The organism is Treponema pectinovorum (genome assembly GCF_900497595.1).
GTDB lineage: Bacteria > Spirochaetota > Spirochaetia > Treponematales > Treponemataceae > Treponema_D > Treponema_D pectinovorum.
On record NZ_UFQO01000005.1, the window covers coordinates 57,672 to 114,578 of the forward strand.

Consider the following 56,907-nt stretch of genomic DNA (forward strand, 5'->3'; position numbering starts at 1 on the left):
GGTCGGTTGCACTCAAGAAAAATTTTATAATTCTTTGCGCCAAAAATTGAATTGGTCTGGAGGTCCTAATGCTTGAAGATTTGCGTATAAAAAATTTTGCGCTGATAGACAGCGCCGCTATAGATTTTAAAAAAGGCTTTACGGTTTTATCTGGCGAAACTGGTGCTGGAAAATCCCTTTTAATCGGTGCGCTGACTTTTCTTTTAGGCGGAAAAGGTGGAGTGGAGCAGATTAGAGTTGGCTGTTCTCTTGCAGAAGTCAGCGGAACTTTTTATTTGAAAGGGCTTTCTTCCCCTGTAGATTCATCGGCAATCGATGAAGAAGATATAAAAACACCTGCACAGTGGCTTTATGTTCACGGAATTGAATGCGAAGATGATAGAGTTTTGATACGCAGAACGCTAAGAGATAACGGAAAATCTGCGGCATGGATAGGAGAAACCCCTGTTACAAGAAGCGATTTAGCGTCTTTTTGTAATTTTTTGGTCGATATACACGGCCAGCATGAACATCAATCTCTTATGAGGGTGGGCGAGCATAGAAAATTTCTGGATAGTTTTGCGGGGCTTGAAGAAAAGGTTGAAAAATTCAAGTCGCTTTATTCACTTTTGGTGGAAAAACGAAATACTCTTTTGCAGTTGTTGACGGATGATAAAAATCGCGAGCAAAAAATTGAACTACTTTCGTTTGCTGTAAAAGAAATCAGCGAAGCAAAATTAAAAAAAGATGAAGATAAGGATTTAGACGAAGAAGAGAAAAAACTTTCTTCGTTTGAAAAACTCTATTCAAACGTGGAAGAAATTTCAAGTGTTTTTGAAGGAAGCGATAGTGGAAATGGTGTTGTTGCAATGCTAAAAAAAATTCGTTCATACTGCCAAGCCTGTTCTTCGTTTGATAGGGAACTTTCACAGCTCGATTCACGGCTTGAAAGCGTTTTTTATGAATTGAGCGATATTGCAGATGAATATTCAAAATACAAAAGTTCACTAACCTTTGATCCAGAAAGGCTCGCTTTTGTTCAAGAACGACAAACCTTAATTTACAATTTAAAGAAAAAATATGCTTCTTCTCAGGATTCATCAATCTCGGAAGTTTTAAAATTTGCAGAAGATGCACAAAAAAAACTCGACGAATTGAGCGTTGGAGAAAAAAATAAAGATTCCCTCAAAAACGAAATAGCAGAACTTGAAAAACAGGTTTATTCGATGTCAAAAGAAATTTCTCAAGAGAGAAAAATCTATGCTAAGTCGATGTCCCAAAAAGTTATGGAAAATCTAAAAACTTTGGGAATGAACGGAACTTTATTTTCTGTTGAAGTAAAAGAAAAAAATGGAAGCGATTTAGAACAGCGTTGCGGTCCTTATGGGATTGACGAAATCGAATTTTTAATTGCTGCAAATCCTGGAAATCCGCTTCAAAGCCTTGCAAAAATCGCTTCTGGTGGCGAATTAAGTCGTGTGATGCTTTCTATAAAGACAGTTTTGGCTCAAAACGACACGGTTGACACTTTGGTTTTTGACGAAATAGATACCGGCATTGGCGGCGAAGTTGCAGTTTCCGTGGGACACCACCTTAAAAAACTTGCAGAAAAAAGACAAATTTTATGTATCACGCATCTTGCAAGTATTGCCGTTTATGCCGATAATCAATTCAAGATTTCTAAGAAGGTTTCTTCTAGTGTTACTCAAACTGATGTAAAAGAAATTGAAGGTGAACAAAGGGTAGAAGAAATTGCGCGTATGCTCTCTGGTGATACGGTAAGTCAAGAATCGCTCGAACATGCGAGGTCGATGCTGTTGAAATTTTCTAAATCAGGAGGAAGTTGATGGCAAAAATTTCTACGGAAAATAGAGAACTTTTTAATTCAAAAATTACCCCATACAAAGCCAAAATAGACGAAATTTTAGAAAAAGAAAACAATATGCTCAATCTTATCAAAAAAGATGGTGCAGGAATTGGATACAAAAAGCTTTTTCTTTGTGAAAATCAAATCTTTGTCGCAACGACCTTAATAACCATCAACAATCTTTCTGAAGAACTTTTATCTATAAAAAATAACGATGCCTTAAACGATGCCAGAAAGGCTTTATACAAAGCGATAATTTATTTGGAAGATATAGTTTCTGGAACGATAGATTGTCAATTTTCAGAAATAGAAGAAAAGCTTGAAGATATTGCAAATACTCCGCTGGAAAAACGCTTTTACCTTGTAAAAAAACTCGGGCTTGCGATAAGGCTTTTAATAGATGCTTTTGGCGAAAATACAAAATGGAAGTGGTCTTTTGTAGAATTGCAGGGAAGATTTTGCACGGTTGCAAAAAATTTGCTCGATTTAAAAAAGGCCTGCAAAGATTTTTTTGATCCTTACTCGCCAGATTATGACAACACAGTTTTTTACATAAGATTGATTTTGCGACTTCTCGACCAGTCGGCAACTCAATATCGAGATCGATATGAACTTTCGACACACAGAATTGACGATATGCGTAGTGCAATCAATTATCTTTTGGCTTTGCGAAGACTTCAACTTTTGATAAATATGAAAGATGAAGCGGAAGATGTTAAGAAAAAGGCGATAGTTTGGAAAGAAAAGATGGATTCCGATCATAAAGCAGGGATTGCTAGTTAGAATGCTCAACAAAAAGCTCATCTTGAAATTGTTCGAAGGTTTTTCGATACAGCGTTGGAATGATTTGATTCGTCCTTTTGAATTGGTAGAGATGGATAAGGCAGCAGAACGCATGGTTGTTGCCTATATAATCGGTAAGTATGAGGAATCTGCTGGAAAAAAAGTGAATTGGACTTGGATTATTTACGCATCTTTGTTTGAACTTTTAAAAAAAATTGCGCTTTGCGATATAAAAAGTCCAGTTCAGCAGATGATAAGAAAACAATTTCCAAAAGAATATCTAAAGTTAAACGAATGGGTTTTAAAGCAGTACAAGGGGTTGATAAAAGACGAAGATTTATATTCAGAGTTTACACTTTATATCGCTCGCACTGCGGGGAATTTTCCTATGCCAGAAGAATTAAAACTTTCGTCTAGGATTTTGCGTTCCGCCCATAAGTTTTCGACCCTCCGCGAATTGCAGATGATTGAGTGTGTAAATGAAGAATCTAGGCTTTCTAAAATAAGAAAAGATTTGAACGAGAATATTCAAAAATATCTTGATTTACGCGGAATGCAACTCTTAGTCACAAAACAACGACCCTTTGATTTTATAATGATGATAGAACAGCTCAGGTTTCAAACCAGATGGAATCAAACTCCAAGAGTTCCAAAGACAAGCGTTTTGGGGCATTGCTATTTTGTATAAATTATAATAAATATTAGAACGATAATTATAATAAATATTGATATTTCTACAAGATTTTTAATTTTATAAAACGAAAACAATAAATAATATTTCCAAAGAATTATTACTAGTCAATCAGATTTATAATCTAAAACGAACGGCTTGATTGTGCAGTGGGGAAATACTAGCGCAAATTTGTCTGAATCGATGCGAAGATTTTTAGGTATTCATAGGAATTGCAAATCCGTATATCCCTTCGTTCTTACCGTTATATTTAAAAGTAATAGTACCTCGATTATTTGTTTCATAACTGAATGAATTTGATTTTATTATTGGCAACACGGACATAACATTCCCGTGCTTATGAACCATAACAACACATCCATCACTTATGGATATCCTTTGTGCAACAACAAGCCATACAACATCTTCTTTTGAGCAAAGACTGTCGAAAATACCATTTGTTTTGCTTATATTTTTTTTTAAAGAAAACTTTGTAACAATTTCTTTTATAGCGTTAGCAACTCCACCACTTGTTATGAGGTTTTCGCTTCCTTTTGTTGGCTCTGTATCAATCGGTTTTTTATCTAGTTTGTTATCTAGCGCTTTTGCCACTCCACCACTTGTTATGAGGTTTGAACTTCCTTCCTTAGGCTCTGCATCTATATTTGAAGAATCTATTCCGCCTGTGTCGCCCTTTGAGCCATTTCTTACAGTAAAGGTCGTTTTTACACCATTTGTCAGCTCACAGGTGATTTCATTTTCGCCACCGTCTTCTAGGCTTGTAACTGTTTGCGTTATGCTTTTTACATTTATTTTTGGAAAACTCGTAAATTGTGGAGGATTCCCTTCTCCTTTGCTTTCTAGTAAATCGCCTGAATTTCCTAAACCAATTGATTTGTAACGATTTTCGCTCGCATCCCAAATTGCAAGACTTTTATCGATAGGACTATCTTCTCTTGTTGCTAGAGCCTGCTCGTGTCCCTCATCACCAACCCTTGCGACTCCATCCTTTCCAAAGACGAGTCTTCCGTCATTTTTCCCATCATAATTTTTCGCTCGAATTCCTGTGTACTCTCCAACTCCAAGAGAACTTTGAGATTCTGCTCTTGTAATTATCTCATTATTGGCAATCTCTAAAGTTGATGACTCAATTTTCTTAGTTTTTCCTTTCACTCGTAAATCGCCAGATATATCGAGGCTACCTTGTATTGTTGCAGAACCTTGAACAGAAAGGTCATTTTTTATTGAAGCAAATTGGGCTTCTAATCCCGAAACAAACTTTTTAAGTCCAGCAATTTCCTGCCCCAGCTTCGTTAAAAGACCTCCAGAATCAGCAGAGGCATTTTCTGGACGACTAAAGTCTTTAAGAGTTTTTACCTTTGCTTTAAAATCAGCTCCGTCTTCTCCTGCGCCTTTAAGATAAATAAAATCGCTGTCGTTTATTTGAGTACCTTCATCAAGTTGGTTAAGAGTTGTGTAATTTATCTGTGCCATTTTGAACCTCAATCAATTCTAGCAAGATTAAACTATGCTGGAGCGATAGTAGATGCTGATCATAAAATTATATTTCCTCCAATAAAGAGATGGAATTTAGCTATTATGGGGTCTGTAAAATCATCTGAATTAAAATCAGTAAAATATAAAATTATGCCGTATGAGTTTTTTTCATTAGGATGTATTGAAGAACCCATTATCCAACCAAAACTAGATATATTAAGTTGGTTTACAGGATTTGTGTTATAAGGTTTTCCAGTATAATAGACATAATCATAGCCATCTTCATTGGTTTTTCTAGAATCACTTATATACTCGCGAATTACAAATGGAGCATTAGCCCAGTCAGACATATTTTGTTCGCCTCGAACTGCATAAAGGAAATTTGGAGGTAACCATAAAATATATCTACCTTTATCAATTCTTATTAATTTATATCCTTTTAATTTGGAGCGTGAATCTAAAACCAAAGTATTATTTACATAGGAAAAGTTAAAAACACCGCAATAATAAAAATTTCCTCCTTGCGACAAAGCTCCTTTGAAAATTGCTTTTTGACCAAACAAGGCTTTTCCATCTACATTCAATTCTCCCCCTATATGCACCTTGCTCATAAATTCAGCATTTCCTTGAGTGTCTACACCAAACCCCTGCGCAGCATTGAACAATAAATCTCTCTTTCCATCGTTACTAAGTCTAAAAGCTTCTTTTCCGTTCGCATCTAAAAAATTGCTTGATTTTATGATTCCTCCGTTCATTATCGTAAGCACTTTACTAAATAGATTTTTGATCATTGCATTCTGAACAATAGACAGACCTGGAATTGTGTATCCAAGCGAGCCTAAATTAAATAAATCGCTTTGACATGAATCTAGGTATTTTGAGGTTCCGCTTGCTCCTAAGTTCAAAGAAATCCATTCATTGTTTTTCGCAATTACTATAGAGCCTGCTAGGTTTTCAATATTTATTGAAATAAACCAATCGCCATTTTTTATATCAGAAAATTTTTCGCTAACAGAAGACATTTTCCCTTCGTCATTAAAAAAGTATCGTTCAATTTCTGAATTGCTAAGTATTTTTCCGAAGCCCAAATATTTTGGTGCATATAAGGAAACAGAGTTGTTTGCCTGCTCAAGAGTTTCATCTGTTTTTAAATTTGTATAAGAATTTGCTTGTTCTATCGCTTCATCTTTTTTTGAGTTAAGATGATTTTCAAGACCTCCTGAGACTTCTCCCCCAATTTTTAGTAAGTCTTCTAATGCAATTACATAGCGGAAGTTCGTCCTATCTTCGACAATTGTCCATCCATTTTTTGTTAGAACATAAATAAATCCTTTTTTATAATTTATTTCTTTAACAGAAAGTACAGCTTTAGCATTATCGATTAACACTCCCTTATTGGTTTTTAGACCTGCCGGATGAGTAAAATTATCAAAAGCAAGAAAGAATCCCCCTATTGAAGGATTAGAAGGAAAGCTTTGATAATACATTCCGTAATATTCTGCTCCATCATCTCCTTTTGCACCTGCGCTACCTGTTGTGTTTACAGGCTTAGAATAACTTTCCCTTCCATCTGAATAAACGGTTTTTATCCTCATCCAGATAAATCGTCCTTCTTCTCTTTGCGGGGCAGATGTGCTCCAGCCATTAAATGGGGCAACTGTGTCAGATGATGTTGTTGCCCATTCTGTTACAGTAAAGTTTGTTGTAGGAATTTCACTATAGACGCCAGAATCGACTACACCTGCTAAAACTGGAGTTATCTTACTTTCAAACTCTGGCAGAACAAAGTCCGCCTTATCTACATCAAAAATCTCTGGAGCATACTCAACACAGGTCAATTCAGCTGAAAGATTATCGCCACAAGTAATATCTGTGATAATCAAATCGATAGAATCATTCCCCACTGTTCCGAAATAAAAAAGGTCTCCCTCTGCAATAAAAAGTGTATTTTCTTGCGGAGTTAAAAAAATTACCTGTGTGTTAGCTCCCTCAACTGTCTTTAATTGCAATAGTTCAGAATTTCCATCTGATTTTCTTATACGAAGTGCGTAATTCTTGTTTTGCTCCATTTCCAGCAGTTCATCAGTAATTACTCCGGTTATTTTTGAATTTTCATCATAGATAATTTGAACAAGCCGTCCCTGTGCAATTCCTGCCAAAGCGATGTCGCCGGCGTATTTAATCCAGTCACCCTTACGACAAAGCATATATTCAATATCTGTCGAAAACTTATGAACTATAGGTCTATTTTTTAAGACAGCATAGTTATACATTCCAAGTCGTCTAACTTGACTGCTTTTTGTAACACCCCACATTTGAACATCTTGACAAGTTATCGCGGGTTCTCTTCCTTCATTTCCATCTGGACTGTTATAAACATACGTTTCATCTTCTGCAAATCCTGCTTCCTCGTTTACAAAAGGAAGAGCAATCTTATCAGGAACATCTGCAAATCCTATCTGCTCTTGATAATCCCGGCTATTACGCGGCGAAAACATCTGAACAAAACTATCTCTTTTAATATCTTGAATAACGCTGATTTTTCCATTTAACCGAGTGATTTCTGCTCGGCAAGTAGAGCCTATGAGAGACAATAGTTGTTTTATCGTAAGAGAATCTGTTACATAAGCATTGCATTTATACTCGTGTTCATTACACCAGTTGTAGAGGCGCGAAAAACTTTCCCAGTCGATGTCAGTATCTTTTAGTTTTTGTTGTGCCATATTTCCGCGCATCGCATACATTGCAGCCGACGCAGGATTAGACGAAGTTGCATCTGTATTCCACGAAGCCGCCCCGTTCACCTTGCCATCGTATATTGGAAGACAGGATTGAGAGATAAAGTTTAGCCTTTCGACCACAGAATTTAGTTTTTCAGAGGCTTTTATCTTTAAACCGATAAGGGTAAGTTCTTTGGTTATTTCTTTTTTTACAGGTCTTTCATTTTTTATAGCTCGTATGCTTCCAACATAGACGGAATCGACAACTTTGGTATCTTTATTATCAGAAGTTACTCTCGTAACACGAACCGTATAAGAAGCACTTTCGAGAGAAGTTTTTGTGATTGCGTATCTTTTAGTTTTAAGTTCTGCCGCCGTTATGTTGTTCGACGGAAAAGATTCAAAATCTTGTGAATATGAAATACTGAATTTCCAATAGTCGCCAGCGTCTTCTATATCAGAAAATGAGTATTTGTCTTTTTTCAAAGGATTTACAACAAAACTGTCTCCAGAAATTCTTTGCCAGGAGCTGAAATTTTCCCAGGCATAATTTTCATTCCAGTTTTGAATTCCTTCTTCATCATATTCAAATCTCTGTGTGTAGATCTTTTGACTGGGAGTCTGCTTTGAAAAATATCCTAAAAGTCTATAGTTATTATCGCTTTCGCCTGCCTTTTTATATTCAGCACGCACTTCAACAGAAGCAGATTTTATTTTTCCCTCATCATCATACTGAGCCAGTCCATTGTAAAAAAATATATCTACGTTAATTTCACAAGTTTTATCTGGAGTTGTCCTGATTATAGAACCGTCTTGTCCTTCTTCTGTCTTATTTACAAGGGCAGAATTGAGTTGTTCTTCGTGTACGCATTTTGTTATAAGCGGTGGGTCATCTTCTCCGTAAGCGATTTTCATCTCTATCAGATTGTCTTTACCATTTAGAATAGAGTTTATATTCCCAGAAGCAGAATAGTCTTTTAGAAGAGTTTCGCCGATTTTAATTGAATCTGTTTCGATTTTTTGATTTTTTTGACCTGCACAAAAAAGTTGATAAAGATAAACAGAGCCACTTTCAGGCTCTACCCAGGTAAACGAGGTCATAGCAAGGTCTGGATAAATTCTCCTTCTTCCAAAAAGCATTGGAATGTAACCACGTGGACGCAGCTGGTTTTGACTTCCTCTAATTGAAGGGTCTTGTTTTGGACTTTCGCGGGCTTTAGTGCTTGGAATATCAAGATTGTATAAAACAACTCCACCGGCGAGAAGTCCAAGCCCAGAGCCTACAAGGGCAATTCCTGCATATAATCCTGTACCTGCTGTTGCAACTGCGATTATAACTCCAAGGACAACGAGTGCCGCACCTCCGACTTTCATTCCAACGCCCTGGTCTTTATTGTCTCCTTCGGGTACGACTTTTATATAGATGATTGAATTGTCATCAGGGGTAAAATCAAAATCCATTACAGCAGTATCATTTACAAGAACTCTCCAACCTGTATTTACCGCTTTTCTAGCATCAATTTTATTTAATATTTCTCGTATAGAAAGTTTTTTTAATTCTTCAAATGTAGTTATTTCTGATGAGAACGGATTAAGTTGAGCGTGAATTTTTATTGACATGATACCACCCTTCAATAGTGCCGCTAAGTCCGGAATTTGAAATCCTCTCGCAGACAGAGCCTAATCTATTAACAGCATGGATTATAAAACCGTCTCCAGCATACAAAGCGACATGGGTGGCAAGCCCTCTGGATTTAATAAGAGCAACGGACTGTTCTTCTGGTGTAGAAATCTTTTCTGCACAAAAAACTGGAACATTTAAGTCAAATAATTTTTGAGTCTGTTTTTTATCAAGTGCATCCGAATAGTTCCCTGTCAGTAAGGGTAAGTCATATCCATATTCATTGTTTAAAATAAGGCGCACGAGTCCATAGCAATCAACACCTGTAAAATCTCTTCCACTAGAACAAAAAGGAATTCCCACATATTTATGTACCCATTCAAACATAATTAAAAATACATTCCTGGAAAATCTTGTGGCGAGTAGGTAAATACAGTTGCTTTTCTATCTTGGATATATAGGTCATAAAGGTCTGCTGTAATTGCATTCTTATCTGCGCTTATATTGCGTAAGACAAAGTTAAAAGGACCACACTCATAAATTTCAGGAGAAGAAGAAAGTACCACTGCAATATCACAGGTTACCTTATGTCCTATAGAACTTTTAATTATCTTATAAATAGAAACATCAGTATTATCGATTTGAAGACGGCAGTTTTTATTTCCATCACCTGTTTGGTCTGGGAGAACCGCTGTAAATGCACAGGCTAAATATTCTTCTCCTTTTATAGTGAGATTTTGATTATCGTTTACGATTCTAATAAAAACTGAATCATCCACATATATTTTTAAGATGGTAAGGAAAACTTCTTGAGTTTCTTCTGCTGTAACTGCTTCTATGGCTTTCTTGCTTATATCAGGCATTCATTTTCTCCAGTTTCATAGTTATTTGCCACAATCCGTCCGTATTAGATTCTGTGTAATCTTCTGAAAAGCGAAATTCTCGATAAGAAAGCGTTTGCGGGTCTTTCATCTTAAATCTTAAAACCCCATCGCAAAGTGTATGTTTATACCACGCTTCAAAAGTTTCTCGTTCGTAAGATTTTAGAAGAATTGTTCCTGTAAAATATTTAGAGCTTACTGTATATCTTCGTCTGGCCTTTGCAGGTCCTGCATCCATCTCTGTTCTAACTACATTGCTTTTTCGCTGTGTCTGCATGCCTTCAAGTCTCATAAGAGGAAGAGAAGCAGGATATTCTATAGTGCTCATTTATACTCCTTGTGCCTTAACACCATATCGTCCTTGCATTGCTTTGTCGGCTTTCCCAGAGGCAATATGTGCGTTTATTACTGCTCCAATTTTTACTTCGATTTGTTTTTGTCCGTCCTCGCTAAAACTTTCTTTTGCACTTACTTCTTCACTAGAATAATTATAGATGTAGACAGGAATAGCCACATTTGCCACAGAAGATTCAACTCCAAGAGTCCCATCAGAACCTCTTTTTAATGGCATTATGGCTTCAGGACCTGCTTCGCCCATTAGCCCTGTTCCAAAATCAGAACCGCGTGCAAATCTAAAAACAGTCGGGCTTGTTACTATAGAGTTTGTAAAAGTGCCTCCTTTAGCAAACCTTGCATAAGAGTCATCTCCGTAAACTCCGCCTAAGGCGTTTGTTTCTTTAGAAGAATTTTTTTTCCCTTTTACGAATCCTGCCGTTATGGCTGTAGAGCCTGCCGCTGCAATAAACCCTAGTCCCATTGCCCATTGTCCTTGCGCTATAAGCTGAAGTCCTGCCTGCATAAAAAGTAAAGGTAATTGGTTTAGGATACTTTGTGCCATATCAACAAAAGCTGATTTTAGGGCATCGCTTGCACTTGCTCCTTCCCCAAGAGCTTTGCCAAAAGTCTCAAATCCAGAAAGCGTTGCATCAAACGATGCGTTTGCAAGCTGACTAACAGTTTCTCCCAAGACTTTTGCATACTCTTTCCAGCCGTCAATCTGTAATAATCCATTTTTTGTGATAATCCCTAGTTTTTCAGCCAATGATGAAAAGCTTCCGTTACTTAAAGCGATTGCGTCATAGAGAGACATATACGCTTCTTTTTGTTCTGCGGTTGCTTGAATATCATCGAGGCGCTTTAATACTAGTTCTCGCTCAGTTTTTCCAAGGTTATCAACTTTTTTTTGTAAGTCAAAAATTTCATCATCAATCAGAGCACGGTTTCTAGCAGATTTTAAGTCTTTATATTTTTTTATGAGTTCGCTGATAGATTTATCAATCAGTTCAAAGGGTTTGTCGATTTTATCTTGAGGGACTGTCAAAAGAGCTTGTAGATTTTTCTGGATCTCTCCCATTTGATTTTCAATAAATCCTGTTAAATTAGATTTTTCTCCCAAAACTTTTGAAATATCTTCAGACAAAACTTTTGAGATATCTTCAGAAGCAGAAAGGGCAGATTCAAGGCCTTTTACATAAAGTTTCCCAGCTTCTTGTCCTGTTTTAAAAGAGAACTGAGATATACCTGTTATCTTCTCCCACCATTCTTTCCAAGTCTTTATGTTAAGATTTAGAGATTCTTCTGAGGTATCAAGTTCAAGTTTTGCAGGAAGTTTTATTACAGGCAAATCCTTCAAACTCCCGTTTGATAAAAGTTCTTTTCCAGTAACTTTTATCCTCTCATTTATTTGAGTTCTTAAAGACTCTGCGATTTTTAGCTGTTCTTCCTTTTGCTCCCGCAATATTTTTACATGTTCTAAATCTATATCATTAGAAGATTTTGAATACTTATTAATCTTTTCTTCAAGGCTTGAGATATCATCAAGCCGCTTCATATAATTTTTTATCCCAGAGCTTGAAGAATCAAGAAGTTTTTGGTCATTTAATTTTTTTGTCGCGGCGGAAGCTTCTTCGACAGTCGTTGTATAAGCGTTTATAGTCCCGTTTAGTTGAGGATAGAGTTTAATCAATTCGTCTGTTGTTTTTTGATCAAGTACTTTTTGCTCATTACCTTGAGAAAATGCTTGAAGTAATTGTTTTTCTGCCGACACGGTGTTATTGATTTCTTTGCTTAAATTATCAAATTCATTCCTGCTTTTTTTTGCAGCGCCTCCAATCAAAGCAACTCCTGCAACTGTTGCCCCAATAGCAAGCATTACGGGATTTGCAGCCAGAGCAGTTAAAGCAATACTTATTCCTTTAATTGCAAGTATGCAAGGAGCGGAAACAGCAACAACTTCAAGCATTCCTGCAATAAAGTCTTTTGTTCCAGCATCCATATTTCCTAAGGATGCTAAAAAATCCCCTGTAAGATTTGCCAAATCTTCGGCAAGTGGTGAAAGCATTTGACCGGCTGTTTTCTGCAAATCTCCAAGCGCGTTCTTTAATTTGTTACTTGCAGTAACTCCAGCTTGAGCAGCGCCACCAAAAGTTCCTGCCAGTTCATCTAAAATTATTTTTTGTGCTTGCGCTTTTTTCCCCGTATCCATGAGGGATTTCATCAAGCCTTTCTGCGATTCACTAAAATTAAATCCTTGTTTTTTAAGCGAATCCAAACCTTTTTCAGGGTCGTCTAAGGCTTTTCCCACTGATTGAGCAGCACTTTTTAAGTCCATTCCCATGACATTTGCCATATCTAAAATTGCTTTGGTTGCTTCTTCAAATGTGTCGCCTTTTATATTTTTAAATCCGAGCAAAACAGACTGCATCGAAAGAATTGCATCGTCTTCATATCCTGTAAGTTCCTGGAGAGAACGAGCCATACTCTGAAGTTTTTCTGAACTAGTCCACGCTTCAGAACCTGTGGCTTTTAAAACTGCACTTAAAGTGCGTGCGGTTTTCTGAGATTGTTCAAAAGAGCTTATAGCGTTCTTGGAAAAATTGACTATTTCTTTTACAGCAAAAGCAGAGCCAATAGCAACTCCCAGTTTTTTAAAATTGCTACCAGTTTCATTTGTTTTTTTATCAAGTGCTTGTAAGTTTTTTACAGCCCTGTCAACTTCTGCTGTAACAAGGACTCTCATCTCTTCTGTAAGTTCAGCCATTTTTGCGCTCCTCTTGTTTTATCCTAGCTAAAGCACCGTCAAATAATTCCACAGTTTCAAGTATAACAATAGGAGTTTGCCCCCAGCCTTCTGCGTGTGGGAAGCCGTACTCCTTAACTCTCTGCCAAAGTAGTACAGCCGACCAAAAATCTTTTGAGAGAAATGTTTTTATGTCTTTTCGTTTGATTTTTGTCTTACAGACTAAAAGAGGAGCCTCGTCATATTCAGCCGTCCATTCTTCACGGTCCCAACCATCATAGACGAGGCTAAATGCTATTTCAAAATTTTTTTTTCTGATTCAGTGAGTCGGTCAGATGCGACTTCAACGCAAATCATATCGCAAAGTGTTTTAGACCCGTAAAAAGAAGATTCTGCAAGTTCTTTTCCATTTTGTATTTGAACACTTGAAACCTCCCCATACTCGTCATATTCATCAACCGTCAAGTTTTTGATTTCTCCAACATGGTCTCGAAGAATCTTTGAGACATTGAACTTAGAATCGGCAGAGATAGAACCATCTTCCGATTTTTTTACCGAAACTTTCGATAACTCTCCCTGATTTTCAACTGTTGCACGGATTATTTCAATTTGAATTTGCTCTTTTTCATCAAGAGTTAGATTGCCAAAAATATCCGGTATAAACCAGTATCTTTTCTGCGATGTAAATTTCATTATGCGCTCTCCTTGACCTTGTAGTAGATAAGACCAGGATGATTTCCTCCATCAATTTTGTAATTAAAATTGAAATTCTGCTCACCGTCTAAAGGCTTATCCATTGTTATACTTTCAACAGTAACAGGAAAATGCTCCCAAACAGCAGTTTCTCCAACAATCTCTGTTTCACGGCGACTCATCATATAATCAATCTTGCTTGATTTTGCAGGAAGGCGAGTAATATGTGTTCCGTCATCAATAGAAAGTTCAGCGAATTGATTTAGAAGAATTCTCTGGCCTTCTGATTCTGTTTCAAACGTTCCGTTGATTGTTCCGCTTCCTTCCGTAAATGCACCTGTAATGAATTCTCGAACTCCGCTCTCAAGATTTTCCTGAGTTGAAACATCGTAGGTTGTTCCATTTCTTGAATTAGAAATATCTTTCACAAAACTTACCAGCGTAAGTTCCAAAGGAATTAGCGAATCTCCTGCTGCAAGCCGCTGACCTTTCCACAAGTGAACTACTTGACCTGCTTTCAATCCTTTTGCACCAGATATTGAGCTGTCCGGCTGCGGAAGTTTAGAGCCCGTTTGTGCAATTCCTTTGATTTTATAAAACCCACTTGCAGTAAGTGAAGTACTTCCGTCGCCTTCAATCGCAGCCTTCTCTGTAATTGCATAAAGCTTTCCGTCTTTTCCACCTGGTTTCATTTTTAATCCTCCGTAAATAATCTTTCTGGAATATCAATTTCGATTTTGTACGGCAAAATATATTCCGCACCCATCGAACTTTCATCATCAGGATAGAACCATTGAGGGCTTCCTCGGCTAATCCAGTAGGCTCTAAAAATGCCGGCGCTTGTGGGAACAGAAAGATATGAGTCGCTGGCACCGTTAAGTCTTTTGCGCAAGGCTATGGTTTTTGTCAGCCATTTGGTGTGAGTTCCTCCAGTTTTAAAATCTGCAAAAAAAATCAGTTTCATGCAGTTTTCGCCACTCTGAACAATATCCTGATAGAGTAAATCAATATGAGCAGTTGTGCTCTTTGCAGTCTGCGGAAGAAGAAAAGCAGAAAAACCTAATTCTTCTTTGATGGCTTTTCTTAAACTTTCAATAAAACTTTCTATCGTCATTTTCAGCCGTCCTTAAGTGCATTGTGAATTTCAGTTTTTACTTTTTTTTCTATGTATTTTTGGTCTTTTTCATCAAGGTACATAAAAGGGCGAGAAGGTATGTCAACACTTTTTTTTATGATAAAAAGAGTTATCTCTTGACCTTTTTCTTTTCTTGCCCAGCAGACCCCACCTTGTCGCCAGATTTTCCAGCCTGCGTTTTTCATTGCAGAAATCAATTCGCCAGCTTTCTGTGCATTGTACTTTCTCATAAGTTCTCGAACATGAAAGCCAGCAGGAATCCAAAGCCCACTTTTTTTCCCGCTTACAGTTCCACCTTCCTGAACAATCTTTGCATAATGTAAATTTGTTCCCACGCTTGCCCAGTTTTTTCCGTTGTGAGCAGAAATTGAAGAAAGAAGTTGTCCGTTGTCTCTCAAAGTTTTATTGCCTTTTTTTATCGTCTGGGTCAGAGGTGCGTTCTCTGGTGGAATTCCGGAGTTAATTTTTCTTTGTGTTGAACTTACAAGCGCTTTGGAAACTTCTCTCATACAAGACTCAAGTACGGAAGTCGAAAGTCTTTTTGCGATGTCGCTAATACTTTTTATTACTGCTACACCCATTTGCTCCCCCTTTTTAGCGGGTTAGATTTTCCACCACAAACAAAGCCTACGGCAGAACCGCCTGCTTCTGGGTTCACAAAGTCATTTTTTTTTAGAATTGGACCATAGTAACTTTCAATCAAAGTTTCAGCATCCTCATACTTGGCTTTCGCCCGACTTTCCTGCCCACAGAACGAGAAAAGCTCATAAAGGGCGAACTTTAAAACTGCTTCCCTGCAAACTTCGTTTAATTCATCATATTTCTTTCCTGTCGAAAGAATTCTCCCTTTAATTGAGACCTTTGCCTTTAATAAAGCGCGGACTGCGACGCTATCGTTACCAAGTGTCAAAGTCTCATAATCCTGTTCAGGAATTTCAGCCTTCAAGTCTTCAACTGTAAGCTCTTCTGTATACTCCATAAATCCTCCTTTGCATAAAAAAAGACCAGATTTCTCTGGTCTTGATAATATTTTTACATATATGCCTTATGGCTTTTGCTGGAGACTCTTTCTATTCGGCAAGGAATTCAAACCAGGCAATGCCCCTGATGTTCACAAGAGGCAATGGCTTTGATTTTGAATATATGTCTGTTCCCCGGTGGTCCTGCCTTTCCACAGTGAAAGTGTAGAACGGAGTCGCATTCTGCTGGATTGTGTCGTCCAGTTTGCAGAAGGGCATTGACTGACCTGCATTCAAGGCACGGCAAAGAATCTCACCATCGTCGCAAAGCGATTTTGTGGTTTTCTGCCCGCTTGAATCGACATTGATATAGGAATCGTTGTCGCAGAAAACCTTAAACTGCCCGACCATCAACGACTCTCCGTCAATGCGAGCCGCAAGGTTTGGCTTTGCAGCTACAGCGTCGAGCATCTTCGCGTAAACATTGCTTGCTGCAATAAATTCCACAGGTCCTCCGACACCGTTTTTCTTGAGCTTCAAAGAAAGTCCCGTAAGAATTTTTACAAAGTCAGCATAAGTCGCGGCGGAAAGTTTTAACGTCGAGGATTTTTCCTTCATCGCAGAAATTTCGGCGCTTGTTCCAAACTCGACAACATACCTCTGAAGTCCGCCTTCGCTTTTCATCATGTAGTCGATTTTTCCTCGATGAGCCTGACAGCACAAAGCATTCATAGTCTCTCGAACCATGTCATAGTGTTCGCCTGTAAACTCGTCGATAATCTGGTTCTTGCCCAGCTCGGTTGACCTTTCATAGTTGTCCATATCGACTGCCGAAATCGTGTCGTCAATCTCGATAGGCATGGGTTCAATCAAAATTGTCTCGGCTCCATGTTTTGGACGAACGCCAGGTCCTCCTCGTCCCACGACAGGGATGTTCCCTATCTCCTTTTTAATCTTGCTAGCGGCGATGTGGGTGCTGTTGTGCATGGGGCGCTGCTTGAAGTAGGCAGCCGCAAGCGATGTATTTTCGGGTTTTGTCGCTGTCATTCTTACAATGTCAGCCTGCAAAATTCTTCTTATAGGCATTTTCTATCTCCTAATTAAAATTTGACTCAGACCATACGGACTGCGTAAGATATATTCCGGCTCCAGGAAGTTTTCCCTTTAAAGTGTCATTTGGTGCTGCTTGAGAAGCATTCAAAAGCCTGCTTTCAACGGCAATACCGTGCAGAAGAACTCGTACGTTCACTTCTCCAGAAGGATGCGGTTCGACATCTTCTACAAGCACTGCGAAAGGAGTGTCGCTATCTTCCGCAGCAGAGTATGACCCGCTTGAATACTTGAGGACGGTTCCAGCCTTCAGTGCTCCGGCGGAAGATGCAAGTTTTACAACGCCTATAATGGGCGGATGGGAAGGGCTTACAATTCCTTCGATGTCTGTTTCAATTTTTTCCATTTTTCTCATCTCCTACATTCTTGCCGCAATGTCGGCAGGATTGTTTTTTTCGTCAGTTTTTTCTCCTTTGTCCGAAAAATCTAAGGCATCGAAGCGGGATTCCGTCACACTTTTGTTGAGGGAACATTCAAGGACGGCTGAAAGCACATCGCTAAAAAGTTCAAGCGCGCTCTTCTTTTCAGTTTTTTCGCCGTCCGCAAATTCACAATCGCCACCCAGTGCAAGTGCGTTTGCGACCGCCTTGACCTTAGACATTGCAGAAGCAGGAATCCTGTCGCTGAATCTTTCGGTCAATGCCTTCACTTCGGAATCCCTCTTTGCAGATTTAAGGAAATCAATTTCCTTCTGCATGTCCTGGTATTCCTTTGAATCGCTGAAGTTTGCCTCTTTTGCAGGCTCAGCCTTTTTTGCGGCATCTTCCTTGAGCTTTTTGTTTTCTTCCTCAAGGGCTGCCATCTTCTTTTTTTCTTCTTCCGTCATCGGAATTTCCTCCTCAAATTCTATTGAATCACTAAAGTCGATTGACTCAACTTTATCCTCTCCAAAACAACTGTGTGTCATAAGCTGCTCAAGCCCCGGAATCTTTGGAGGAGTTGCTCCACAAATTGCAAGGGAATGAAGATACCTCTTTCCATCGCTTGCACGACGAGGAATCGTCACGCTCCACCCCTTGTAGACTCCGTTGCCGTCGCTTTTGTCGTCAAACTGCTTTTCCAGTTCAGGATGTAAAACCACCTGTCCGACCAGGACCTTTTCCCCTGAATGTTTTGCATCGGGATATATTCCGTCTATAGCTAGCACATCGCCGAACTTCGGAAAGTTGTCGCTCCTTGCCACGTCATGCCCAATCGAAATTGGACGAGGCGGGGTAAAGGTAGTTTCAATGTCCTTCAAGTCCTGCTCGGTAATTCTTGCTCCATCCTGCCCAAACGTTCCTGTCCTGCATAGTTGCCATGTACGAATCTTTTTCATAAGCTCATTTTAGCCAGCCGTTTTTTCATTCGGCGTGCACTGAGGAACTTCGTGAATGTTGAAGAAAATCTTTTGTTCACTTTCTACCGCAAAAACGAATTCCTTTTGCGCTCCTTTGCTTGTTTGCCAGCCTTCAATAAAAAAAACTGCATCGCAGACTTCCTGCATCCCCCGGCTTGCAGTCATATAATCTTTCCAGGAAAACTCCCTGCCGGCTTTAAGCCATGCTGGATTCATGACGGAATGTCCAAGAGCCGTAAGTTCTTTTTCCGCAAGATTAAAATCATCCTTGTAGCAGGGGTTTCCACTAATTTTTCCCGCTATGTATATCTTCATTCGTTTCCCTCCAGCAAAAGAAAAAAGCGTTTATAAAATTCACTTCCCAAAACTCAAAGCCGTCCTTTCTAGCGTCTTTAGAAAGTTTTAAAGCCTCGCAAAAAACATTTTTTGTTTTAATCAAAAATCTTTTTAGTTTTTCAATCACAAATAACCTCCTAAAATCGAGATTATTCCACGAAAAATTTCTAAAAAGCGAGTTCAGAGGGAAATATTAAAAAATTGAAAATTTGGGGAGATTTTTAGCAAGTTGGCAAATTATTCAGATTTTATATTTGACAGTTAAATTCACCGATTTTCACCGCAAAACCGGGCAAGATAAAACCTGACTCAAAACTTAAAAAAGTGTGTTAATTTGCTTGTATAAAAAAAATGATTTTGGCAATAAAAAAGCCCCGGAGTTTTTTCGGGGCAAAAAGTTATACAATTTTCTTGTCGATATCACCAACAGTACCTAAATCTAAATCATCATCGTCATCTGTCAGAATTTCAAAAACACAGGAGCGACCATCTTCGAAAAAGTCAGTGATGACAGCAGTTCTACCATCTTTTAGTAACACAGTGTCATATAATTTTACATTTATCATTTATCCCATTATTTTGGCAATATATCTGGCTTGGAAGGGTCTTTTTCATAACCTATGCCATTATTACATTCTTTCATTTCCGTAACTCTTCCATAATTAAAGTTTTTTGGTTTCCCATCAGGAAATGCATCACACGTTGGAATCCATCCATCCTTCAAGTCGTGCCTCTGGTGTATACATACGGCACATTCTTCTATACAAATCATTTTAGTGTTTCCTCATGTATTTATTATAAAACGCCAACGCATCTTCTGGGATTTGACTTTTTCGATAAAGCAAAACTTCTATTTCCGCAAGCGCTTCTGCTCCATCTTTTTCGGCAATTCGACTTATACCTGAAATATTTGCATTTTCAATTTTTTTATAAAATTTTTCTATCTCTTCGATGGTCATTCTATAAATTGATTTTGCATGCCCACATTCATGGATTGTAGCTTCTTTTAAATTTTTTGCAACAATATTTTCTGCATTATTAATTGTGTTATTGATTTCTTCCAAAGTCCTTCCAGCAAAAAAATCTTTATTTACATTGAGCCTTATCTGATAATCTCCATAAGGTTCAATTTGCAAAATTGGAATCCCTTCATTTTCATTTTGAAGGTTTCCAAAATAAAAGTCATTAATATAAATATCTCCACGCTTTTCATACTCTTTAATTACTGAGATTATTTCATCTGCAATTTCTTTCTCTATTTCATTGTATCCAGCCATCATTTCAAAATCGTCAACATCAAGATTTTTTGCCAGCCCAAGAATTATTTTTGCTTTTTCAATCTCCCCCTGCACACCGTAATACTTAGCCGCCCTCGTTTGGCTTTTCAGTTCATTCCACCAGGAATCATTGGAAAGTGGCCAGCTTCCAAAGCCTTTCGCGCCATTTTCAACGTCTGCGATATTGCTCCACGCTTCAGGAATTTCTTCTTCATCGTAGATGCCACGCAATGTAGAGCGGCAGTTAAAGTGGAGTGGAGGCGTGTGGGTTTCCCAGAACGGATCACCAAAGGGGCGTATAATGCCGGATAAGGAAGAACAGGTTTCCGTCTGCCTTGAATCGTTTATTCCCACAAACTCAAGAGCTAGCGGCGGGTCTTCCTCAAACCCCATAACGCGGCCTGCGTTATACGCAGTCTGTACGTTCGTCCTGTAGACAGTTTCCCAGTACCAGCCCTGGTTTGCTCCCATGCCAACCCTGTCAAGAATCTCGCTTTTACTCATAGAAAGAAAATCTTTCAACCCTTTTCCATCTCGGATGTTTGAAATCATTTCGGCGTTTATTTTTTCCAGAAGACGACCGTCGTTTATCCGGGAGACCGTAAAGGAGCGGAACTTCATCCTGTCGCTAAGGCTGTAATAGTCATTTTTTGCAAGAACGCTTCTTTTTTTTAGGAATTCCACAGCCTCATAAAAAGGCAGGTTCTCTATGTCTTTTATGCTATTTTCTTCCGCAAAAGCGTTCTTTCTAAGAGAGGAGTCAAGCCCGAGAAGGAGCGATTTTGTAAAAAGTTCCGCGCAAATCCCCATTGCCCTGTAGTCAGGAGGCAGAAGTTTCCGGGTGTTCAATATGTCAGGATTTTTTTCCGCTTCTTTTATGTACTGTTTTATGCGCTCTGCATAACTGTCAGAAATCAAAAGCCATGCAGAAGTGGAGATTCTGTTTAGCCGCCGCAACTGATTTTTTTCTTCGCGGTATTTTTTAAGGCTTTCAGAATTTATTTCCTGAAAAAAAAATCGTCGTGCCCCTCGTCTCCAAAGCCAAAACCGCCACCCTGCGGCTTTACAAAAGAATCTTTTTCATTTTCAGGCTCTGGAAGGTGGATTTTCTTGTACAATGCGGAAAGCGAAACAGGGATGTTTCTGTCGATTGCGTCTCGTATTATTTCCCACGAGGCGAAATCGCTTGAGTCGATGTCGTATTTCGGGGCGCTCTCTCCAGGAAAGTTCAAATCCACAAAAGATTGGACAAGCTGCTGGTCGGTCAGCTCCAGAAGATAAGCGTCTCCCTTTATGATGTCGTCATAGGTCTTCGCGTGAATGTCTCCCTGGGCTCTCGTTCCGTAAGTTCCCTCGTTATTGGAAAGGCTCTGGGCTGTGATGGCGTATGAAATTTCCTTGTCGCAGGTTTCGACAATCGTGTTGAAGTCGTTTATCTGGCTTTGCACCTGGACAATCTGCTTGACATTCCCGAACGCTCCCGAGCTTCCGCTTTCCCAGCCGCGCATAGCCTCGGTAAGCTGCATAGCCCTTTTTTTTGCGTCTTCTTCTGTCTTAGCCTCAAAGAGAGCGAGGATTGAAGGCACTCCGACCGTTTCCGCCGCGCTTGCCCAGAATCGGATTCCCAACTGCTTGAATTTCCAGAACATATACGCTGAACGCAGTGCGGCTCGCCCCCACTGGCTCAGTTCTCCGTCGTCGTTCCTATGGATTATGAATTTCTTTCTGTCGTCAAGGACAATGTTCTGCGAAGTGATTACAGGCATTCCAAAATCTGCGCCATAAGTTCCAGGAAAACTTATCGCAGTTCTTGGAATCGGAACAAAGTCATACGGAATGTAAAAGCCGTCCTCGAATCGCCACAAAACTTCGCAAAGGGCGATTCCGTAAGGTACGGCGTTCAAAAGAATGTTGTTCAGCCTGTAAAAAGTGTTGAACGGAAGAAAATTCTCGCATGCCTCGTCAACACTCTTGTTTCCAGAAGAGGTGAAAGTTCCGTACAACTGCAAAACCTTGTTTTTTCTGTCCTGAACAAGAGACTCCACGCGCGGATCGTCGCGCATTTTCTCAAACACTTCCTCCCGCTCGCCCACCGTTGAAAGCCAAGTCTGGGTGTCGCCCATGTAGCCCGCAATCGTCCTGAATGCGTTCAAGTCTATGACATTAGCCGTAATTGATTTTGTCCGTGCCATTGTAATAACTCCTGAAAAAGAAGCTACCACCAGAGCGGTTTTCCACGGCTTTGTATGGAGTAGGAGAAAAAACAGAACCAGAAGTGAATCACCAGATCCATTTTTTCTTTTTCTCGCAAAAAGTGAAAATCGGCTCAGGAGAAGAAGCACATTCACGCCACGCGCACACGCAAAGCATAGCGGCCGAAGCCGCATCCGCGTGCCGCTTTCCCTTTCCGTCACGGTCTTCAGTCCTTAACGCAGGAATAAGAGGAATGCCGTTTTTAAGCGTTACTATCGAAAAGTCCGCCTTTATAACTTCATCGTCAGGAACCGTAAAATCCCGGCTTTCCATAAGTCCATGAAGTTCACTTCCGTATTTTGCATACCAGGCGTTTGTTTCCATCACGTTCACAATCGCCCCAGGATGGCGAAGCGATGCGTGTTCACCAATCTGCTGGCCGTTTCCGCGCGAATCTATCGCGCCTCCGCCAAGCCTGCCACGTTCTTCCAGAAAGTCGCTCATCAAATCAGAAAAAAGCTGTTGCTGCTCAAAAGGAACATTCTTAAGTTCCACAATCATTCGAACCGCAAGGGAAGCCTTCTCAACCTCTTCGCAAACCCAGTATGTGCTGAGGTCGCTGTTTCTCCCAAAGTCGTTTCCAAAGAAAATCTGGCTTTCAAAGCTTGCAAGAAGCCCCCTGATTTCCTGGTTGAAAAATGAAACAATCTCAGAATCTTTTCGCCTGTCTTCCTTGTGCAAAAACGAGTCCGAACATTCAAGCCTGCATATGGGAACATCGTCTTCCGTACAAAAATCCAAAAGTCCCCGGCTAAAATACCTTCCGCCTGTAGTGCGTGGAATAACATCAAGTTCCTCGTCAGGATTGTCGCCGAATATCCTGTACATTTTTTCCGTGAATTCTTTGTCAGCCTCTTTAGACCACTCGCGCCCAAGTTTCAGGCATATTCGCCTGTAAAGACCTTGCGCCATCGCTTCCCGAAAAGTAATCCTGTGAAGGCTCCATTCGCTTTCCTTTCCGCTTCTGACATCTTTTACAAGCAGGTTGAACGGATTGTCCTCTCCGTTGTGTGTAGAAATGACCCTGATTCTTCCGCCCCACATAACAAGGGCTTTCGCAGCCTGCAAAACAGAATTAAAATCGTCAAAGAACGCCGCCTCATCGACCACGACATTTCCCTGTTTTGAGCGAAGCGCTCGAGAAACTCCAGGAAGTCCCAGAATCTCGGCCCCCGAAGCGAAGGTTATCCTGTAGGCTGTGATATCCTTGTCCTCGTCTTCCAGCAGAACTTCCTGCATTTCAGAGCAGATATATCCGAACTTCTTAGCCCATTCGCCTGCGTCTTCTATGTACTGGCGGCAGTTGTCCTTGTTGAAACTCATGTAATACGTGTTGCTCCAGCCGTTTGCAGGAGCCGCGTCCAGAACAGAATCGGCGGCATCCGTCCAGGAGATTCCGCACCGTCTGTTTTTCTCGATGATTTTAAGAGGAGACCTGTCTTCAAGCCATTTTTTCTGGTATGGCAGGAATATCTCAAGACTGCTGTTCTTTTTGCTTGTCATCGTCATAGTTCACCTCAAGGCCAAGAATCTTTTCTTTCACGAACTTGACGCTCTCATCGCTCCATCCAGCTTTCTTTCCCTCGGTCTCAACGCTCTTTGCCGCTTCAAAAAGCCCTTTCTTGTAACCACGCTCGTACTCAAGTTTGATTTTTGCAATTCTGGTCTGTGCGTCAGAGTTGCGGGCGACTGCCTTCAAAAGCTCCTCAGGTGATATTGTCGAGAAGTCCTCGAACTTGTTGACCTCTTCAAGAAGTTTTGCCTGAACAAGCTGAACGCTCGCCTCCGCGATATTAAGGCCAGGCGTCTTTCCAAGCTCGTTCACTATCGCGACCGCCTTTTTCGCGGAATCCTTGTATGCCTTCATCTGCGCCGCCTGGTCAATGAGGGTTCGTCCGACGCCGCTTTTGGATATGTCATAGCCTTCGGCCTTCAGCGTGTCTGCGATGTCCTTTTGGCTCATTTTGTCCTGGTAGTACATAGAAACAATCCGCTCGACCAGCCCCTGAATTTCTATCTTGTTACGCTTTGGCATTTCCCTTCTCCTTCATGTCCTTCTTGATGTCCCTCAGGTCTTCCTGTATGAACTTCATCGTAGTCCTCATCTCGCCAGAAAACTCCGCAAACTCCTTCTGAAAGCTCTGCATATTCTGAGAGCTGGAGGCAAGGTTTTTCTTTATCTCTCCAATCTCCGTCTTCATGTCTTTCTCAAGGCAGGCAATTTCCTTTTCAACCTTTCCATCAAGCCCCTCAATCTCTTCCTTTATTTCCTTTATGTCGTCCTCGTTGTCGCTCAGCCTCTGGTTGGTGGAGCCCTTGAACTGCCCGATTGCCACAAAAACACCCACCAGCGTCAGGACTGAAAGAGAAAGCCCGACCACCCCCGAAATCGTTGAAAGCATAAAAATACCCCTATTTGAATTTCATAAACAAAAACTCAAGACCCGCCACAGTTGCCGTGGCTATCGCAAAACTTATCGCTACCCTTGTTTTTAATTTTTCCCTGTTCAAGGATTTGCATAGTTCTGAGTATTGACTTTTCAAGTCTGCCAGTTGCCTCTGCAATTTCCTCGTTAGTTGAGCCAATTCTACCGCCGATTTCTGCGAGTCCAGCAAGTCCTGTAATGCTTTGTTCAAGTCCACTTCCAGCGTCTCGGATTTTTCCTTCCATGTCTTTAAGTCCCTGTTCTGTTCGCTCTGCAAGGCTTTGAGCAATTTCACTTGAGTTAGCATATTCTGCAATTCGCTTTCCATCGCTTTTTCCTGTTCCAAAGAAAAAAATATGTCCGAAAATGCAAAGCACGGCCGAAAGAACAAAGCCACAAAGAAAATAAAAAATACAGCTACTTTTTTCACACATCTAGCCCTTCCTTGCGGCACTTACCAGAGAGGCTACATCTCCCCATGTCGTAAAAAGAAGCAGAAGAAGACATATCGCGCCCGGAGCACAGAAACTTGCCGCTATCGTCTTCCATTCCGCTCCAAGAAAAACCGAGACAAAACCAGAAGCTATGGCAGCGAAAGCGAAAAGAAACGCAAGGACGCGCCTCATAGACCATTCGCCAGTAGATTCCTTGAACACAGTGCAGATTTTCATATTTTTCCCCCATATTTTTTAACGAGGTGACCCATCTTGAACTTGCTTCCGCATGGGCGAAGCATCCTCATGAAGTCAGAAAGCGGCATCGGAATGTCGTTTCCATTGTGCTCCTTGTAGCCAGTCCTGTAGTCGCCCCAGGAATCGTCGATTACAAAACATTCGACACCTTCTCCATAATCTTTCAAACCAACCACAGCCACGACATGCCCTATGACATGCTCTATGGTCTTTTCATTCTTCACAGCGAACACTCCGCTAAGAACCGCGCTTCCACCTGCATAGATGGCTTCAACTATGTCTTCCACATTCCATAATTCTCCAAATTTGAGCGCAACCTCGCCTTCAAAAAGAAGACCATTCTTTCTCAAAAAAAGATTAGTTCCATAGGCAAGAACAGGATGCCATTCATTTGCAGGATAGCGCCCCAAAGGGTCTGTCTTTTTCCAGAACTTTTGCACCCTCTCGTCAGTAAGGATAAAATCCATCAGAGAATCTTCTGGCTGTCTATGTTTTTGAGTTGCGAGTTTTTGAACAGGCCAGCCTGAAGCACTTAAGGCATTGATAATCGAAGTAACATTGCACGCCCCGTTTGGCTTTAAGGCATTGTTTCGCTGGGTGTAGTAAGGTTTGTTTTTAGAATTGTTGACTTCCATCTAGTCCTCCTCATAAAAGAGGCTAGCATTAAGAAGAATCTACAAGGCTTAGCGTGGAGAAAAAAAAGCCCGACTGGGTGAGTCGGGTATATAAAGGCGATTAAATTGTAAATATACTTCCGTAACTAAAAGTTCCCCATATTAAAATTAATATCAAAATAATAAAAAGTATTGTATTTATTAACCAAGTATATTTTGTAAGGTGCATATCTTTTGAAATTAAAACACAAATTAGTTTTGCAAAAAGAATGAAAAGATTAACCATGCAAAGTAGCCATAAATCAGCGATAAATAAAATTTTTAAAACTGGCAAATTTCTTACGTTTGTTAGCAAATTGTCAAGAATACTAATTCCACCAAAAATCAAAAACGACAATGCTGTAAAAATCGAAACAAGCCCTATAAGCTGTCCTGTTATGTCTTTTTCATACGAGTGAAATCTCTCATCAAAGGATTTAGATGTGATTTGAGAAATATCTTCTTTTGTTTGTTTATATGCATAACGTTGCACATTTGCTAAGTTGCAATGGTCATATAACTTGATTATTAAACGATACTGTTCTTTGGGTAGTGATATGATATCTTGATTAATTCCTCTCTTGTTTAATTGATAGTTTTCCTCTAGCTCAACACTTTCTACAACTTTATTTGTTATGGCGTTTAAATTCTGTATAATTAAAGATATAGTTTCATCATTTTGTTCTTGAAGAATATCGGAAGATAAAAAGGTATACATGAACCTTCTATGTATACAGGCGAAGTTGTTAAAATCTTTAATCCAATCCTTAAAATCAAAAGAAGCAGACTTCAATTTATCATATAATTTTTTCTGACTTTCTTTCGCTTCTTTTATATCTTCGTTTTCTGAAAAAGGCTGTGGTTCTTCACCAAAGAAAATTCTATTTTTCATGCAGGTTTCTTTTTAAAATAATCTTTTATCGATTCAATCGTAATTATGGACTTATCACCCTTTGCACGAGCATTTTTCCAAGGAGACTGCGCATGTGTAATATTAACAAGTTGAAATGTTGGATAATTTGCACAATCATCTAGCATTTCAATGATACAAGAAGAAATTTCTCTTGTAATATGAGGAATCAAAAATTCATCAGTAATATCCATTCCACCAAATATCTTGTATTCATGATAGACTACAGGAACCACAGGTCCAAATTCCCATGCCTGCATTTCATCATCAAAACATGGGTTTCCAGTTTTTATTAACACCTTTGCCTGTATAAAATATAGTAGTTTTTGTAAACGGAGATTACTAATCTCTCTGTCCTGTAAGTGCTCATGGTTGATTACATATTTTGCAATATCCAATGCACTGTAAGTCATCTTTTTATTCTCCCAAAGCAAATATTGTAACATTAAGATTTCCAATGCTACCCATTAAGACATCTCTGGTTATAATGTAATTAACTTTTTATCAATTATCATCAATTCTAACTAATTTTCAATAGGTTCAACAATTTATTTTACTATAAAAACAAACCTTTGATATTTTGATATGTCCCCTTTTTCTGGACAATCAGTTAAGGGGAACATATCATTTCCATTTACAAGTTTTTTATATCCCTCTCAGCACCGTGTTCTCGTGCAGCCACGCAAGCACCCGTCCAAATATATGAAACTCATCGCTATCTGCTTCTATCGTCCTTATAAGTTCCGCTTCTCTTAAATCTGGCTTGTGAACGGAATAGACCATAACCTTGTTTTCTAAAGGCTCAAATCGAAGAAGCTTACAAAACACGTCTCCCGCAAAATCGAATATATAAATACCATCCCTTGTCCTTTGGTCATGGCTTCCGTCAAAAAAGACAACATCGCCGTCTTGAATCCCGATTCCAATCATGCTCATGCCACTTGCCCTAAACGCATAGATGTTTTTGCCAGAAAGGGATGGAAGTGGCGTAAGAGAATCAATATACCCCTCAATATTCTGCTCGTTTTCCCAACTCCTTCCAGGTCCGCAGGAAACCTTCTGGCTTAAAACAGGAATTTTCGCCCTTGTCTCGCTCTTTGCAGGAAGACCTCTTTCGCCCTTAAACATCTCCCCTTCGCCTGTCAGTAGCCAGTCGGGATTAACTTTGTAATTTGAAATGATTCTTTCTAATAAATCTGAGCGAGGTTCTGAGTCTCGCACAAACATATTTGCAATGGTTGTTTGAGCAGTTTCCATTTCTCTTGCAAATTGACTATCACTCATTCCTTTTGTATTTATGATTTCTCTTATTCTAACTAAAATTGGTTTCATTTTTTACACCTTTTTATTAAAAATTGGTTGATTTAATACTCATTATGGTTTATTATCCAATTATGGTTAGTTGAAAAAGCAACTGATTAGCGTTTCACTGGAAACATAGGGAGATTGCTTTTGCAACTAATCAAATTATCGACAAAAAGGAGGAAAGTATGAATTTGTCAGAAAAAAAACAGACAAGAGAAGCCCTTGAATGTTTTATGGCTTCCGCCTTCAAAGCAAAAGGGTTGGAAAAAAGGCGTAATTATTCAAAAAAGATAACAGTCTCACAAGGGCTGTATATCAAATATCGCCTTAAGTGCATGGGCGTGACAGGTTCTGACATCGCCTTTGAGGTGGGCTGTGCACATCAAGCTGTATACAACGTCCTTTCTGGAAAGAGCCACAGCAGGCGCATCGAAAGCGTGGTTGCTTCCAAACTGGGTTACCCAAGCTGGAACGCAATGGTACAGGAACTAAGACAGCAGGCCGCATAAAAAGCGGAAGGAGGAAAACTATGACTCGATATGAAGAGTTGATGAACAAAAAAGACGCTGCGGAAAAAAAAGGCTGGAAGGAAAAAGACCCTAGTCTTAGAAAGTTCTATGCGAACGCCGCGGAAGGATTTGAGTTAAAGGCAAAACGCCTTACCTACGAACAAGCCTGCATGGAAATAAAAAGCCGGGAAACGACACCAACTCATTTCTCGGCAGGAGGCGGCGACGACAAGCCAGCCGCTTAAGTTTTAATAAAAACTGATACGAGTGTATCAAATTTTCATAAGACGTGCAAAGCACGAAGGAGAAAAACTATGGCACGGTATAAGCCAACAATGGACAAGCTGGAATCGTTGGAAGATGTAAATCTCGCGCTTCGAGACATCGGACTTGCAGAAAAAGAACTTTCTGTAATCGACACAGACGCAAACAAACAGATTGCAGAAATCAAAACAAAAGCCGCCAAGGATGGAGAAAAACTCAGAGGACGCATCGCGGAACTATCGGCAAAAATTTCAGCATTCGCCGAATACAACAAGCTCGAACTTTTTAAAGACAAAAAGACCGTCGACCTTTCGTTTGGAAGTTTCGGTTTCAGAAAATCTACAAAAATCAGCGTGAAAAAAACAACCGTAGAATTGCTAAAAAGGCTGGGGCTTCACAACTGCATACGCATAAAAGAAGAGGCGGATAAAGAAGTGATGGCGACCCTTGACGATGAGACCTTGTTGCAAGTCGATTCTGTGCGAAAAACCACAGACGACTTCTTCTGTGATGTAAACACAGAGGAAGTCAACAAGGATCTTCTAAAAGGTTCTCTGTAAAAAAGCAGGTTGAGCGTTCTGGATGTCAGCTCAACCTGACACAAGGAGATAAAAAAATGAACGAACTTGTAACATCACGTGCCACACTTACCCCACAACAGGCGTTCCCATTTCAGCAGGAGATAGACACCTGGACGTTGGAAGAAGCCGTAGTGCAGATAAAGCCAAAAGTCGAACAGCTAAAGACGGTAAGCCTGGAAGTTGCCCGCGCCCTTTTCATCGCTCACCAGGCACTAGCCCAGCGTGGCGGCGACAGGCGTAGCGAGGACGCGCAGACATCCGGCTTCTGCGATTTTCTTTCCCTGGTCGGGCTTTCAAAGAAAACCGCATACCTCTGGTTAAAACTCTATTCTCCGCAGGAAGACCGAGTGCGAGACCCAGAAGAACTAAGGCTGGAAAAGTCCGCAAATCCGCAGATAGCAGACGATGAGCGGGAATCAAGGCTCGCCCACGCAATGGCTACAGGAGAAAGGCTTGCAGGCTGGACGCAGATAGACGAGGCAGAATACAAGAGAAGAAAACAGAACGAACATTTTTCCGAAATGGCTCGAAAATGGGGAAGCAAAAAAATCAAGACAAACTGGAAGAACAACGACTATTTTTCAGACGCAATGCGCAACGCAAAACAGTACGCAAGAATATCGTTCACGTCAAAAGAGCAGACACTGGCACAGTTCGAGATTTTCGAGCAGATTTCAGACTATCTTAAGACCTTTGAAGATCCTTCCGAACGACTTACAGCCGCCTACAACCTTGGACTTCGAGTCAGGGAGGTCGTAAACGAGATGGCGGCTATGCAGTCTGAGCTAAACAGTTTTGACACAGTCGAATACACAGGAGACTAGTTCATGAAGACATTCGTTCCGGTTGTAGACAAAAAATTCCCCCTAAGGAACGCCGTCTATGACGCATTCAGAAAGCGTTCTCCTCTAATTTCAAAAGCGCAGGCTTATGATGATATTGCGAGGAAGTTCAACATCTCTGTTTCAACAGTCCAGCGGTATATCAAAAAAATAGAGACAGGGGCGGTTTTTGACCAGGTCGCAAAAAAACAGGGGCGCCACATATACGCCTGGGACGACGAGGCCTTAAGTTTTTTCAACAACTTCTACCTAGTTGCAATCCAGCAAGTGGGAGGCTGCACAGTCCGAAACGCATACAACTGCACAAAAAACGAGGCTAAAAGGCAGGGATGGTCAATAGGCTCGGAGCAGAGCGCCTATGTGCACGCAAAAAAAATCAGTCCAGCTATGCTAATGCTCGCAAAAGGCGGCCAGCGCGCGCTTGACAATATGTTCTACATAAGCCGAGACCTTTCAAAGCTAAAGCCGTTCCAGATGATAGTAGGAGACCAGCACATCTTCGACTTCTGGTGCATAGGACCAAACGGAAAGCAAATCCGCGCCGAATGCTACCTCTGGCTCGACATGGCAACCCGCCTTGTATACGGAGCGAGTTTCGACATCGCATACAACACCTACACAGTAACAAGAGCCTTGCGCATGGGAATAAAGCGATTCGGAAAATTTGAAAGCACTTACAACGACAACGGCTCAAGCGAAAAATCAAAACTCGCAGACCAGATAGTAGAGCGTCTCCAAAGCTACGGAGTAAAGTTCCTTGACGAAGCAGATTTGTACCACGCAGAAAATGGACGCTACATCGTGGAAGACACAGAGGGCTTGGTAGTAGATGTGGTGCCGACAAAAGCAGAATGGGAAAAAAAGCACCGAAGAATCTTTGCTCGCGTAAAAAACGCAAAGACAAAGCCAATAGAACGCTTCTTTTCAACCCTTGAACAGATACTGCTAGACATGTGCACACCAGGCAGGGTAAAAGGACTTGCAGTTTCCGCGCCAGAAGAAGAACAGGCAACCAGGCGCCTGGACTGGCAGAAAAAGAACGGCTACATCCTCACTTACGACGATTTTATCCGCCAGGTTCTAAAGGCAATCGACATCTACGAAACGCGCGTTCACCAGACATTAGGCTGCACACCACGCGAAAGGCTTTCCGAATACAAAAAAGACGGATGGATTCCAACATTCATCGACCCCAGGGATGAATCATACCTGTTCATGGAAAGCACAACAAGAATCGTAAAAGGTGACAGAATAGAACTCAACGGAATCGAATATGTGGGACCAGACCTCACACAGGAAATGGTTTTGCAAAACCGAGGAACACTCGTCGCATACAACCGCCACAAGATAGAAATCCGCTACGACCCCGAAAACCTGGATCTTGGAGTTTTTGCGATAGAGCCCGGAACGAACAACGCAATCGCACTGCGCCCAGTCGAAAAAATCGACATGCTCGACAGCGATTCAATGGTAAAGCAACTTGAATGGAAAAAACGCAATATGAAAGCCGTTCAGGAAGCGTTTCAGAAGGCGACCGAAAACAAAAACATCCGGCTTCTTTCAGAGCCAAATCGTTTTGAAGAACTTCACAAAGCCGAAGAACTTTCCCAAAACGCTCTTGAAAAAACAAGGCAGACAGAACACAAAAAGCCAGCCCTTGAGCTTCAAAAACCAGTCGTTCCAAGAAAAATTGAAACAAAAACGGAAGAAAGGGAAGTTCCTCTTTCACTAAATCGCAGGAAAGAAATATCGCAGGAAGACTTCTTGAAAGACCTTGCCAGCAGAATTGGAAACGAAAACGTCCTCAGGGCACACGGAAAGCCAGTCTTTTTGACCGACCGCGACCGCTATCAGTATCTTCTGAACCAGTTCTATTCTGGAGAAAGACTTTCGCGCGAGGACATGGACTTCAAGTTTGCATACGAAGCCAAAATGACCAAGGCAGAGGAAAACTATTTTGACTCGTATGTAAAGGGAAAATTCAACTAATAAAAAAAATCCACAAGGAGAAAACTATGGAAAATCAGAATTTAAGGAATTGCATAGAAAACAATCGATTGTCAATGCAGGAAGCAGCCCGCCTAATCGGAGTAGACAAGTCTCAAGTTGTCAAAGTATGCACCAAAACTTACCCTAACTGGCAGGAAAAGGAAGTTGAGTTCATCGAAAAACTCAGACAGGCAGGCTACACAAACACTATACCACAAGGAATAAATATTGACACCGATGTGCTGGTGTTGACCCCAAGCGTTTCAAACTTCCAGGCACTTGCCGACGACCTTTCAAATCCCGATGGAACAATGTCATCATCAATAGGAATGGCAATAGGAACCGCCGAGCGAGGAAAAAGCCATTCATCCCACTGGTATGTACAGCAGAATCAAAATGCAGCATACGTCCTTTATGTGGACGGCTCAACAAAAGTCCAGCTCCTTAGAGACATCTGCGACTCAATAGCCCACACCCGTCCTTACAGTTTCGGACACTGCCTTTCTACTTTGGAAGAAACCTGCAAATACAGTCGCCGCCTCATAATAATCGACGAGGCGGACAAACTCCCAGTCCAGCACCTGGAAATGCTTCGAGGAATAAACGAGCGCTGCAACCTTCCAATTTTGCTTGTGGGAGAAGAAGGGTTGAAGACAAAAACAGACCGAGTGCCACGACTTCGTTCAAGAATCCGGCATCCTATAGTCTTGTTTGAACGCGCAATTCCAGTAGACATAATCGCCTACTATCACGAGGCGGCAGGAATAGACATAGACCGCGCAACCGCAGAAAAACTTTGCAAGCACGCAAACGGCGGCTTTAGGTCAATCGTAAATGACTCAATCGCAATTTCCAAGATGTCAAAGGCATCTGGAATTAACACAATCACAGAAAACATGCTTGAAAAACTCATAGCATAAGGAGCTTAAATGCCTGGAAAATCAAACAGAAATCGCTTAATATCGCTGATTCACGCACAAAAAAAAGCCGCACATCTAAACGATGAAAACTATCGGACGATAGTCTACGGAGCGACAGGAAAACAAAGTTGCTCCGAATGCGACATGACAGAACTCAAGACAATCTTTAACGACCTCAATTCAATCCTTGAAACTCAAAAGCAGAAACCCTTTAGATTCTTTCCAGCCAGACAGACAACACAAAAAGAAGCAGTTGTCGCAAGGGCAAAAAGAATACTCGGCGACGGGTGGGAATCAAGGGTAACACAATTTATTCAAACTAAGGTAAAAAAGCACAGTCTATCCTTTTGTACACAAAATGAACTAAGACAAGTTATGGGCTTTATATCGACAATCGAGCGAACGGAGAATAAAAAAAATGACGGAAAAACGAAATCCCTGGATAAATAAAAATTGTCCAGCCTGCACTAGATGCACACAAGAAAATTATTGTCGTTACTGCGGCGAAGAATGTAAAAAAATAATTTATTGCACAGGATTTGTAAAAAAGGAAGAGAAAAATGAACGAACTATTTAAGGTTGCAGACTATCGACAGACTTTAAGTGACGAAGAAAAGAAACTTCTTCGCGATAAGATTTACAAAAACGCATTGCTTGGAAAATTTATGTACGACACAAAAGAGGCGTCGGGCTTGCTGCATATCAGTTACGATGAAATTCAAACCCTGCTTTATTTTTATCGGCTCGATTGCACAGTGATTAGAACAATAATAAGAATCCCCTGGTGGTCGCTTGTAGAATATTTAACAGACCCAGCAGAAGACTTGGAGAATGAATTGCAAAACTATCTCAATTCAATCCCTCTAAAACGCGATAATCGTGCAGCATAGTACAGCCAGTAAGCAAATAACGCGATTTAGAGATGTTAAAATGGCACAAAAAGAAGGTAAAAACATGCAAAACAGCATTATTCAGGAAAACTACATCGATGAAGAAGCAGCAAACCAGTATCTTAATGATTGCTATAAAGGCGTGGATTTGCTTCCTAATGTGCCAGAAAAACTCACAGTACAGACAATGGCATCAGTTCTCGACATATCAGAACCTACAGTTTCCAGAATGATTACTGCACAGGAAATAAAACCATTCAAAAAGGATGTACTCAACTATATTCTAAAAAATATGCTGGTAAATCGTCCTATAATCGACACGCCAGAAGACAAAAAAGAGCCAGAAAAGTTTGCTCCAAAGCAACAAAAAAAATCAAAAACACCCCAGTTAGAACTACTTTTTTAACAAAAAAATGACCCAAAAAGCCCCATTTTATCCCAGATACCCCCACAAAAAAAATCATTTTTTCTTAGAATTTTTTACCAATTTTTTTTGCGATTGATATTTTGTCGCCGCACTTACGGTTCTTTTGATGAGGGAAACTGGAGTTCAGATGAGTGAAAAAAGGCTCTTCAACGATTTTTTTTCAGCACTTTTTCACGACCTTCCAGAAGCGGTTACGAGGGATATAATTTCCCCTGTAAAACAGGCAACAGATGAACTTCCTCATATCGTAAAAAAGATTGAAGATGAAATCGTGCTTAGAGAACTTGTTCCTTTGATGGACGATTTTTATGTTGATGAAATAAGATATTTTACGAGCGACGAATTTTCAAACAGAATTAGAATCAAAGATGAGAACGGAAAGTTTCAAGTAAAACACGTTGACTGGCAGGAACTAAACGAAAAATATAATTCCAAAGAATACGACCCAGTCGACGGAAGGACTGTAAGGTTAGCAGACCACATGAGTGCGCTCATAGAAGCAGACTCTTCAATAAAATACGGAATTACCAGCGAACATCTTCTAAGCGGCAAAATCAATACTCTAAATTGTTATTCCAAAGGCGAAGTTGTAAACGGAATCGAAATCAGAAACCTTTTTGAAGATATAGTAAGCGAATAGAATCGTAAAAATTTCTTCTCATCTACCTGTCATTTTATTCCGATAATACAAGAGGTATGGAATCGTCATTTTGTAAAAATTTAAAAAAATTTATCTTATCTTTTTCTATGGTTTTTGGAGGATTTTTTATTTATGCTTCTCCTGTTCATATTGTAGAAAAAGGCGATACTCTTTATTCAATAAGTAAAAAATATGAAGTTTCTGTAAAAGAGCTTGCAAGTGTAAATAAAATTGAAGGAACCGATATAAAAATTGGACAAAAACTCGTAATTCCAGTTTTGCATGATAAAAATGAAAAATCTCCTGTTCCTAACTCAAATAATTTATCATCCTATACAGTAAAAAAAGGCGACACTTGGTATGCAATTTCGAGACTTTATTCTGTAAGCGTAAATGAACTCTACAAATTGAACAATTCAAACGAAAGCGAAAGTTTAAAAATCGGGCAGAAGATAATCGTTCCGTTAAAGGAAAATAAAAATACTGTTGTTGCCTCTCAACCAGAAGTAAAAACTCCAAATTCGCAAGTTATAACGCCACCTTTAATAAAACCCGAAAATAATTTGCAACAAAATCGCAAAGGAGATTCCGACCTCGTCTGGCCAGTTGAAAAACCAGAAGTTACCTACATAAGCGGAAAAGTGAGCGGCGTTATTTTGAGTTCAAAAAAAGACGAAGTTGTAAAATCAATAAAATCTGGCACTGTGATGTTTAGCGGCTCGTACCGCGGTTTTGGAAATGTCGTATTCATTCAAAGTAAAACCGGCCACATCTATGCTTACACAGGGCTCGGAAAAGTTTTGGTCAGCAAAGGCGAATATATCGACTTTAAAACGGAAATTGGCAGGGCAGGCGTCGACAGTTATACCTCAAAAAATCAGATAAGCCTGATGGTTTTTCAAAACGGGCTTCCCATTGATCCTGCAAAAGCGCCACGAGGTTAGTTTTTGCTTAGCCTAAAATAATTTTATGAATTTTATGGGCGGCTTTTTGCTCCACTTCGTTGCACAAAAACCGGGCTATACGAGGCTTCGGCTATCGCCTACGACCAAACGCAATCATTTTTTTAATTCTTTAAAATTTGCTCGCAGTAAAACTGCGTTTTTTTTCAAAGATTGCAAACCCGTTTCATTGCGTTTGTTTTCGCTTGCGCTCACCTCTCCTACCCCTGCCGCTGTAAGCTCGCAGGTGGGGAGCGGGGCTACAATTAGACCCTGCCGCTCGTCGCGCAGGACGTGCGACTTTACAATATATGTAGACAGTTTTGCAAAAACAGTCATTCAAATAAAATCACGGAGGATTTTATTTGAAAACTATCCCTGCCGCTGTAAGCTCGCAGGCGGGGGAGCGGGGCTACAAGTAGACCCTGCCGCTCGTCGCACTCAAGTAGCGAGGTTTTACAATGGTTCAAATTTTACTTCTGCATCGCCATTTATCTTCTCTCGGATTATCACTTTTAAATCTTTGCATTGGAGTGTGTTCAGTCTTAAAATTTGGTCAAAGCGATTTTTGTATTCATCTTCAGTTTCGTCTATATCAGCGGTTTTAAAATAGATTCTAAGTTCGCTTTTCAAATATTCAATCATATCTAAAAATTTAATCTTCTTATTAAAGGTCATATCCTTTTGGATGTATTCGATAACTTCAAGGTTTGTTAAATTGCTCTTGAGTTTTGTTTCCATGATAGACCTCCTTTTAACGTAAAAACTTAAGTGATATTTTTAATTCAGTCTTCGAAATCAAAAAGTGCCTGAAAGGCAAGGCTCGAAACCTCACCTGATTTTTTTTGCTCGCTGTAAAGCAATTTTTGCTTCTTTGCAGGAAGCGGCATCTGCATCAAAGTTGTAAAGAGTGCCTTACATACTTTTGCATCCGAAAGCGCTCTGTGATTTTGCTCGGTTTCTATGTTAAATTGTAATGCCAAATCTGGCTGTTTCCAAGTTTTATTTTCTGGGAGGAGAGTGCGACTTAAAATAAGCGTATCAACTGCTTCGTTTGGAAGTGGCGAAAAACCGAGCCGTAACGCTTCTGCATTTACAAAGCGAAGGTCAAACTGGGCGTTGTGAGCGACTATTATTGCATCTTTGCAAAAATCTCGCAGATTAGGCAGAACATCTCTTATCTGCGGTGCAAATTGCAACATCGAATCTGTTATCCCTGTAAGCTGCGTTATAAAAGCAGAAAGTTTTTCATTTGGATTTACGAGGGTCGAAAAACTTTCTATAAAGCCATTTTTTGAAAATTTTACTGCACCAATTTCTGTTATGTGTTCCATTTCTGGATTTATCCCAGTGGTTTCTGTGTCGAGCGCGCAAAAAATTCTTCCAGAATCGTAGAGTTCTTTTATCTTTTTTATCGAGTTGATTATTTTTAAGCGAGGTCTTTCTGTCATCGTCATAAAAAATGCCCACGGAAAAATCCGTGAGCAAAGATTTTAAGCATTTTCCAAAATTGTTTTTATATCTTTCGTTATAGAATCGCAAACTGCACCAGAGGTCTTTTTTGCATCTTCGAGTGTAGTTGTAACTTCTGTTCTTGCATTGATATAAAATTTTATCTTTGGTTCTGTTCCTGAAGGGCGTGCAGAAACGATTGTTCCACCCTCAAGCACAAACTGAAGAACATTCGACTTTGGAAGAGCGATTTTTTCTTTTTTGTCTGGATTTCCTGGATTGAAAGAAATGCTTTCTTGTATGTCTTTTATGAGCAAAACTTTTTTTCCGCCCAAGGTTTTTAATCCTTCTTTTCTCAATTTTGCCATTATTCCAGCCATAACTTCTTTGCCAGCAGAACCCAAGAAGTTTTGAGAAATTGCACGGTCTTCAAAATATCCGTATTTTTCCCACATATCGTCGAGATGTTCGAGAATTGATTTTCCTTTTGATGTCCAGTACAAAGTCATTTCGGCACACATTGCAGCAGCAGAAATTCCGTCTTTATCCATAACTTCTTTTTCAACTTTGTATCCGTAAGATTCTTCAAGACCAAATACGTAATTTCCTTTTTTAGATTTTTCAAATTCGTCTTGAACGGCTGCAATCCATTTAAAGCCTGTAAGGCATTCTTCCATTTTTACGCCGTAGTCTTTTGCAATGTAGTCGCAGAATGGCGAAGTTACGATTGAACGGATTGCCATAGGATTTTCAGGCATTTTTCCTGTTTCTTTTCTGCTTAAAAGCACGTACTCGCAAAGGAGCGCTCCCATCTGATTTCCAGAAACAAGTACGAATTTTCCGTCTTTTGCAGGAAAGGCTGTTCCAAATCTGTCTGCATCTGGATCTGTTGCCATTACGCAGTCTGCTTTTTCTCTTTCGCCAAGCTCAACCGCAAGCTTTAGTGCTGGTGCTTCTTCTGGATTTGGTTTTTCAACTGTAGGGAATGCTCCATCTGGTTTTTTCTGCTGAGGAACGGTGATTACATTTAATCCCAAATCTCCCAAAACTTTTTCTACGTGCATAGCACCTGTTCCATGGAGAGGTGTGTAGACGATTTTTACGGAAGACGCTTTTTGTTTAATCAATTCTGGTCTAAAAAGCTGAGCCTTGCACATGTCCCAGAATTTTTCATCAATTTCTTTATCGATGAGAACCAAACTTCCTTCTTTTAAAGCCTGTTCTCTTGAAATTGTTTTTATCTCTTTAACCTGATTGACTTCGTTTATTATTCCTTCGTCATGCGGCTCTATTACCTGAGCGCCGTTGTCCCAGTATGCTTTATAGCCATTGTACTGAGGAGGATTATGCGAGGCTGTAACGACAACGCCTGTCTGAGCTTTTAATTCTCTTATTGCGTAAGAAAGTTCTGGAGTTGGGCGCAAGCCTGTAAAAAGATACGCTTTTATTCCGTTTGCGGCCAAGATGAGTGCTGTTGCTTCTGCAAATACATCGGAATTTTTTCTGCTGTCGTATGCGATAACTGCTCTTAAAGTTTTGTCCTTTGCTTTTTCAGGAAATGCTTTGATAACGTAATTTGCAAGTCCTTGAGTTGCAAGGTTTATTTCGAGCGTGTTCATTCGGTTTGTGCCACCGCCCATAACTCCTCTAAGACCGCCTGTTCCAAATTCAAGAGTTTGATAAAATCTGTCTTCAAGTTCTTTTATGTCGTTTTTTTTGATGAGTTCTTCCACTTCTTTGCGGAAATTTTCATCTTTTTCTTCCAAAATGTATTTTTTTGCTCTTTCTAAAATTTCTTCTTTTTCCATCTTCTTCTCCTTGTAAATAATAAAGTTTGCAACACAAACTTCAAAGAAAAAAGGAACACTAAATGATAGGCGTTTCTTTTTCAGTTGTTTTATAAAACTCTGCTAAGAATATAAATTTCCGCTTTGAGTTTTATTTTTCTATTTTTAATCTTTTGAATCTGCCATATTAAGCATACGAGTTTCCCAATCCAAAAGCCATTTTTCTTGTTCTGGCTTTTCGCCTTTTACATCGCACATAACTCTAAAAACAGACTCTGTGCCACTTCCTCGCATCCATATAAATGCTAAAGGTAAGCCTTCTTTATCTTTAAATATTATCTTTAATCCTCCATTTTTGCTAAGCGAATAATCTTTTACTCCTTTTGTTTGAATTGTTCCATTTGTGATTACAACCTGATAGTCATAAAATCCATAATCGTTTTGTAATTGATTGCACTTTTCTTTCCATTGAGACTCAAAAATCGTTTGAAATCTGCGTTTTAATAGCGAATGGTCTTTTGTGTTTATGTGCAGGATGGCTCTTTTTTCGCTTACCCCTGTTGTAGTATATTTTGGAAGCGTGTCTATAACATCGTGCAGAGAAAAATTTTCTTTGTATTTTTCCATCTGACCACTTTTTTCACACCATAGATGAAACAATCCCTTTATTTGATTTCCATTTATTACTTCATCTTTTAAAACCAAAAGTTTTACGAGTGCAAATATCGTGCTAAGTGGGTCGCGTACTGCAGAAGGGTGGGTTATATTGCCCCCATTTGAGCCTTCTCCCAAAATACGAACGATAAATCCTTTGTCTCGTTTTTCCCGGGCGAGATTTACTACATTTGCTTCTCCAACTTCTGCCCTAAAAACTTCTGCTCCAAACGCTCCAGCAATTTCTTCTATTCGCATAGAAGTAGGGCCGTTTACGGCAACAGCAATTTTAGATTTTTGTGAACTGCTCGAATTAAGATCAATTATATTTGAAGAGTCAGTCAAATATTGTTCTGCTTTTTTTGCAAGTCCCTGTTTTTCTTCAAATTGCTCTTGATAAAACAAAAATGCAATTTCTGCAAGCACGCAAAGTGCAAAAACTTCCTGTGCTTTTAGGACAACCGCTTTATTTTCAACTTCATCCCAATAAACGAGATTTCCTCTGTCGCCATCGCAATCTGGCATATATCCCAAAAGACAGGATTTTTCGCTTTGCTTCTGTCGCTTTTCAATTTCGGATGCTGCCCAAACTAGATTTTCTGGTTCTGGAATTATAGCATGTTTAATTTCTCCTGGAGAATTTGAAAGCGCATGTAGTTTGATTCCGCATTCGTTTAAAAATGAACTGTCTATGGATAAGGTTCTTGCAGAGCCATTCATGTCTGCAACTACGCTTATAGGAGTTTTGAGAAGGCTTTGCCTAAGTCTTGCAAAAAGAGTGTTTTGTTTAAAAAGCTCTGAGCTTCCTGCTATTACATGTTTTGAAAAATTCCTGTAAGAGTTAAGGGCTGCATTTTTTGTAGAGGCGGATTCTGCTAAAACCCAGTCGAAATCTGCAATAGGGCAGGAAGATATCAAAGTTTCCGCATAAGAGTGAATATCGCTTTGTGCACATTTTTTTTCAAATTCTTTTACAATTTTTGAATTTTCTTCTGCACTTAAAACTCCACCGTCATTAAGCCCAAATTTTATTCCATTGTGTCCAATTGGATTGTGGCTTGCAGAAATATATACAAAGGCGTCGAGAGTGCGGGCGTATGCCATTATCTCTGGAGCGGCGATTACGCCTGCAAATACGACCTGAACCTTTTTTGCTAAAAAAACTTTTAACATGGGATTTGCTAGTGCAGGACCTGTAGGTCTAGTGTCAAAACCTAAACATATTATTGGTGATTTTTTTTTGGAAAGTATGTAGTCAGCAAAGGAATCTGCCACTAAAGCGGCTATTATCCTGTTTTCATTTCCTATCTCTGCTGAATTATCTTCTTCGTTTCCAGATTCGCAAAAAACTTTGCGCCAGCCAGAAGCGGATGTAATCATCTTGTGTTCCATAACTAACAAGATTTTACCATCTTAGGCCGTTATTCGCAATAAATTAAAAGACTTCCAGATTATAGGTTTGAGTTTTTTCCTTGCCAAGAATATCGGCAATTATCAGCGTAATCTTCGTTTTTCCTTTTGGAATTGAAATTTCTGCTAACAGTTGTTTTTTTGAATCTGGATATATCAAAGCAGTCGGATAATTTTTTTTACCTTTGGTACAAAGTTTTCCTTCTATTTGAACTATTGTGTCGTACGTTATGGTATCTGCAAGTGCACCGTTTACTAAAACTGTAGTCTTATATGGCATCGCTCTTTCCTGCCTGTCTGCATATAAAAGATAGGTTCCGCTTGCGATTTTTTTTTGACTTGAAAAATCGATTTCTGCACCTTTTTTGTTTATGGCACAAATATTTGAAAGGTTTAATGGGAGTTCATTGCCAAAGCGAGGCATCAATATTCTAGGATTTAAAATAGTTTTTGAGACAAGGTCAATTACTTGAAATTCCAACAAAGCATTTTTTTCTTGCCAGCCAGATATTCCACATTCGCCCAAATCCACCGCTTTTTCCACTTTGTCCAAAAGGTATCGCTCATTTTGACCTTGCGAATCGAGATTTGCATAAACCGTCAAAAGTTTGTCATCGTGCATCTGCAAAACAGCGTTACCAAGAGTGCTTTCAAACAGGAAAGGCTCTTCATCATGCTCACTTAAAACCATTGTAACGTAGCCTTTTTCCACGGTTTTTATTTGTGTGCTGCCGCTAAAAATTAAAGAAGAACTTAAAAGCGAGCCGCGCAGTTGTGCAAAATATGTAAAGAAACTGTCCGACATTATTTCGTTTTGCGGCCAGTCAAAAGCAAAGGTCGAAATTGAACTTAAAATTATAAATGCAAAAGAAAGTATTTTTTTCATTTTGTTACCTGTATTCTATGTCGATTCGAGAGATTGAAGAATCTTTTACAATAAAAAGTGAATTTTCTTTTACGGTTATGAATGCATTCTGTGCTTTAAACTTAGTGCTTCCCGCGTATAAATCGTTGTTTTGAATCAGCGAAATGCTGTAAAAATCATTTTTTTTGCTTAAAACAAAAATCGATTTTTTGTCTTGAGTTTCTTGAATTGAAAGTATATGTCCGTCTATTTTAATGTGCTTTGATTTTTGATTTTTTATGTTTAAAACACCAAGACAATTTTTTTGAGCGTAATAGCAATAGTTTGAATCTTCTGAAAATTTTATCAAAACTTGTCTTTTTGTCTGACTTTCTAAAAATTCATGAAATAAAATTTTTGTCAACGTGCCTTCTTTTTTTGCAAGAACGAATCTCTGCTTTTCCTGCCCCGTAATTGCCGCTGTTAATTTTGCGTCATCGCTTACAGCAATTCCTAAAACCGCTGGATATTCACTTCCGCCAGGAGAAAAACTGCTTTCGATTTTTCCGTCGTCGTTAAAGGTAATAATAGAGCCGTCTGCGTATCCTGCTGCGGTGGCAGACTTTGAAGTTGCAAAAGCCGTTATTGGAACATAATTTTCAAACTGCCAGATGAGTTTCCCTCTGTCATCGAGAAAAGCGAAGCTGTTTCCGCCCGGAAGCATAAGATATTTTTTTTCGCCTTGAAAAAAAGGAAAACCTTGTGCGTTTATAGAACCTTTTTTTTCGTCTGTGCTTGAAAATATTTCCATCTTTTTGTCGCTTGAACCATAGATGCAGTAATCGTTTTTGCTTATCGACGCTTTATAAGGATATGTTTTTATAGAATAGATTTTTCCTTCGCTAGAAAAATATCCTAAAACTTGTCCAATTTTAAAAGGAATCAATTCCTGTGGGGATATCTCTTTTAAAGAAGAGTTTTGTTTTGAAGAATCTATTGTCCAAACTGTTTTAAAATGCAGTTCTTTTTGAAGAGGTCTAATTGCAAGAAATATATATACAACAGATGCAAAAATGCAAACTGGCAATATGAAATTTACTTTTTTGTTCATAATTTATCGTATATCGTTTAAAACCTAAGGTCAAGAATGTGATAACTTGACAAAATACCGTAATAAATGCAAAATCTTCTAGAATTTATCAAAAATTAACGCTTTTGCGAGTTTTACAGGAGCCTAAAATATGGAAGACGATATCCTTACTATTGAAGAAGTTGCAAAATATCTGCGTGTTTCTGAACGCACTGTCTATGATTGGGCGCAGAAAGGCGAAATTCCTTCTGGAAAAATTGGAACTGTTTGGCGTTTTAAAAAGACAGAGATTGAAAAATGGGTGAATGAAAGGCTTTCTTCAAATCAGAAAAAAGAGGCTGCTTCTCCAGCTGTAATCGTAAAAAATATCCTTTCTCCAGAAAGAATCGTTTTTATAAATCATTCTACAAAGCGAGATGCACTCGTAGAACTTGCAAACAATTTGAGCACTGCCCCTCAGGTAAAATACAAGGATGAACTTATAAGCGAGATTTTAAAGCGCGAAGAATTGATGTCTACAGCGATTGGTCGTGGAATTGCAATTCCGCATGTAAGGCTTTCGTCTGTTACGGATTTGGTGATGAGCGTTGGAATTTGCCAGAACAATTTGATTGACTACCAGTCGATAGATGAAATTCCTGTTCGAATTTTGATAATGATTGCAGCCGCATATAATCAGCACACATATTATCTTCAAACCCTGAGTTTTTTTAGTTCAAAACTCAAAGAAAAAGTTTTGCGAGATAAGCTTTTGCAAACAAAAACAGCAGAAGAAGCGTATGCTCTGTTGATTCAAGAAGACTGATTTTATTCGTAAAGTTCAACAGGAATCCACTTGCTGCGGTCTTGCATGTCGCCACTTATCATACCGAATGTAAGATTTTGAGCGGTGGTTTCTCCAAAAAGATAATCCTTTTTGTCTAAATTATAAGCTTGTCCCAATTTTCCTTCTAAAAAAGCTGCAACCATAGCATGACTGTACGTGTTTGAAATCAGCATTATAGAATCTATATCCATATTTTTGTAAAGGCACATCAAAAGCATTGAACGGCTGTCGCAATCGCTTCCTTTGCCCAAGAGTGTGTCTGGAATATTTAAGAGGTCTGCCTTGTCTTTTGTTGTGGATCTTCTTTGGTATTCTAAGTTTTGGGTCCAGGTTAAAAGTTTTTGTGCGATAAGTGCTTGGCTGTCTTTTTTTTCCTGTTCAGAAAGGCTGTCGTAAAGGTTTGTGTATATGTCAAACGCGGCTTTTTTTAATCTTCCTGCTGCATCCTTTGCTATAATTCTGTAAAAGCGCTGCCATGCTTCTTTCCAGCACTTTTGATTTATAAAGATTTTAAAAACTTCAAATTCTCTGTCTATCACAAATTGATTTGCTTCGCTGTCATCTTTATCAAGGCTTGTAGAAATATTTTTTCCGTCGATTTTTAATTCTACTTTTTGATTTTGAGTTTTTGGGAAGGCGAAATTTGTTATAATCCCTGCTTCTGCAAAACTTGCCCTATCAATCATGACGCAGTCTAAAATGGAAAGCATGAATTGCTCTATGTCGTGAAATTTTTCCTGTGGACAAAAACATAAAACCGTAAGAAAGTCGTTTGTTTTTTGCAAAGGAGCGCAAATCCCCCAGCCTGAAGTTTTTTGTCCAATAGCTTTTTCGTCTGTGGTGAATTTTGCAATGGAACAGTCTGCGTTTCTCCATCGTATTTTTGAAATTTCTGCATTTCCAGAAAGTTTTTCTACAGTTGAACTCAAAGCCAAATCTGATGAATTGTATTTTTCACCTTCCCAGACTCGTATTATTATTTGCACTGAAAGGAGCCTGTGTTCAAATAAGACAGAACGCTCGTCGCTTGAACAGTCTGCAATTTCAAACATCTCTGGCAAATCGATGGAATAATTGAATACGCTGCTTGAAACTAGCTCTGCGCTTGCTTTTGAAGAAAAAGTCAAAAAAATCGCTGCAAGGACAAAATAAAATCGGATTTTTCCGCTAAATTTATTCATTTTTATTCCTCCAAAAACTTCTATAAAAAAAAATCAACTTAGGCTATATTAAAAGTCGGATGAAAAAAACGCAAATCGTATACGAAAATCAAGAAATTCTCGTCATAAATAAGGAAGCAGGAATAAGCGTGCAGGGCGGAGAAAAAATTGCTCATCCTCTGGACGAAGAACTTTCCAAGCAACTCGGCTATAAAGTTTTTTTGGTTCATCGCCTCGACAAAGAAACTTCTGGTCTTATGATTGTCGCAAAATCTTCAACGGCGGCTTCAAAATGGATTTCGTTGATTTCAAGCAAAAAAGTGAAAAAAGAATACACTGCAATCTGTTTTTTTGAGCCTGTTATAGACGGCAAAAAATCTTTTGAAGGAAAAATTACCGACAGCATCGAAAAATCTGGAAAAACTTTAACTGCGCAAACCTATTTTAAACTTTTTGCGTCCAAAGAAATTTTTTTAGATGATGAAAGCGTAAAAATTTCTGCGCTTCACCTTACGCTTGGAAGCGGAAGAATGCATCAGATTAGAATCCACCTTGCAAAAGCTGGCTGTCCAATAGTGCAAGATGACAAGCACGGAAATTTCAAATTGAATAAAAAAGTTAGAGCTTTGGGTATAAAAAAACTCTGCCTTGCTTCTACAAAACTTACGATTCCAAATGAAAAAGAAAATCTCGTTTTTGAAATAGAACTTCCAGAGCACATGAAAACCGCATTGGCTCTATTGACATAGTTTTTGAGCGTCGCTATACTCAATCTAACATTTTAATAGAGATATTTGAATGGATCCGAAACAACGGGTCCATTTTTATTTTATAGGACGAAGACAAAAATAATGGAATACATTGCGCTTGATTCACAGCCACATTATGCAGAATGCGAAGAGATTGCCAGTTCATTGGGCTATCACCTTGTTGAATTGAAAATTTCAAAACAGGGCAGCACAACACGTATCCTTGCTGTCATAACAGGAGAAGATTCCACAGCAAACATTGGAATAAACGACTGTTCAAAAGTTCATCACGCTCTGCTTCCAAAAATCGAAGAAATTCTTGGAACCGACGACACCTATATGGAACTAACTTCGCCTGGCATGGAACGCAATATAAAAAATGCTGCAGAATTTGCCCTTTTTAAAGGCAGGCAGGTTAGAGTTTGGGATAAAACGATAAGCGACTGGGTTGGCGGAAAAGTTATTTCTGCGGATAAGGCTTCAGTTACTTTAGAAGTTGCACAGGAAGACGGTTCTTTTGTTCAAAAAACTGTTTCTTATGCAGATATAGCAAAGGCAAAATTTATTCACTTATAATTTTTTTAAGGAGGCTTGAATTATGTCAGAAATGGCAGAGGCAATCCGTGAACTAATCGAGGAAAAAGGTTTTTCGGAAGAATCGGTCAAGCAAACAGTAGAAAACGCAATAAAGGCAGCGTATAAAAAGACGTTTGGAACTGCGGATAACTGCGAGGTAAAATTTGCGGACGATTTGTCCGATGTTTCAGTTTATTCCCGAAAGGTAATCGTGGACGGAGTTTACGATCCTGTTACAGAAATTGAACTTGAAGATGCTCTTAAGATGAGCGATGAATGCGAAGTTGGAGATGAAATTCTTATATTAATAGATCCAAAAACTTTTGAACGTTCCGCAGTTTCTACAGGAAAACAGGCCGCACACCAGGGATTGAGCGAAAGTCAAAAGACAAATCTCTACAACGAATTTAAAGATAAAATTGGCGAAGTGATAATCGGCTATTATCAGCGTGAGTACAATGGAAATATCTATGTAGATTTGGGCAAGGTTGAAGGAGTTCTTCCTAAAAAATACCAGAGCCCAAGGGAAGTTTATCAAAAAAGCGATCGCATAAAGGCGGTTGTTGTTGATGTAAAACCTATTTCCTCTGGCGTTCAGCTGGTTTTGAGCCGCACAGATCCAAAATTCGTGCAGTCAACGCTCGAACTTGAAGTTCCAGAAATCGAAGACAAAACTGTAGAAATTTTTAAGATTGTTCGCGAAGCAGGCTACCGCACAAAGATAGCAGTTTTTTCTAACAAAGAAGAAGTTGATCCTGTTGGTGCTTGCGTAGGTCCAAAGGGCGTGCGTATTCAAAATGTTATTCGTGAACTTGAAGGTGAAAAAATCGATGTCCTTCGTTACGATCCAGATCCTGTTGTATTCATAAAGAATGCTCTTTCGCCTGCGGAAGTTGAAAAAGTTTTGATAACAGATGAAGAAAAAAGGCAGGCACTTGCAATCGTAAACGAGAGTCAATTCTCACTTGCTATTGGTAAACAGGGACAAAATGTTCGCCTTGCAAACAGGCTTTGCGATTGGTCAATCGATGTAAAAACAGAAGAGCAGGCGGCAGAAATCGATTTGAGTCAGTTTACTGCAAGAAAAGCCGCAGAGCAGTTGTTTAGCAACAGTGCGGATGAAGCCCAAGTCGAAGAGCCTGTTTCTACCATTAGTGAACTTTCTGGAGTTGATGCAAATGTTGCAAAAGCTTTAAAAGACGCAGGCTATGATGATATTCAGGACTTTGTCGATGCTTACGAAGAAGGAACTTTAAAAGTTGAAGGCGTAACACAAGAGCAACTTGACGAAGTGAATAAAATCATCTGCGATGTTGTAGAGTTTGTCGAAGAGGAAAATCCAGAAGATAGTCAACAAGCAGAAGATGAATCAAAAGATTCTTCTGAAGAAGATGATACTGCTCAAGATGAAGATTATTTTTGTCCTGAATGTGGTGCAAAAATCACTTTAGATATGCACAAATGTCCTAATTGTGGTGTTGAATTTGAATTTGAATGATAAATCGCTGTAGAATAATAAAAGCGATAAGAAAAAGTACGAGAAATTAAAAAGAGGTAAAGCGGATATATGGCTGAAGAATTAGAAAAAAAGCCCGAGTTTGTATTGAATAAGAAAAAGTCAGAACTTCAAGAAACAAAAAGTTCTGTACAAGATTCTGCAAGTCAGGCTCAAAAAGAAAAAAAGAAGGTTGTAGTAGTAAAGAGAAAAGTACCGACTCAACCACAAAGAGCTCCAGTTCAATCATCGACTTCGGGAAATTTGCAGACAGGCACAGAGCAAAAAACTGTTCGTCCTGTTCCGGTGGTAAAAAAGTCAACAAATTCTTCGCCATCAACTTCTGAAAATCACTCTCAGTCGTCCAGTCAAAAAACTTCTGGACAAACTCGTACAACTTTCGAAATTGCATCAACTCGGCCGAATGTAAAGGCTGGCAATCTTTCTAATCGTTCTCGTGGTGGTTATCGCTCTGGAAATGGCGGTGGATATCAAAATCGTGAAGGCGGTTACAATAATGGCTATTCTTCTAACAGAGGGGAAGGCGGCTTTAAAAACCAGAATAGGGAAGGTGGGTTTAGAAACAACTACTCTAATGGACAAAGAACGGGTGGTTTTTCTGGTGCTCAAGCTCGCGAAAATTATCAAAATCGCGACAAAAACCAAGCTACCGGGGGATTTAATCGCACAGGAAATAGCGGTTTTAACCGTGGTGCTCAAGGCGGTGGATTCAATCGCTCAGGAACAGGTGGACGTCCAGGTTTTGGTGGCGCTCGTCCTAATGGTTCTAGACCTGGTTTTGGCGGAAGTCGCACTGGCTTTGGTGGAAAACCAGCTTTTGGTGGCGAAAATGTTGCATCTGCAATTCCAGAACAGAAATCTTTGGGCAAAAAAGCATTTAAAGGCAAAAAACAGGTCTACAGTCGAAAAGATAAAGAAGAGCTCTTTGATGAAGAAGAACTTTACAAGAAGAAGGCTTCAATTCCTGCAAGCGTAGTTCCTAAATCTATAGATATAATGGAATCCGTTTCTGTTTCAGACCTCGCTAGAAAGATGAATTTAAAAGCAAATGAGATAATCGGAAAACTGATGTCTATGGGAATTATGGTTACGATAAACCAGAGCATAGATTCGGATACTGCAATTTTGCTTGCTGCAGAATACGGCTGTGAAGTTCATCTTGTTTCTCTTTATGACGAAACTTTGATAGAAAGCGACAAGGGCGAAGGCATGGAAGAACTTCCTCGTCCTCCTATTGTTACAGTCATGGGACACGTAGATCATGGTAAGACAAAGACTCTCGATGCAATTAGAAAAACAAATGTTGTTGCTGGCGAAGCTGGTGGAATCACTCAAAAAATCGGTGCTTATCAGGTTAAGACTGAAAAAGGCGTTATCACCTTCCTCGATACTCCAGGACACGAAGCATTTACTATGATGCGCGCTCGCGGTGCTCAGATAACAGATGTCTGTGTTTTGGTTGTTGCCGCTGATGACGGTGTTATGCCACAGACTTTGGAAGCGTTAAGCCATGCAAAAGACGCAAAAGTTCCAATCATAGTTGCAGTAAATAAAATTGATAAACCAGAAGCAAATCCAGACAGAGTTATGACGCAGCTTTCGGAAAAAGGACTTACTCCAGAAGAATGGGGTGGAGACACTCAATATGTAAAAATTTCTGCTTTAAAAGGCGAAGGCATAGATGAACTTCTTGATGCGATTCTTTTGCAGGCGGAAATGCTTGAATTAAAAACTCATTGGGGAACTCGTGCCGAAGGTAAAGTGATTGAATCGCGCGTAGACCAGGGACGCGGTGTTGTTGCAGACGTTATGGTTTTAAGCGGAACACTAAAAGTTGGAGATCCTTTTGTTGCAGGTATTTACTCTGGTAGAGTTCGTGCAATGTTTAACGACAGAGGAGAAAAAGTTATAGAAGCAAGTCCTTCAATGCCTGTAGAAGTGTTGGGCTTGGATGAAATGCCAAATGCAGGTGATCCGTTCCAGGTTACAGAAAGCGAACGCGACGCTAGAGATATTTCAAATAAAAGACAGGAACTCAAGAGATTTGAAGCAGCAAAAGCTGTTAAAAAAGTTACTTTGGACAACCTTGTTTCTACAATCGAAGCGAGCGAAGTTAAAGAACTCAGAGTTATCATAAAAGCAGACCTTCAAGGTTCAGCTGAAGCGCTCAAAATTTCTCTTGAAAAACTTTCTACACCAGAAATTCGCTTGAATGTTATCCATTCTTCAGCAGGTGCAATAAACGAAAGCGATGTAACTTTAGCTTCTGCCGATGAAAATGCAATCATAATCGGCTTTAACGTTCGTCCTACAGCAAAAGCGAAGATGCTTGCAGATGAAGAAAAAGTTGAAATTCGAAAGTACAACATCATCTATAAATGTGTTGAAGAAATTCAAGCGGCTATGGAAGGGATGTTGCGTCCAGATACGATCGAACAGAATATCGGTACAGCAGAAGTTCGAAACATCTTTAAAGTTCCAAAGGTCGGCGTGATTGCAGGTTGTTATGTTACAAATGGTCTTGTAAAAAAGAGCGCAACTGTAAATCTCATCCGCGAAGGAATTGTAAAGTGGACAGGAAAAATCTCCTCGCTTAAAAGATTCAAAGACGATGCGAAAGAAGTAAAAGAAGGCTTTGAATGCGGAATAAGTTTGGAAAACTGGCAGGATATTCAAGTTGGAGATCAACTTGAGTTTATTGAGTATGTAGAAATTGCAAGAAAACTCGGTGAATCTCTCGTAGACGAAAAAGCTGCTGCAGAAGAAAAAGCAAAAGCGCGTATAGAAGCTGCAAAAGCAGAAGCACAGGCTGCTCATGAACAGGCTTTAGCAGAAGAAGCGGAAGCAAAAGCCAAAGCCAAGGCAAAAAAAGCTGCAACAAAGGCTAAAAAGTCGGATTCATCAGAAAACGCAGGAGATGCTGAATAATGGGTGAGTTTAGACTTGCAAGGTTAGGAGAGCAGATTCGCGATGAGATTGCAAAATTGATTTACACTCAAAAGATAAAAGATCCGCGAGTTTCTACTTTTCTAACTGTAAACAGGGTTGAAGTTGCTGCAGATTTAGCTTATGCAAAGGTCTATGTTTCCAGTTTTTTGCCAGAAGGTCAAATTATAAAAGGCGTTGCAGGATTGAACAGTGCAGCAGGCTTTATTCAGACTTCAATCGCAAAAAAACTTACGATAAGAAAATTCCCAAAACTCACTTTTATAGCGGACAATTCTATAAAAGAGGGTTTTGAGATGGTTCATAAACTCAATCTGCTAGAAGCAGAGGAAAATGAAAACAGACAAAAACAGTCACAATAGCGGCGATTCTTCTATTCTGCTACTTGCAAAGCAGGCAGGAGAAACGAGTTTTTCTTCGCTTACGGCAGTAAAAAAATCTCTTAAAACATCAAAAGTTGGGCACACTGGAACTTTAGATTCGTTTGCAGACGGACTTTTGGTGGTTTTGACTGGAAAATTAACTCGTCTTGTTCCTCATATAACAAATTTTAACAAAACTTATCTTGCTTTAATTGAATTCGGAAAAGGAACCGATACTTTAGACCCAACAGGAAAAGTTATTGCACAAGGTCTTGTTCCAGACGAGAAAATTGTGCTTCAATCCCTTAAAAAATTTAAAGGCGAAATCCAGCAGATACCTCCAGCTTTTAGCGCACTTCATGTAAATGGAAAACGTTCCAGCGATTTGTGCAGGGCAGGCGAAAAGGTTGAACTTGCTCCAAGAAAAATTACAATTCATTCGATAAAACTTTTAGATTTTTACGATAAATACGCGCTCATCGAAGTTTCATGTTCAATGGGAACTTACATCCGCGCCCTTGCACGAGATATTGCAAAAGAATGTGGCACTGTTGCTCATCTAAAAGCGTTAAGGCGAACGAGCGTTGGTCCATTTTTGTTAAAAGATGCAGCAGGAGCGGATAAATTAGGACTTTTTACGATAAGCTCTCTTATCAATAAAAACGAAAACGACTTTGTTGGCCGTCAAGACGATTCTGCCTTTTTGGAAGAGATAAAAAATTCGGCAAAATCGATGACAGTCGAAATCGCAAAATTTTGTGGTTTTACGCCTGCTCTTTTATCGCGTGCGTATGTGCAGGATTTTTCTAACGGAAGGACTTTAACGAATCACTCTTTTTATTATGAATATAAGCCTGCAGAAAACTGTGAATTTGCGGTTTTCTATCCTGATTTAGTTTTTGCAGGCGTGGTTAAAAAAAATAACCGAAAATTGAGTTATGGTTTTGTAATTCCGACTCGCGAGGAAAAGATAAAAGTTTATTCGTGGGAGCAAATTTTTTCGGATAAATTTTCAAAGGAATTTAAAAGCAAAGGAGTGGCCTTGTCCATTGGGAGTTTTGACGGAACTCACATCGGGCACGACAGCATTTTCGATTCTATCCTTGAACGGAAAGATTTAGTTCCAGGAATCGTTACCTTTCGTCATTCTGCGAGATTTTCGACAGAAAAGAATTCTTATAAAGGCGATGTTTCCAGTTTGAGTCAACGCATGGAATTCTTTATCCGTAAAGGATTTAGCTTTGTCGTTGTCATTGACTTTTCTGATGATTTTACTAAAATTGAAGGCAGCGATTTTTTAACCGTTATAAAGAAGAATTGCAATTTAAAATACCTTTGTGAAGGCAAGGATTTTACCTGCGGTTACAAAGGCTCTATAGATGTAAAAGCTTTAGGCGATTTCTGCTTGAAAAACAATATCGAGCTGAATGTTGTCGATTTTGTTGACTACTTGGGCAGAAAAGTTAGTTCTTCAAGAATCCGAACGGATGTTTTGGAAGAAAAATTTGAAGCGGTAAAAATAATGCTTCATAAGTCATTTGAACTTGATTGTGCAGGTTTTGAATGGGAAAAAGAAGAAAAAGACGGACAGCATTGGCTTGTCGCAAAAAAAAGGGGGATTCAAGTTTTTCCTCCAGACGGACAATATAAAGTCCAAATAGAAACGGTAATTTCTGGAAGCGAAGAGATTTCCGTAACAAAAACTGTGCTTTGCAAATTGGATTCTGGTTTACTTCGCGTGCTAGATTCTGATGGGTCGCTCAGTGGTTTTGTGCGGGCAATTCAATTTGGTTAACCCAGAGAAAATAAATTTTAAGGAGTAAGTAAAATGCTTACAAAAGAAGAATCAGCTGCATTGATCAGCAAATTTGGCGCAAACGAAGCCGACACAGGAAATTCAAAAGTTCAGATTGCATTGTTGACTGAACGAATTAAACAGCTCACAGCTCACTGCCAGCAGTTTCCAAAAGATACTGGAGCTTCAAGGGCGCTTTTAAAAGTTGTTGGACAGCGCCGCAAGATGCTCAAATACCTCCAGAGAAAAGATCTCGAAACATATCGTCAGCTCATTAAAGACCTTGGCCTCCGCAAATAAGTTAATCGGAGGTGCAACTAATGGTTAATAAAGTAACTTATAAAATTGGTGATGAAGAACTAATCCTCGAAACTGGAAAAATCGGAAAACAGGCAAACGGTTGTGTTTATGCTCAATATGCAGGCACTTCTGTTATAGCAACTGTTTGTGCTTCTTCTGAAGTTAAAGAAGGATTGGACTTTGTTCCTGTTACTGTTGAATACAACGAAAAGTATTATGCTGCTGGAAAAATTCCTGGTGGTTTTGTAAAGAGGGAAGGGCGTCCTAAGGATAAAGAAATTTTGGTTTCTCGCCTTATAGATCGCCCTATGCGTCCTTTGTTTGAAACTTCATTTGGTAGAGAAATTCAGATTGTTCCTACCTGTGTTTCTGCCGATGGAATAAATCCTCCAGACATCCTTGCTGTAATAGCATCTTCTGCTGCGGTTTCTGTTTCAGATATTCCATTCCATGGACCTGTTGCGGCCGCTCGTGTTGCATATATCGCTGGTGAGTATGTTATAAATCCAACTTTTGCACAGCAGGAAAAAGCAGAACTTGAAATTGTTGTTGCTGGTACAAAAGACGGCTTTACGATGGTAGAAGGCGGTGCAAACGAAGTTAGCGAAGAAGTTATGCTTGGTGCTTTGGAAAAGGCACAGGTTTTTATAACTGCAATGTGCGAACTTCAGGAAAGTCTAGTTGCAAAATGCGGAAAACAAAAACTTCCACTTGCGCCTCTCAATGTTGAACTTCAAAACAAAGAAGAGATAATTGCAGAAGCAACGCCACTTTTGGAAAAAGCCTGTTTCCAGGATGGAAAATCAAACAGAGGGAATGCAATTTCTGCGGTAAAAAAGCAACTTGTAGAAAAACATGCACAGCAGTTTGAAGATGAAATTCAGAAAAAGCTTTTTGATTCTTGCTTTGACGATATTCAATACAATCTGCTAAGAAAAAGCATTCTGGATAAAGGGTTAAGAATCGACGGTCGTAAATGCGATGAAATTCGTCCTATAACTTGCGAAGTAAATGTTTTGCCTCGTCCACACGGTTCTGCTTTGTTTACTCGTGGCGAAACTCAGTCTCTGGCAGTTTGTACGCTCGGAACAACTTTGGATGCTCAGGCTTACGATGACATTGACGGAGAGCGAAGCGAAAACTTTATACTTCACTACAATTTTCCTCCTTATTCGGTAGGCGAAGTTGGTCGACTTACAACTGGTCGCCGCGAAATCGGACACGGATATCTTGCTCGTCGTTCTTTGGAACCGATGGTGCCTCCTGTATCACAGTTTCCTTACACAGTTCGCGTAGTATCAGAGATTTTGGAATCCAATGGTTCTTCTTCACAGGCTTCTACCTGTGGTGGTTGTCTTGCAATGCTCGCTGCTGGTGTTCCAATGAAAGAGATGGTTGCAGGCGTTGCGATGGGTCTTATAACCGAAGGCGATGAAGAAAATCCGTACAAAAGATACAAGATTCTTTCCGACATCTTAGGCGAAGAAGATCACCTTGGAGACATGGACTTTAAAGTTGCAGGAACTAAAAACGGAATCACAGGCTTCCAGATGGATATAAAGATTGCAGGTGTTACTACACAGATAATGAAAGAAGCGCTTGCACAGGCAAAAGCTGGTCGTATGCACATTCTTTCTATAATGGAAAAGTGCATAGATAAACCTCAGCCAATCAGTCCATTTGCTCCAAAAATTCTTACCATGAAAATAAGTCCAGATAAGATTGGTGCATTGATTGGTCCTGGCGGAAAGAACATAAAAGCACTTTGTGCACAGTACAATGTTACAATCAACACAGAAGAAGACGGAACTGTTCAGATTTACGGAAAAACTGGAAAATCTGCAGAAGAAGCAAGGCTTGCTGTAAAAGGCATCTGTGAAGATCCAGAAATTGGAACAATCTACAATGGAACTGTAAAACGAATAATGGATTTTGGTGCCTTTGTAGAAATTCTTCCTGGAAAAGAAGGGCTCTGTCATATTTCAAAACTTTCTCGACAGAGAGTTGAAAAGGTAACGGATGTTCTTCACGAAGGACAGCAGATTCCTGTAAAACTTCTTGAAGTTGACAAGATGGGACGCTTAAATCTGTCCTATGTAGACGCTCTTGAAGAACAGTCAAAGTAAAAAATCTTTTTGACTTTTTATAATCCTGACTCGATTTTGGGTCGGGATTTTTTTTGCAATTTTTTCATCAGGCGTAAGTGGATGACAACAGTTTTTTTTCATCAAGTACAGGTGGATTTATCATCTTTTAGTTTTTCGCTATAATTTATCCATGCAAAACTGTGAAATAAAAATCGTCGCCGAAGACGGTGTAAAACTTCCTTCATATCAAACATCGGGTAGCGCTGGTTGCGATATCTGTGCATATCTTCCAGAAGGTAAATCAATCGTATTAAAACCTATGGAACGCTTTTTGGTTCCAACGGGAATTAAGATGAGCATTCCAGAAGGCTTTGAAGTGCAAGTTCGCCCACGCTCTGGGCTTGCCGCAAAAAATGGGGTAACCTGCTTGAACACTCCTGGCACTATCGACAGCGATTATAGGGGAGAGGTAAAAATCATCCTTATAAATTTAGGCAGCGAAGATTTTGAAATAAATTCTGGCGACCGAATCGCACAACTGGTTGTTGCTCCTGTAACACAGGCTAATTTTCTTCTGGTAGATGAACTTGATAAAACTGCTCGTGGTGAAGGTGGCTTTGGTCATACTGGAAAATAATTTTTTTGTAATTTTATGCCTCGACTAAACTTAAAAAAAATAAAGGATTTCCTGTATTTAAAATATCATTCTTCTTGGTTGTCTCGTCATATCCGTCATGTAGAAGCACTTGGATATTATTATCACAGGCTTTGGACAAAAAGCCCTCTTCGCATAAAAATTCAAACTATTTATGAGCAAAAGATAAAAACTTTTTTAGAGGATTTTAACCTTTTAAATTGGATTTTTCATAAAACGGCTGTAATTTTATTTAAGTTAGGATTAAAGACGCAATCTCAAACTGTAGACGGTTTTATGCAGGAAAAATCTGGCTTAAACCGCCACGTATTTTATCGCTATCTTTTGCGAGAGCTTTTTCTTTATTTTTTTGTCGCATTTTTGTTTTTCTTTTTTATTTTTTTTGTAAATCAAATACTTTTAATAATTCAAAAAATTCTGGAAAAAAAAGTTCCGCTTTGGGATGTCATCCTTCTTATGACTTATGCATTGCCTTCTATAATTGCACAGTCTGCCCCATTTGCAACGCTC

60 protein-coding genes and 1 pseudogene (2 of these 61 running past the window's edge) are annotated in these 56,907 nt (G+C 39.5%); 26 read left to right on the top strand and 35 right to left on the bottom strand.

What is annotated here, in order from left to right; translation table 11 throughout:
* The 4 genes in view from FXX65_RS08170 to FXX65_RS08185 are tightly spaced (at most 1 nt apart) and all read left to right on the top strand, a layout consistent with a single transcriptional unit that may run on beyond the window.
* On the top strand, positions 1-76 hold the end of the coding sequence (locus tag FXX65_RS08170; protein WP_147614077.1) for an NAD(+)/NADH kinase. 767 nt of this gene lie to the left of the window's left edge; only the last 76 of its 843 coding nucleotides appear in the window; the start codon falls outside the window, past its left edge; its stop codon occupies positions 74-76.
* Positions 69-1,826 (top strand): DNA repair protein RecN, encoded by a 1,758-nt coding sequence (gene recN, locus FXX65_RS08175; RefSeq protein WP_147615870.1) that lies wholly within the window; start codon positions 69-71, stop codon positions 1,824-1,826. Before FXX65_RS08170 ends, recN begins: the two co-directional genes overlap by 8 nt.
* Positions 1,826-2,629 (top strand): hypothetical protein, encoded by an 804-nt coding sequence (locus FXX65_RS08180; protein WP_147614079.1) that lies wholly within the window; start codon positions 1,826-1,828, stop codon positions 2,627-2,629. The genes recN and FXX65_RS08180 overlap by 1 nt, the downstream gene beginning before the upstream one ends.
* Before the next feature lies 1 nt (position 2,630).
* Positions 2,631-3,317: an HD domain-containing protein gene (locus FXX65_RS08185; protein ID WP_147615871.1), complete on the top strand. Its 687-nt coding sequence runs from the start codon at positions 2,631-2,633 to the stop codon at positions 3,315-3,317.
* 198 nt (positions 3,318-3,515) lie between these two features.
* On the opposite strand, the gene FXX65_RS08190 is transcribed toward FXX65_RS08185, so the two are convergent.
* The 28 genes from FXX65_RS08190 to FXX65_RS08315 form a co-directional block, all read right to left on the bottom strand.
* A complete protein-coding gene (locus tag FXX65_RS08190; protein WP_147615872.1) occupies positions 3,516-4,793 on the bottom strand; it encodes a hypothetical protein in 1,278 nt (425 codons plus the stop codon).
* Between the two features lie 59 nt (positions 4,794-4,852).
* Positions 4,853-9,136 (bottom strand): host specificity factor TipJ family phage tail protein, encoded by a 4,284-nt coding sequence (locus FXX65_RS08195; protein WP_147615873.1) that lies wholly within the window; start codon positions 9,134-9,136, stop codon positions 4,853-4,855.
* Positions 9,108-9,524, bottom strand: coding sequence for an NlpC/P60 family protein (locus FXX65_RS08200; protein WP_147615874.1), 417 nt, complete (start codon positions 9,522-9,524; stop codon positions 9,108-9,110). Before FXX65_RS08200 ends, FXX65_RS08195 begins: the two co-directional genes overlap by 29 nt.
* Positions 9,525-9,526: 2 nt before the next feature.
* Entirely contained in the window at positions 9,527-10,000 is a 474-nt protein-coding gene (locus FXX65_RS08205; RefSeq protein WP_147615875.1) for a DUF1833 family protein, read from the bottom strand.
* Positions 9,993-10,346 (bottom strand): hypothetical protein, encoded by a 354-nt coding sequence (locus FXX65_RS08210; RefSeq protein WP_147615876.1) that lies wholly within the window; start codon positions 10,344-10,346, stop codon positions 9,993-9,995. The genes FXX65_RS08205 and FXX65_RS08210 overlap by 8 nt, the downstream gene beginning before the upstream one ends.
* Positions 10,347-13,118, bottom strand: coding sequence for a phage tail length tape measure family protein (locus tag FXX65_RS08215; protein WP_147615877.1), 2,772 nt, complete (start codon positions 13,116-13,118; stop codon positions 10,347-10,349). It lies immediately after the preceding gene.
* 273 nt (positions 13,119-13,391) lie between these two features.
* Positions 13,392-13,790, bottom strand: a complete 399-nt coding sequence (locus FXX65_RS08220) for a hypothetical protein (protein WP_147613862.1) — start codon at positions 13,788-13,790, stop codon at positions 13,392-13,394.
* Positions 13,790-14,482: a hypothetical protein gene (locus FXX65_RS08225; protein WP_147615878.1), complete on the bottom strand. Its 693-nt coding sequence runs from the start codon at positions 14,480-14,482 to the stop codon at positions 13,790-13,792. Before FXX65_RS08225 ends, FXX65_RS08220 begins: the two co-directional genes overlap by 1 nt.
* Before the next feature lie 2 nt (positions 14,483-14,484).
* Positions 14,485-14,904 carry a hypothetical protein gene (locus FXX65_RS08230; RefSeq protein WP_147613860.1) on the bottom strand — a complete coding sequence of 140 codons (420 nt, stop codon included), beginning with the start codon at positions 14,902-14,904 and terminating at the stop codon, positions 14,485-14,487.
* 2 nt (positions 14,905-14,906) lie between these two features.
* A complete protein-coding gene (locus FXX65_RS08235) occupies positions 14,907-15,506 on the bottom strand; it encodes a phage virion morphogenesis protein (protein ID WP_147615879.1) in 600 nt (199 codons plus the stop codon).
* Positions 15,497-15,904, bottom strand: coding sequence for a hypothetical protein (locus FXX65_RS08240; RefSeq protein ID WP_147615880.1), 408 nt, complete (start codon positions 15,902-15,904; stop codon positions 15,497-15,499). The genes FXX65_RS08235 and FXX65_RS08240 overlap by 10 nt, the downstream gene beginning before the upstream one ends.
* A 91-nt stretch (positions 15,905-15,995) precedes the next feature.
* Complete coding sequence (locus tag FXX65_RS08245) at positions 15,996-16,970, bottom strand: major capsid protein (RefSeq protein ID WP_147613857.1); 975 nt, start codon at positions 16,968-16,970, stop codon at positions 15,996-15,998.
* 10 nt (positions 16,971-16,980) lie between these two features.
* Positions 16,981-17,340: a hypothetical protein gene (locus FXX65_RS08250; RefSeq protein ID WP_147615881.1), complete on the bottom strand. Its 360-nt coding sequence runs from the start codon at positions 17,338-17,340 to the stop codon at positions 16,981-16,983.
* A gap of 12 nt (positions 17,341-17,352) precedes the next feature.
* The gene (locus FXX65_RS08255) at positions 17,353-18,312 is read right to left on the bottom strand and encodes a hypothetical protein (RefSeq protein ID WP_147615882.1); all 960 of its coding nucleotides are present in this window, start codon (positions 18,310-18,312) and stop codon (positions 17,353-17,355) included.
* Between the two features lie 9 nt (positions 18,313-18,321).
* Positions 18,322-18,648, bottom strand: a complete 327-nt coding sequence (locus tag FXX65_RS08260; RefSeq protein ID WP_147615883.1) for a DUF4406 domain-containing protein — start codon at positions 18,646-18,648, stop codon at positions 18,322-18,324.
* A complete protein-coding gene (locus tag FXX65_RS09650) occupies positions 18,620-18,796 on the bottom strand; it encodes a hypothetical protein (protein ID WP_187107443.1) in 177 nt (58 codons plus the stop codon). The genes FXX65_RS08260 and FXX65_RS09650 overlap by 29 nt, the downstream gene beginning before the upstream one ends.
* 271 nt (positions 18,797-19,067) lie before the next feature.
* Entirely contained in the window at positions 19,068-19,235 is a 168-nt protein-coding gene (locus FXX65_RS09655; RefSeq protein WP_187107442.1) for a hypothetical protein, read from the bottom strand.
* Positions 19,236-19,243: 8 nt separating this feature from the next.
* Positions 19,244-19,441, bottom strand: coding sequence for a glutamyl-tRNA amidotransferase (locus tag FXX65_RS08265; protein ID WP_147613853.1), 198 nt, complete (start codon positions 19,439-19,441; stop codon positions 19,244-19,246).
* Between the two features lies 1 nt (position 19,442).
* Positions 19,443-20,903 carry a phage head morphogenesis protein gene (locus tag FXX65_RS08270; RefSeq protein WP_147613852.1) on the bottom strand — a complete coding sequence of 487 codons (1,461 nt, stop codon included), beginning with the start codon at positions 20,901-20,903 and terminating at the stop codon, positions 19,443-19,445.
* 41 nt (positions 20,904-20,944) lie between these two features.
* On the bottom strand, positions 20,945-22,138 hold the full coding sequence (locus tag FXX65_RS08275) for a phage portal protein family protein (RefSeq protein ID WP_187107441.1): 1,194 nt from the start codon (positions 22,136-22,138) through the stop codon (positions 20,945-20,947).
* Between the two features lie 88 nt (positions 22,139-22,226).
* Positions 22,227-23,708, bottom strand: a complete 1,482-nt coding sequence (locus tag FXX65_RS08280; RefSeq protein ID WP_147613850.1) for a hypothetical protein — start codon at positions 23,706-23,708, stop codon at positions 22,227-22,229.
* The gene (locus tag FXX65_RS08285; RefSeq protein WP_147615884.1) at positions 23,674-24,234 is read right to left on the bottom strand and encodes a phage protein Gp27 family protein; all 561 of its coding nucleotides are present in this window, start codon (positions 24,232-24,234) and stop codon (positions 23,674-23,676) included. Before FXX65_RS08285 ends, FXX65_RS08280 begins: the two co-directional genes overlap by 35 nt.
* Complete coding sequence (locus tag FXX65_RS08290; protein WP_147613848.1) at positions 24,221-24,601, bottom strand: hypothetical protein; 381 nt, start codon at positions 24,599-24,601, stop codon at positions 24,221-24,223. Before FXX65_RS08290 ends, FXX65_RS08285 begins: the two co-directional genes overlap by 14 nt.
* A 35-nt stretch (positions 24,602-24,636) precedes the next feature.
* Positions 24,637-25,059: a hypothetical protein gene (locus tag FXX65_RS08295; protein ID WP_147613847.1), complete on the bottom strand. Its 423-nt coding sequence runs from the start codon at positions 25,057-25,059 to the stop codon at positions 24,637-24,639.
* A gap of 233 nt (positions 25,060-25,292) precedes the next feature.
* Positions 25,293-25,952, bottom strand: a complete 660-nt coding sequence (locus FXX65_RS08300; RefSeq protein ID WP_147615885.1) for a C1 family peptidase — start codon at positions 25,950-25,952, stop codon at positions 25,293-25,295.
* Positions 25,953-26,052: 100 nt separating this feature from the next.
* The gene (locus FXX65_RS08305) at positions 26,053-26,862 is read right to left on the bottom strand and encodes a hypothetical protein (RefSeq protein ID WP_147613845.1); all 810 of its coding nucleotides are present in this window, start codon (positions 26,860-26,862) and stop codon (positions 26,053-26,055) included.
* Entirely contained in the window at positions 26,859-27,326 is a 468-nt protein-coding gene (locus FXX65_RS08310; protein ID WP_147613844.1) for a type II toxin-antitoxin system antitoxin SocA domain-containing protein, read from the bottom strand. The genes FXX65_RS08305 and FXX65_RS08310 overlap by 4 nt, the downstream gene beginning before the upstream one ends.
* Positions 27,327-27,525: 199 nt before the next feature.
* Positions 27,526-28,212, bottom strand: a complete 687-nt coding sequence (locus FXX65_RS08315) for an XRE family transcriptional regulator (protein WP_147615886.1) — start codon at positions 28,210-28,212, stop codon at positions 27,526-27,528.
* 158 nt (positions 28,213-28,370) lie between these two features.
* Between FXX65_RS08315 and FXX65_RS08320 the strand changes: the two genes are divergently transcribed.
* The 11 genes and pseudogenes from FXX65_RS08320 to FXX65_RS08370 all read left to right on the top strand — a co-directional run bounded on the left by FXX65_RS08320 (position 28,371) and on the right by FXX65_RS08370 (position 36,191).
* Positions 28,371-28,694, top strand: a complete 324-nt coding sequence (locus tag FXX65_RS08320; protein WP_147615887.1) for a hypothetical protein — start codon at positions 28,371-28,373, stop codon at positions 28,692-28,694.
* Positions 28,695-28,714: 20 nt separating this feature from the next.
* Positions 28,715-28,939, top strand: a complete 225-nt coding sequence (locus FXX65_RS08325) for a hypothetical protein (protein ID WP_147615888.1) — start codon at positions 28,715-28,717, stop codon at positions 28,937-28,939.
* Between the two features lie 69 nt (positions 28,940-29,008).
* Positions 29,009-29,518, top strand: a complete 510-nt coding sequence (locus FXX65_RS08330; RefSeq protein ID WP_147613840.1) for a host-nuclease inhibitor Gam family protein — start codon at positions 29,009-29,011, stop codon at positions 29,516-29,518.
* A 56-nt stretch (positions 29,519-29,574) separates the two neighbouring features.
* Positions 29,575-30,363, top strand: a complete 789-nt coding sequence (locus FXX65_RS08335) for a hypothetical protein (RefSeq protein ID WP_147615889.1) — start codon at positions 29,575-29,577, stop codon at positions 30,361-30,363.
* A gap of 3 nt (positions 30,364-30,366) precedes the next feature.
* Complete coding sequence (locus FXX65_RS08340) at positions 30,367-32,370, top strand: Mu transposase C-terminal domain-containing protein (protein ID WP_147615890.1); 2,004 nt, start codon at positions 30,367-30,369, stop codon at positions 32,368-32,370.
* Positions 32,371-32,396: 26 nt separating this feature from the next.
* Entirely contained in the window at positions 32,397-33,290 is an 894-nt protein-coding gene (locus FXX65_RS08345) for an AAA family ATPase (RefSeq protein ID WP_246104365.1), read from the top strand.
* Between the two features lie 9 nt (positions 33,291-33,299).
* Positions 33,300-33,740: a phage protein GemA/Gp16 family protein gene (locus FXX65_RS08350; protein WP_147613837.1), complete on the top strand. Its 441-nt coding sequence runs from the start codon at positions 33,300-33,302 to the stop codon at positions 33,738-33,740.
* A gap of 110 nt (positions 33,741-33,850) precedes the next feature.
* A complete protein-coding gene (locus FXX65_RS08355) occupies positions 33,851-34,180 on the top strand; it encodes a hypothetical protein (RefSeq protein WP_147613836.1) in 330 nt (109 codons plus the stop codon).
* Between the two features lie 40 nt (positions 34,181-34,220).
* On the top strand, positions 34,221-34,586 hold the full coding sequence (locus tag FXX65_RS08360) for a helix-turn-helix domain-containing protein (protein WP_147615891.1): 366 nt from the start codon (positions 34,221-34,223) through the stop codon (positions 34,584-34,586).
* A 109-nt stretch (positions 34,587-34,695) separates the two neighbouring features.
* Positions 34,696-35,247, top strand: a pseudogene (locus tag FXX65_RS08365) (YfbR-like 5'-deoxynucleotidase); the annotation flags it as partial.
* Between the two features lie 56 nt (positions 35,248-35,303).
* Positions 35,304-36,191, top strand: a complete 888-nt coding sequence (locus FXX65_RS08370; protein WP_147615893.1) for a M23 family metallopeptidase — start codon at positions 35,304-35,306, stop codon at positions 36,189-36,191.
* 453 nt (positions 36,192-36,644) lie between these two features.
* Here the strand turns inward: FXX65_RS08370 and FXX65_RS08375 are convergent, their stop codons facing one another.
* From FXX65_RS08375 to FXX65_RS08400, 6 genes are all read right to left on the bottom strand, one after another.
* Positions 36,645-36,929, bottom strand: coding sequence for a hypothetical protein (locus tag FXX65_RS08375; protein WP_147614082.1), 285 nt, complete (start codon positions 36,927-36,929; stop codon positions 36,645-36,647).
* A 44-nt stretch (positions 36,930-36,973) separates the two neighbouring features.
* Positions 36,974-37,645: a 3'-5' exonuclease gene (locus FXX65_RS08380; protein WP_147615894.1), complete on the bottom strand. Its 672-nt coding sequence runs from the start codon at positions 37,643-37,645 to the stop codon at positions 36,974-36,976.
* Between the two features lie 36 nt (positions 37,646-37,681).
* On the bottom strand, positions 37,682-39,448 hold the full coding sequence (locus FXX65_RS08385) for a phospho-sugar mutase (protein ID WP_147615895.1): 1,767 nt from the start codon (positions 39,446-39,448) through the stop codon (positions 37,682-37,684).
* 144 nt (positions 39,449-39,592) lie between these two features.
* Positions 39,593-41,473, bottom strand: a complete 1,881-nt coding sequence (locus FXX65_RS08390; protein ID WP_246104367.1) for a phosphoglucomutase — start codon at positions 41,471-41,473, stop codon at positions 39,593-39,595.
* A gap of 43 nt (positions 41,474-41,516) precedes the next feature.
* A complete protein-coding gene (locus FXX65_RS08395) occupies positions 41,517-42,377 on the bottom strand; it encodes a hypothetical protein (protein WP_147615896.1) in 861 nt (286 codons plus the stop codon).
* A gap of 4 nt (positions 42,378-42,381) precedes the next feature.
* Positions 42,382-43,446, bottom strand: coding sequence for a hypothetical protein (locus FXX65_RS08400; protein ID WP_147615897.1), 1,065 nt, complete (start codon positions 43,444-43,446; stop codon positions 42,382-42,384).
* Positions 43,447-43,576: 130 nt separating this feature from the next.
* Between FXX65_RS08400 and FXX65_RS08405 the strand changes: the two genes are divergently transcribed.
* On the top strand, positions 43,577-44,230 hold the full coding sequence (locus tag FXX65_RS08405; RefSeq protein ID WP_147615898.1) for a PTS sugar transporter subunit IIA: 654 nt from the start codon (positions 43,577-43,579) through the stop codon (positions 44,228-44,230).
* Between the two features lie 2 nt (positions 44,231-44,232).
* Here FXX65_RS08405 and FXX65_RS08410 read toward each other — a convergent pair whose 3' ends face one another.
* A complete protein-coding gene (locus FXX65_RS08410) occupies positions 44,233-45,432 on the bottom strand; it encodes a hypothetical protein (RefSeq protein ID WP_147615899.1) in 1,200 nt (399 codons plus the stop codon).
* A gap of 59 nt (positions 45,433-45,491) precedes the next feature.
* On the opposite strand from FXX65_RS08410, the gene FXX65_RS08415 reads away from it, so the two are divergent.
* From FXX65_RS08415 to FXX65_RS08460, 10 genes are all read left to right on the top strand, one after another.
* Positions 45,492-46,160: an RluA family pseudouridine synthase gene (locus FXX65_RS08415; protein ID WP_147615900.1), complete on the top strand. Its 669-nt coding sequence runs from the start codon at positions 45,492-45,494 to the stop codon at positions 46,158-46,160.
* 102 nt (positions 46,161-46,262) lie between these two features.
* Positions 46,263-46,736, top strand: a complete 474-nt coding sequence (locus tag FXX65_RS08420; protein ID WP_147614090.1) for an LSm family protein — start codon at positions 46,263-46,265, stop codon at positions 46,734-46,736.
* A gap of 22 nt (positions 46,737-46,758) precedes the next feature.
* The gene (gene nusA, locus FXX65_RS08425; RefSeq protein ID WP_147615901.1) at positions 46,759-48,234 is read left to right on the top strand and encodes a transcription termination factor NusA; all 1,476 of its coding nucleotides are present in this window, start codon (positions 46,759-46,761) and stop codon (positions 48,232-48,234) included.
* A gap of 69 nt (positions 48,235-48,303) precedes the next feature.
* Positions 48,304-51,180, top strand: a complete 2,877-nt coding sequence (gene infB / locus FXX65_RS08430) for a translation initiation factor IF-2 (RefSeq protein ID WP_147615902.1) — start codon at positions 48,304-48,306, stop codon at positions 51,178-51,180.
* A complete protein-coding gene (rbfA, locus tag FXX65_RS08435; protein WP_147614093.1) occupies positions 51,180-51,560 on the top strand; it encodes a 30S ribosome-binding factor RbfA in 381 nt (126 codons plus the stop codon). The genes infB and rbfA overlap by 1 nt, the downstream gene beginning before the upstream one ends.
* A complete protein-coding gene (gene truB, locus FXX65_RS08440; RefSeq protein WP_147615903.1) occupies positions 51,532-53,355 on the top strand; it encodes a tRNA pseudouridine(55) synthase TruB in 1,824 nt (607 codons plus the stop codon). Before rbfA ends, truB begins: the two co-directional genes overlap by 29 nt.
* Positions 53,356-53,388: 33 nt before the next feature.
* Positions 53,389-53,655 carry a 30S ribosomal protein S15 gene (gene rpsO, locus FXX65_RS08445; protein ID WP_147614095.1) on the top strand — a complete coding sequence of 89 codons (267 nt, stop codon included), beginning with the start codon at positions 53,389-53,391 and terminating at the stop codon, positions 53,653-53,655.
* 20 nt (positions 53,656-53,675) lie between these two features.
* Positions 53,676-55,781, top strand: a complete 2,106-nt coding sequence (pnp, locus tag FXX65_RS08450) for a polyribonucleotide nucleotidyltransferase (RefSeq protein WP_147614096.1) — start codon at positions 53,676-53,678, stop codon at positions 55,779-55,781.
* A 151-nt stretch (positions 55,782-55,932) separates the two neighbouring features.
* The gene (gene dut, locus FXX65_RS08455; protein ID WP_147615904.1) at positions 55,933-56,379 is read left to right on the top strand and encodes a dUTP diphosphatase; all 447 of its coding nucleotides are present in this window, start codon (positions 55,933-55,935) and stop codon (positions 56,377-56,379) included.
* 78 nt (positions 56,380-56,457) lie between these two features.
* On the top strand, positions 56,458-56,907 hold the beginning of the coding sequence (locus FXX65_RS08460; protein ID WP_246104368.1) for an LptF/LptG family permease. It continues 897 nt past the right edge of the window; 450 of the gene's 1,347 nt are visible here — the first part of the coding sequence; the start codon lies at positions 56,458-56,460; the stop codon falls past the right edge of the window.

What these genes read in the sequence shown, in the direction of transcription:
- FXX65_RS08390 (WP_246104367.1), bottom strand. Translation starts at nt 41,473, where the DNA reads ATGGAACACAAGATGATTACATCCGCTTCTGGCTGGCGCAAAGTTTTT.
- truB (WP_147615903.1), top strand. Translation starts at nt 51,532, where the DNA reads ATGAAAACAGACAAAAACAGTCACAATAGCGGCGATTCTTCTATTCTG.
- nusA (WP_147615901.1), top strand. Translation starts at nt 46,759, where the DNA reads ATGTCAGAAATGGCAGAGGCAATCCGTGAACTAATCGAGGAAAAAGGT.
- FXX65_RS08345 (WP_246104365.1), top strand. Translation starts at nt 32,397, where the DNA reads ATGGAAAATCAGAATTTAAGGAATTGCATAGAAAACAATCGATTGTCA.
- FXX65_RS08335 (WP_147615889.1), top strand. Translation starts at nt 29,575, where the DNA reads ATGAACGAACTTGTAACATCACGTGCCACACTTACCCCACAACAGGCG.
- FXX65_RS08200 (WP_147615874.1), bottom strand. Translation starts at nt 9,524, where the DNA reads ATGTTTGAATGGGTACATAAATATGTGGGAATTCCTTTTTGTTCTAGT.
- FXX65_RS08240 (WP_147615880.1), bottom strand. Translation starts at nt 15,904, where the DNA reads ATGGAGTATACAGAAGAGCTTACAGTTGAAGACTTGAAGGCTGAAATT.
- FXX65_RS08235 (WP_147615879.1), bottom strand. Translation starts at nt 15,506, where the DNA reads ATGGGTGTAGCAGTAATAAAAAGTATTAGCGACATCGCAAAAAGACTT.
- FXX65_RS08385 (WP_147615895.1), bottom strand. Translation starts at nt 39,448, where the DNA reads ATGGAAAAAGAAGAAATTTTAGAAAGAGCAAAAAAATACATTTTGGAA.
- FXX65_RS08305 (WP_147613845.1), bottom strand. Translation starts at nt 26,862, where the DNA reads ATGAAAAATAGAATTTTCTTTGGTGAAGAACCACAGCCTTTTTCAGAA.
- FXX65_RS08285 (WP_147615884.1), bottom strand. Translation starts at nt 24,234, where the DNA reads ATGCCAAAGCGTAACAAGATAGAAATTCAGGGGCTGGTCGAGCGGATT.
- FXX65_RS08350 (WP_147613837.1), top strand. Translation starts at nt 33,300, where the DNA reads ATGCCTGGAAAATCAAACAGAAATCGCTTAATATCGCTGATTCACGCA.
- FXX65_RS08340 (WP_147615890.1), top strand. Translation starts at nt 30,367, where the DNA reads ATGAAGACATTCGTTCCGGTTGTAGACAAAAAATTCCCCCTAAGGAAC.
- FXX65_RS08330 (WP_147613840.1), top strand. Translation starts at nt 29,009, where the DNA reads ATGGCACGGTATAAGCCAACAATGGACAAGCTGGAATCGTTGGAAGAT.
- FXX65_RS08375 (WP_147614082.1), bottom strand. Translation starts at nt 36,929, where the DNA reads ATGGAAACAAAACTCAAGAGCAATTTAACAAACCTTGAAGTTATCGAA.
- FXX65_RS08260 (WP_147615883.1), bottom strand. Translation starts at nt 18,648, where the DNA reads ATGAAGATATACATAGCGGGAAAAATTAGTGGAAACCCCTGCTACAAG.
- FXX65_RS08250 (WP_147615881.1), bottom strand. Translation starts at nt 17,340, where the DNA reads ATGGAAAAAATTGAAACAGACATCGAAGGAATTGTAAGCCCTTCCCAT.
- FXX65_RS08420 (WP_147614090.1), top strand. Translation starts at nt 46,263, where the DNA reads ATGGAATACATTGCGCTTGATTCACAGCCACATTATGCAGAATGCGAA.
- FXX65_RS08315 (WP_147615886.1), bottom strand. Translation starts at nt 28,212, where the DNA reads ATGAAACCAATTTTAGTTAGAATAAGAGAAATCATAAATACAAAAGGA.
- FXX65_RS08220 (WP_147613862.1), bottom strand. Translation starts at nt 13,790, where the DNA reads ATGAAATTTACATCGCAGAAAAGATACTGGTTTATACCGGATATTTTT.
- FXX65_RS08290 (WP_147613848.1), bottom strand. Translation starts at nt 24,601, where the DNA reads ATGCTTTCAACGATTTCGGGGGTGGTCGGGCTTTCTCTTTCAGTCCTG.
- rpsO (WP_147614095.1), top strand. Translation starts at nt 53,389, where the DNA reads ATGCTTACAAAAGAAGAATCAGCTGCATTGATCAGCAAATTTGGCGCA.
- FXX65_RS08410 (WP_147615899.1), bottom strand. Translation starts at nt 45,432, where the DNA reads ATGAATAAATTTAGCGGAAAAATCCGATTTTATTTTGTCCTTGCAGCG.
- FXX65_RS08190 (WP_147615872.1), bottom strand. Translation starts at nt 4,793, where the DNA reads ATGGCACAGATAAATTACACAACTCTTAACCAACTTGATGAAGGTACT.
- FXX65_RS08230 (WP_147613860.1), bottom strand. Translation starts at nt 14,904, where the DNA reads ATGACGATAGAAAGTTTTATTGAAAGTTTAAGAAAAGCCATCAAAGAA.
- FXX65_RS08380 (WP_147615894.1), bottom strand. Translation starts at nt 37,645, where the DNA reads ATGACGATGACAGAAAGACCTCGCTTAAAAATAATCAACTCGATAAAA.
- FXX65_RS08395 (WP_147615896.1), bottom strand. Translation starts at nt 42,377, where the DNA reads ATGAAAAAAATACTTTCTTTTGCATTTATAATTTTAAGTTCAATTTCG.
- FXX65_RS08180 (WP_147614079.1), top strand. Translation starts at nt 1,826, where the DNA reads ATGGCAAAAATTTCTACGGAAAATAGAGAACTTTTTAATTCAAAAATT.
- FXX65_RS08295 (WP_147613847.1), bottom strand. Translation starts at nt 25,059, where the DNA reads ATGTGTGAAAAAAGTAGCTGTATTTTTTATTTTCTTTGTGGCTTTGTT.
- FXX65_RS08320 (WP_147615887.1), top strand. Translation starts at nt 28,371, where the DNA reads ATGAATTTGTCAGAAAAAAAACAGACAAGAGAAGCCCTTGAATGTTTT.
- FXX65_RS08415 (WP_147615900.1), top strand. Translation starts at nt 45,492, where the DNA reads ATGAAAAAAACGCAAATCGTATACGAAAATCAAGAAATTCTCGTCATA.
- FXX65_RS08245 (WP_147613857.1), bottom strand. Translation starts at nt 16,970, where the DNA reads ATGCCTATAAGAAGAATTTTGCAGGCTGACATTGTAAGAATGACAGCG.
- rbfA (WP_147614093.1), top strand. Translation starts at nt 51,180, where the DNA reads ATGGGTGAGTTTAGACTTGCAAGGTTAGGAGAGCAGATTCGCGATGAG.
- FXX65_RS08355 (WP_147613836.1), top strand. Translation starts at nt 33,851, where the DNA reads ATGAACGAACTATTTAAGGTTGCAGACTATCGACAGACTTTAAGTGAC.
- FXX65_RS08280 (WP_147613850.1), bottom strand. Translation starts at nt 23,708, where the DNA reads ATGACGATGACAAGCAAAAAGAACAGCAGTCTTGAGATATTCCTGCCA.
- FXX65_RS08275 (WP_187107441.1), bottom strand. Translation starts at nt 22,138, where the DNA reads ATGGCACGGACAAAATCAATTACGGCTAATGTCATAGACTTGAACGCA.
- FXX65_RS08185 (WP_147615871.1), top strand. Translation starts at nt 2,631, where the DNA reads ATGCTCAACAAAAAGCTCATCTTGAAATTGTTCGAAGGTTTTTCGATA.
- FXX65_RS08205 (WP_147615875.1), bottom strand. Translation starts at nt 10,000, where the DNA reads ATGCCTGATATAAGCAAGAAAGCCATAGAAGCAGTTACAGCAGAAGAA.
- FXX65_RS08255 (WP_147615882.1), bottom strand. Translation starts at nt 18,312, where the DNA reads ATGAAAAAGATTCGTACATGGCAACTATGCAGGACAGGAACGTTTGGG.
- FXX65_RS08370 (WP_147615893.1), top strand. Translation starts at nt 35,304, where the DNA reads ATGGAATCGTCATTTTGTAAAAATTTAAAAAAATTTATCTTATCTTTT.
- FXX65_RS08215 (WP_147615877.1), bottom strand. Translation starts at nt 13,118, where the DNA reads ATGGCTGAACTTACAGAAGAGATGAGAGTCCTTGTTACAGCAGAAGTT.
- pnp (WP_147614096.1), top strand. Translation starts at nt 53,676, where the DNA reads ATGGTTAATAAAGTAACTTATAAAATTGGTGATGAAGAACTAATCCTC.
- FXX65_RS08405 (WP_147615898.1), top strand. Translation starts at nt 43,577, where the DNA reads ATGGAAGACGATATCCTTACTATTGAAGAAGTTGCAAAATATCTGCGT.
- FXX65_RS08300 (WP_147615885.1), bottom strand. Translation starts at nt 25,952, where the DNA reads ATGGAAGTCAACAATTCTAAAAACAAACCTTACTACACCCAGCGAAAC.
- dut (WP_147615904.1), top strand. Translation starts at nt 55,933, where the DNA reads ATGCAAAACTGTGAAATAAAAATCGTCGCCGAAGACGGTGTAAAACTT.
- FXX65_RS08265 (WP_147613853.1), bottom strand. Translation starts at nt 19,441, where the DNA reads ATGATTTGTATAGAAGAATGTGCCGTATGTATACACCAGAGGCACGAC.
- FXX65_RS08195 (WP_147615873.1), bottom strand. Translation starts at nt 9,136, where the DNA reads ATGTCAATAAAAATTCACGCTCAACTTAATCCGTTCTCATCAGAAATA.
- FXX65_RS08225 (WP_147615878.1), bottom strand. Translation starts at nt 14,482, where the DNA reads ATGAAACCAGGTGGAAAAGACGGAAAGCTTTATGCAATTACAGAGAAG.
- recN (WP_147615870.1), top strand. Translation starts at nt 69, where the DNA reads ATGCTTGAAGATTTGCGTATAAAAAATTTTGCGCTGATAGACAGCGCC.
- FXX65_RS09655 (WP_187107442.1), bottom strand. Translation starts at nt 19,235, where the DNA reads ATGATAAATGTAAAATTATATGACACTGTGTTACTAAAAGATGGTAGA.
- FXX65_RS08210 (WP_147615876.1), bottom strand. Translation starts at nt 10,346, where the DNA reads ATGAGCACTATAGAATATCCTGCTTCTCTTCCTCTTATGAGACTTGAA.
- infB (WP_147615902.1), top strand. Translation starts at nt 48,304, where the DNA reads ATGGCTGAAGAATTAGAAAAAAAGCCCGAGTTTGTATTGAATAAGAAA.
- FXX65_RS08325 (WP_147615888.1), top strand. Translation starts at nt 28,715, where the DNA reads ATGACTCGATATGAAGAGTTGATGAACAAAAAAGACGCTGCGGAAAAA.
- FXX65_RS08400 (WP_147615897.1), bottom strand. Translation starts at nt 43,446, where the DNA reads ATGAACAAAAAAGTAAATTTCATATTGCCAGTTTGCATTTTTGCATCT.
- FXX65_RS08310 (WP_147613844.1), bottom strand. Translation starts at nt 27,326, where the DNA reads ATGTTACAATATTTGCTTTGGGAGAATAAAAAGATGACTTACAGTGCA.
- FXX65_RS08360 (WP_147615891.1), top strand. Translation starts at nt 34,221, where the DNA reads ATGGCACAAAAAGAAGGTAAAAACATGCAAAACAGCATTATTCAGGAA.